This is a genomic window from Streptomyces rimosus (genome assembly GCF_008704655.1).
Lineage (GTDB): Bacteria > Actinomycetota > Actinomycetes > Streptomycetales > Streptomycetaceae > Streptomyces > Streptomyces rimosus.
This window is the reverse complement of record NZ_CP023688.1, coordinates 8,182,133-8,239,803: the sequence shown is the minus strand read 5'-3', so window position 1 is coordinate 8,239,803 and position 57,671 is coordinate 8,182,133. Positions and strand designations below refer to the sequence as shown.

General features: G+C 73.5%; 43 protein-coding genes and 3 pseudogenes (2 of these 46 running past the window's edge). 19 read left to right on the top strand and 27 right to left on the bottom strand.

What is annotated here, in order from left to right; translation table 11 throughout:
• The 3 genes from CP984_RS36120 to CP984_RS36110 form a co-directional block, all read left to right on the top strand.
• A protein-coding gene (locus CP984_RS36120) for a pyridoxal-phosphate dependent enzyme (protein WP_003982362.1) crosses the window boundary here: on the top strand, positions 1-746 show its 3' portion. Its footprint begins 601 nt before the window's first position; only the last 746 of its 1,347 coding nucleotides appear in the window; its start codon lies beyond the left edge, outside the window; its stop codon occupies positions 744-746.
• A 6-nt stretch (positions 747-752) separates the two neighbouring features.
• Positions 753-1,964, top strand: coding sequence for an aminotransferase class V-fold PLP-dependent enzyme (locus CP984_RS36115; protein ID WP_003982361.1), 1,212 nt, complete (start codon positions 753-755; stop codon positions 1,962-1,964).
• 100 nt (positions 1,965-2,064) lie between these two features.
• Entirely contained in the window at positions 2,065-2,823 is a 759-nt protein-coding gene (locus tag CP984_RS36110) for a class I SAM-dependent methyltransferase (RefSeq protein WP_003982360.1), read from the top strand.
• 45 nt (positions 2,824-2,868) lie between these two features.
• Here CP984_RS36110 and CP984_RS36105 read toward each other — a convergent pair whose 3' ends face one another.
• Together CP984_RS36105 and CP984_RS36100 are read right to left on the bottom strand one after the other, a co-directional pair.
• Positions 2,869-3,702, bottom strand: a complete 834-nt coding sequence (locus CP984_RS36105; RefSeq protein WP_226048739.1) for a VOC family protein — start codon at positions 3,700-3,702, stop codon at positions 2,869-2,871.
• 55 nt (positions 3,703-3,757) lie between these two features.
• Entirely contained in the window at positions 3,758-4,507 is a 750-nt protein-coding gene (locus CP984_RS36100) for a SigB/SigF/SigG family RNA polymerase sigma factor (RefSeq protein WP_003982358.1), read from the bottom strand.
• A gap of 443 nt (positions 4,508-4,950) precedes the next feature.
• Between CP984_RS36100 and CP984_RS36095 the strand changes: the two genes are divergently transcribed.
• Positions 4,951-7,050 (top strand): catalase, encoded by a 2,100-nt coding sequence (locus tag CP984_RS36095; protein WP_003982357.1) that lies wholly within the window; start codon positions 4,951-4,953, stop codon positions 7,048-7,050.
• 95 nt (positions 7,051-7,145) lie between these two features.
• A complete protein-coding gene (locus CP984_RS36090; RefSeq protein WP_003982356.1) occupies positions 7,146-7,346 on the top strand; it encodes a hypothetical protein in 201 nt (66 codons plus the stop codon).
• Here the strand turns inward: CP984_RS36090 and CP984_RS36085 are convergent.
• The 3 genes and pseudogenes from CP984_RS36085 to abc-f form a co-directional block, all read right to left on the bottom strand.
• Entirely contained in the window at positions 7,310-8,530 is a 1,221-nt protein-coding gene (locus CP984_RS36085; RefSeq protein ID WP_003982355.1) for an amidohydrolase, read from the bottom strand. The two genes, CP984_RS36090 and CP984_RS36085, sit on opposite strands and share 37 nt — an antisense overlap.
• Positions 8,531-9,072: 542 nt before the next feature.
• Positions 9,073-10,215 (bottom strand): baeRF2 domain-containing protein, encoded by a 1,143-nt coding sequence (locus tag CP984_RS36080; protein ID WP_003982354.1) that lies wholly within the window; start codon positions 10,213-10,215, stop codon positions 9,073-9,075.
• Between the two features lie 331 nt (positions 10,216-10,546).
• Positions 10,547-12,165, bottom strand: a pseudogene (abc-f, locus tag CP984_RS36075) (ribosomal protection-like ABC-F family protein).
• A 495-nt stretch (positions 12,166-12,660) separates the two neighbouring features.
• On the opposite strand from abc-f, the gene CP984_RS36070 reads away from it, so the two are divergent.
• Entirely contained in the window at positions 12,661-14,160 is a 1,500-nt protein-coding gene (locus CP984_RS36070) for an amino acid permease (RefSeq protein ID WP_030177851.1), read from the top strand.
• 63 nt (positions 14,161-14,223) lie between these two features.
• On the opposite strand, the gene CP984_RS36065 is transcribed toward CP984_RS36070, so the two are convergent.
• Together CP984_RS36065 and CP984_RS36060 are read right to left on the bottom strand one after the other, a co-directional pair.
• Complete coding sequence (locus tag CP984_RS36065) at positions 14,224-15,213, bottom strand: alpha/beta fold hydrolase (protein ID WP_030177853.1); 990 nt, start codon at positions 15,211-15,213, stop codon at positions 14,224-14,226.
• A gap of 1,587 nt (positions 15,214-16,800) precedes the next feature.
• Positions 16,801-17,763 carry a hypothetical protein gene (locus tag CP984_RS36060; protein WP_003982351.1) on the bottom strand — a complete coding sequence of 321 codons (963 nt, stop codon included), beginning with the start codon at positions 17,761-17,763 and terminating at the stop codon, positions 16,801-16,803.
• Between the two features lie 724 nt (positions 17,764-18,487).
• Between CP984_RS36060 and CP984_RS36055 the strand changes: the two genes are divergently transcribed.
• The 3 genes from CP984_RS36055 to CP984_RS36045 are packed head-to-tail and all read left to right on the top strand — an operon-like array spanning position 18,488 to position 19,824.
• Complete coding sequence (locus CP984_RS36055; protein WP_003982349.1) at positions 18,488-18,922, top strand: hypothetical protein; 435 nt, start codon at positions 18,488-18,490, stop codon at positions 18,920-18,922.
• On the top strand, positions 18,922-19,569 hold the full coding sequence (locus CP984_RS36050; protein WP_003982348.1) for a DUF6338 family protein: 648 nt from the start codon (positions 18,922-18,924) through the stop codon (positions 19,567-19,569). The genes CP984_RS36055 and CP984_RS36050 overlap by 1 nt, the downstream gene beginning before the upstream one ends.
• 51 nt (positions 19,570-19,620) lie before the next feature.
• Positions 19,621-19,824: a hypothetical protein gene (locus CP984_RS36045; RefSeq protein ID WP_003982347.1), complete on the top strand. Its 204-nt coding sequence runs from the start codon at positions 19,621-19,623 to the stop codon at positions 19,822-19,824.
• Positions 19,825-19,838: 14 nt separating this feature from the next.
• Here CP984_RS36045 and CP984_RS36040 read toward each other — a convergent pair whose 3' ends face one another.
• The 8 genes and pseudogenes from CP984_RS36040 to CP984_RS36005 form a co-directional block, all read right to left on the bottom strand.
• Positions 19,839-22,709, bottom strand: coding sequence for a CHAT domain-containing protein (locus CP984_RS36040; RefSeq protein WP_003982346.1), 2,871 nt, complete (start codon positions 22,707-22,709; stop codon positions 19,839-19,841).
• Between the two features lie 7 nt (positions 22,710-22,716).
• Positions 22,717-23,481 (bottom strand): hypothetical protein, encoded by a 765-nt coding sequence (locus CP984_RS36035; protein WP_129820908.1) that lies wholly within the window; start codon positions 23,479-23,481, stop codon positions 22,717-22,719.
• 58 nt (positions 23,482-23,539) lie between these two features.
• Positions 23,540-24,238 carry a hypothetical protein gene (locus CP984_RS36030; protein ID WP_003982344.1) on the bottom strand — a complete coding sequence of 233 codons (699 nt, stop codon included), beginning with the start codon at positions 24,236-24,238 and terminating at the stop codon, positions 23,540-23,542.
• A 202-nt stretch (positions 24,239-24,440) separates the two neighbouring features.
• Positions 24,441-25,460 (bottom strand): annotated as a pseudogene (locus CP984_RS36025) (RNA polymerase sigma factor); the annotation flags it as partial.
• A 150-nt stretch (positions 25,461-25,610) separates the two neighbouring features.
• Entirely contained in the window at positions 25,611-27,980 is a 2,370-nt protein-coding gene (locus tag CP984_RS36020; protein WP_003982342.1) for a penicillin acylase family protein, read from the bottom strand.
• Positions 27,981-28,018: 38 nt separating this feature from the next.
• Entirely contained in the window at positions 28,019-28,855 is an 837-nt protein-coding gene (locus tag CP984_RS36015; RefSeq protein WP_003982341.1) for an SDR family NAD(P)-dependent oxidoreductase, read from the bottom strand.
• A gap of 165 nt (positions 28,856-29,020) precedes the next feature.
• A complete protein-coding gene (locus tag CP984_RS36010) occupies positions 29,021-30,298 on the bottom strand; it encodes a M20 family metallopeptidase (protein WP_003982340.1) in 1,278 nt (425 codons plus the stop codon).
• A 127-nt stretch (positions 30,299-30,425) separates the two neighbouring features.
• On the bottom strand, positions 30,426-32,630 hold the full coding sequence (locus tag CP984_RS36005) for an ArnT family glycosyltransferase (RefSeq protein WP_003982339.1): 2,205 nt from the start codon (positions 32,628-32,630) through the stop codon (positions 30,426-30,428).
• Positions 32,631-33,446: 816 nt separating this feature from the next.
• Here CP984_RS36005 and CP984_RS36000 point away from each other — a divergent pair.
• Positions 33,447-33,944 (top strand): glutathione peroxidase, encoded by a 498-nt coding sequence (locus tag CP984_RS36000; RefSeq protein ID WP_003982337.1) that lies wholly within the window; start codon positions 33,447-33,449, stop codon positions 33,942-33,944.
• Between the two features lie 57 nt (positions 33,945-34,001).
• Here CP984_RS36000 and CP984_RS35995 read toward each other — a convergent pair whose 3' ends face one another.
• Complete coding sequence (locus tag CP984_RS35995; protein ID WP_003982336.1) at positions 34,002-34,493, bottom strand: STAS domain-containing protein; 492 nt, start codon at positions 34,491-34,493, stop codon at positions 34,002-34,004.
• Between the two features lie 686 nt (positions 34,494-35,179).
• Between CP984_RS35995 and CP984_RS35990 the strand changes: the two genes are divergently transcribed.
• Positions 35,180-36,886 (top strand): sensor histidine kinase, encoded by a 1,707-nt coding sequence (locus CP984_RS35990; protein ID WP_003982335.1) that lies wholly within the window; start codon positions 35,180-35,182, stop codon positions 36,884-36,886.
• Here the strand turns inward: CP984_RS35990 and CP984_RS35985 are convergent.
• Positions 36,883-38,169: an SLC13 family permease gene (locus CP984_RS35985; protein WP_003982334.1), complete on the bottom strand. Its 1,287-nt coding sequence runs from the start codon at positions 38,167-38,169 to the stop codon at positions 36,883-36,885. The two genes, CP984_RS35990 and CP984_RS35985, sit on opposite strands and share 4 nt — an antisense overlap.
• A 119-nt stretch (positions 38,170-38,288) precedes the next feature.
• On the opposite strand from CP984_RS35985, the gene CP984_RS35980 reads away from it, so the two are divergent.
• Together CP984_RS35980 and CP984_RS35975 are read left to right on the top strand one after the other, a co-directional pair.
• Positions 38,289-38,837 carry a GNAT family N-acetyltransferase gene (locus tag CP984_RS35980; RefSeq protein WP_003982333.1) on the top strand — a complete coding sequence of 183 codons (549 nt, stop codon included), beginning with the start codon at positions 38,289-38,291 and terminating at the stop codon, positions 38,835-38,837.
• A 138-nt stretch (positions 38,838-38,975) separates the two neighbouring features.
• Positions 38,976-40,331, top strand: coding sequence for an NAD(P)/FAD-dependent oxidoreductase (locus CP984_RS35975; protein WP_003982332.1), 1,356 nt, complete (start codon positions 38,976-38,978; stop codon positions 40,329-40,331).
• 174 nt (positions 40,332-40,505) lie between these two features.
• Here CP984_RS35975 and CP984_RS35970 read toward each other — a convergent pair whose 3' ends face one another.
• Positions 40,506-40,985, bottom strand: a complete 480-nt coding sequence (locus CP984_RS35970; protein WP_003982331.1) for an ArsR/SmtB family transcription factor — start codon at positions 40,983-40,985, stop codon at positions 40,506-40,508.
• A 98-nt stretch (positions 40,986-41,083) separates the two neighbouring features.
• Between CP984_RS35970 and CP984_RS35965 the strand changes: the two genes are divergently transcribed.
• From CP984_RS35965 to lnt, 4 genes and pseudogenes are all read left to right on the top strand, one after another.
• Complete coding sequence (locus tag CP984_RS35965) at positions 41,084-43,171, top strand: heavy metal translocating P-type ATPase (RefSeq protein ID WP_078575173.1); 2,088 nt, start codon at positions 41,084-41,086, stop codon at positions 43,169-43,171.
• A gap of 304 nt (positions 43,172-43,475) precedes the next feature.
• Positions 43,476-45,392 (top strand): ABC transporter ATP-binding protein, encoded by a 1,917-nt coding sequence (locus CP984_RS35960; RefSeq protein ID WP_003987174.1) that lies wholly within the window; start codon positions 43,476-43,478, stop codon positions 45,390-45,392.
• Between the two features lie 100 nt (positions 45,393-45,492).
• Positions 45,493-45,989: pseudogene (locus CP984_RS35955) on the top strand (nuclear transport factor 2 family protein).
• 83 nt (positions 45,990-46,072) lie between these two features.
• The gene (gene lnt, locus CP984_RS35950; protein ID WP_063726400.1) at positions 46,073-47,668 is read left to right on the top strand and encodes an apolipoprotein N-acyltransferase; all 1,596 of its coding nucleotides are present in this window, start codon (positions 46,073-46,075) and stop codon (positions 47,666-47,668) included.
• A gap of 11 nt (positions 47,669-47,679) precedes the next feature.
• On the opposite strand, the gene CP984_RS35945 is transcribed toward lnt, so the two are convergent.
• Together CP984_RS35945 and CP984_RS35940 are read right to left on the bottom strand one after the other, a co-directional pair.
• On the bottom strand, positions 47,680-48,585 hold the full coding sequence (locus CP984_RS35945; protein ID WP_030177870.1) for a Gfo/Idh/MocA family protein: 906 nt from the start codon (positions 48,583-48,585) through the stop codon (positions 47,680-47,682).
• 41 nt (positions 48,586-48,626) lie between these two features.
• Positions 48,627-49,898: an FAD-dependent monooxygenase gene (locus tag CP984_RS35940; RefSeq protein WP_003987302.1), complete on the bottom strand. Its 1,272-nt coding sequence runs from the start codon at positions 49,896-49,898 to the stop codon at positions 48,627-48,629.
• A 156-nt stretch (positions 49,899-50,054) separates the two neighbouring features.
• Here CP984_RS35940 and CP984_RS35935 point away from each other — a divergent pair, with 156 nt between their 5' ends.
• Together CP984_RS35935 and CP984_RS35930 are read left to right on the top strand one after the other, a co-directional pair.
• Positions 50,055-50,711 carry a TetR/AcrR family transcriptional regulator gene (locus CP984_RS35935; protein ID WP_003987301.1) on the top strand — a complete coding sequence of 219 codons (657 nt, stop codon included), beginning with the start codon at positions 50,055-50,057 and terminating at the stop codon, positions 50,709-50,711.
• A gap of 78 nt (positions 50,712-50,789) precedes the next feature.
• Positions 50,790-51,293 (top strand): hypothetical protein, encoded by a 504-nt coding sequence (locus tag CP984_RS35930; protein ID WP_003987300.1) that lies wholly within the window; start codon positions 50,790-50,792, stop codon positions 51,291-51,293.
• 73 nt (positions 51,294-51,366) lie between these two features.
• Here the strand turns inward: CP984_RS35930 and CP984_RS35925 are convergent, their stop codons facing one another.
• The 7 genes from CP984_RS35925 to CP984_RS35895 form a co-directional block, all read right to left on the bottom strand.
• Positions 51,367-52,044, bottom strand: coding sequence for a uracil-DNA glycosylase (locus CP984_RS35925; RefSeq protein WP_003987298.1), 678 nt, complete (start codon positions 52,042-52,044; stop codon positions 51,367-51,369).
• A 124-nt stretch (positions 52,045-52,168) separates the two neighbouring features.
• Positions 52,169-53,134 carry an aldo/keto reductase gene (locus CP984_RS35920; protein ID WP_003985151.1) on the bottom strand — a complete coding sequence of 322 codons (966 nt, stop codon included), beginning with the start codon at positions 53,132-53,134 and terminating at the stop codon, positions 52,169-52,171.
• A 228-nt stretch (positions 53,135-53,362) separates the two neighbouring features.
• Positions 53,363-54,133 carry an SDR family oxidoreductase gene (locus tag CP984_RS35915; RefSeq protein WP_030177875.1) on the bottom strand — a complete coding sequence of 257 codons (771 nt, stop codon included), beginning with the start codon at positions 54,131-54,133 and terminating at the stop codon, positions 53,363-53,365.
• 17 nt (positions 54,134-54,150) lie between these two features.
• On the bottom strand, positions 54,151-54,912 hold the full coding sequence (fabG, locus tag CP984_RS35910) for a 3-oxoacyl-ACP reductase FabG (protein WP_003985149.1): 762 nt from the start codon (positions 54,910-54,912) through the stop codon (positions 54,151-54,153).
• 187 nt (positions 54,913-55,099) lie between these two features.
• Positions 55,100-55,495 (bottom strand): DUF3037 domain-containing protein, encoded by a 396-nt coding sequence (locus CP984_RS35905; protein ID WP_003985148.1) that lies wholly within the window; start codon positions 55,493-55,495, stop codon positions 55,100-55,102.
• Positions 55,492-56,316, bottom strand: a complete 825-nt coding sequence (locus CP984_RS35900; protein WP_003985147.1) for a HipA family kinase — start codon at positions 56,314-56,316, stop codon at positions 55,492-55,494. The genes CP984_RS35905 and CP984_RS35900 overlap by 4 nt, the downstream gene beginning before the upstream one ends.
• 117 nt (positions 56,317-56,433) lie before the next feature.
• Positions 56,434-57,671: the 3' portion of an amidase gene (locus tag CP984_RS35895; protein WP_003985146.1), read on the bottom strand. 139 nt of this gene lie beyond the right edge of the window; only the last 1,238 of its 1,377 coding nucleotides appear in the window; the start codon falls outside the window, past its right edge; it ends in the stop codon at positions 56,434-56,436.

The window sequence follows — 57,671 nt, the reverse complement described above, 5'->3', positions numbered from 1 at the left end:
ATCCGCGGGTGGGCGTGGTCGGGCTGGTGTCGCACAAGGCGGACTTCGTGCCCGGCATCCGCACCATCGACGAGGTGCAGGAGGTCGGCCTGTTCGACCCGGGCACCTACGACACCATCGCGTCCGTCACCGCCGACGAGGCGCTCGACGGCATGCTGACGCTGGCCCGGCGGTGCGGCATCCTGGCCGGTCCGACCAGCGGGGCCGCGTACTTCGGCGCCGTACGGCATCTGCGCGAGCTGGATGCCGCACCGGTGCCCGATCCGGACCCGGACCGGCCGGCGGAGCGCCGGACCGCCGTGTTCATCGTGTGCGACCGCATCGAAAGCTATCTCGGTTACGTACGCCAGCGCCGTCCCGAGCTGCTGGGCCGGCCGCCGCAGCCGAACTCCCCCGCCACGCTGACCGACGCCGAGGTGCGCGCGGCGCCGGACATCGGCGTCGAGGACGCCGTGCGATGGCTCGACCGGGACCGGCCGCTCGTCGTGGACCTGCGGAGCCCGTTCGCCTACGCCGCGCTGCACATCGCCGGGTCCGTCAACATCGTCGACGAGCTCTTCGGCGAACTGGTCCGCGGCGGGCTGCCGTTCAGCAAGAGCAGCCCGGTCCTGCTGGCCTGTCCGGTCGGCGAGCAGTCCGCCCGGTACGCCGCGCTGCTCACCCGGATGGGCCATCCGGACGTGCGCAGCCTGCGCGGCGGGATCATCGCCTGGCGCGACGCGGGCGCTCCGCTGGTACGGGAGTGACGGCCGATGACCACGATGGACGTCCCCGCCACCGCGGCCCTGGAGGAGCTGCGCGACTGGCACACCGCCGTCCGCGCCCAGTTCCCGATCATCACCGGTGCCCCGCATCTGGCCTACCTGGACAACGCCGCCACGACGCAGAAGCCGCAGGCGGTGCTGGACGCCGTGCTGCACTACCTCACCACCGGCAACGCCAACGCCGGGCGCGGCACGTACACCTGGGCCAACCGGACCACGGCGCTGGTCGAGGAGACCCGGCAGCGGATCAAGGAATTCCTCGGCGACCCGGCGCCGGAGCGCTCCGGGGTGCACTTCGTCAGCGGGGCGACGGCGGGGCTGCGGGCCGTCGCGCGGGACTGGCTGGCCGGTCATCTGGCGGACGGCGACGAGATCGTGGTCCCGCTCGCGGATCACCAGGCGAACATCGTCCCGTGGCTGGAGGTACGGGACCTGCTCGCGCGGCAGGGCCTGCGCATCCGGGTCCGCCCGATGCCGTACCAGGCCGGGTCCGGCGACTACGACCCGGAGGCGCTGGCCGGGCTGGCCGGGCCGCGGACCCGCTTCGTGGCGGTCACCCACGTCCACCATGTCTACGGCGGCGACATGAACGTCCACCGCATCCGCCGTGCGGTCGGTCCCGACGTGCCGATCTGCCTGGACGCGGCCCAGAGCGTCGGCCACATCCCCGTGTCGCTGGCGGACCTGGACGTGGACTTCGCCGTCTTCTCCGGGCACAAGGCCCTGGCGCTGCCCGGCTCCGGCGCCGTGTGGGCCCGTAACGCGCGGGGCCCGGTCTTCGAGCCGGGCGGGTGGGACGGCAGCCCGAACACCACCGGCATCCGCAGTCTGCGGGCCGCCTTCGACTGGCTGGACGCCGTCGGCACCGACCGCGTCGAGCGGTGGACCACCGCCCTGGCCGCCCGGCTGACCGAGGGCTTGCGCCGGCTGCCCGCGTACGAGGTGCTGGGGTGCCGGCGCAGCCTGGCGGCCGACGCGGACGTCCAGCGGCGCCAGGGCATCGTCACCTTCCGGCACCACGCCATCGCCTCGGGCGACCTGGGCTTCGCGCTGTTCGACCACGGCTTCATGGTCCGCTCGGACAGCCTGTGCCAGGGCAGCGGGGGCGAGCGGCAGCACTCGGTCCGGGTGAGCCTGCACGCCTACAACGCGCCGGAGGAGGTCGACCGGCTGCTGGACGTCCTGGCGTCGTGTGCCTGACCCCTTTGGAGTGACAGAACGCGTTTGGAAACCGTTTTCACCTGTAGGTTGAGAACCACTTCGGCCAACAGGTGCGAGACGGTGAAGGTGACGCGACCGGATGGGACTGAGTGTGGCCACGGCCGCGCGGTGGGTGCGGCGGTGGGAACGGCAGCAGCAGCGGTACGCGATCGACCGTGAGGAGCGCTTCACGGTCATCGCGGACGCCGTGGAGAAAGTGACGGCACATCAGGGACGGGCTCTCGTGGCGGACTTGGGGTGCGGGCCCGGGTCACTGGCCGCGCGCCTCGCCCGGCGGCTGCCCGGAGCGGACATCGTGGCCGTGGACAAGGACCCCGTCCTGCTCGCGCTCGGGCAGGCCCACCACGGCGACGCGGTGCGCTTCGTCGAGGCGCCGGTCGGCGCGCCCGGCTGGACCCGTGCGCTGGGCCTGGACCGCCCGCTCGACGCGGCCGTGTCCTCGACGGCGCTGCACTGCCTCGCGCCGGACGCGCTGCGCCGCGCGTACCAGGATCTCGCCGGCCTGCTGCGGCCCGGCGGCGTGCTGGTCAACAGCGACCGGTTCCGGGGTCCGGCGGGCGACCGGGCCGCGGAGGTCGCCGTACAGGTCGGGCTGCGGCGGGCCGAACGGCAGCGGACGGCCTGCCGCGAGGACTGGGCCTCCTGGTGGGCCGCTGCCGCCGCCGACCCGGAGCTGGCCGACCCCTTCACCGCCCGCCGCGCCCGGCACACCCCGCACCACGTGCACAACGGCCTGCCGCTGAGCCACCACATACGGCTGCTGCGCCGGTCCGGCTTCCGGCACGCCGCGCCGGTCTGGCAGTTCGGCGAGGACGCGGTGCTGGTCGCGGTGCGGTAGCGGGCGCGGACGCGGTCCTTACGGGCCGTGGGGCGGCGGGGCCGGTCAGGTCTGGGCGCCGATGATGTGGAAGAGGGTCCCCTCGGGGTCGCGCAGCTCGGCCACCGGCCCCTGCGAGGTGCGTTCCGCCTTGGACTCCACCCGGCCGCCGAGCTTCTTGGCCGTCTCGACGGCCTCCTCGACGTCCGGCACCTGGAAGTGGATGTTCCAGCGCGGCCGTACCTGCGGGTCGGCCGCCGCCTCGATCGCGCCGCCGTAGAGCCCCACCGCGTCCCGGCCCTCGAAGCTGAGCACCACCCGCTCGTTCTCCCAGCGCACGTCGAAGGGGGTGGCGGTGTCCTCCTCGCTGAGCCACTCGAAGAGGTCGCCGTAGAAGCGCGCCGCGTCGAACGCGTCGCGGGTGCGCAGTTCCACCCAGACCGGTGCGCCGGGGCCGGCCGGCTGCAGGTCGGTCTGCGGGGTGTTCTCGCGGCACTCCCACAGGCCGAAGCGCGCGCCGGCGGGGTCGGCGGCCAGCGCCAGCCGGCCGGCGTCGAAGTCCAGCGGGCCGATGGCGACCGTGCCACCGCGTTCGCGGACCCCGTTGGCCGCGTCGTCCGCGTTGCGGGTACCGAAGTACGTGGTCCACGAGTTGGGCAGCTCGGTGTGGCGGGCGGCCGCGCTCAGCCCTGCCACCGCCGTGTCGCCGGCCATCGCCCGTACGTACGGGCCCCACCGGTCCGGTCCGGCCTCGAACCGCCAGCCCAGCAGCGGTCCGTAGAAACGCGTCGCGACGTCGAGGTCCCCCGTCAGGAGGGTGGCCCACGACGGCACCCCGGGAACGAACGTCATCTGGCAGTCGCCCATGTAAAGCCGGCCCTTCTCCACCTTTGTGTCCAAAAACTGCTACTGCGGTCCTACCAGGAAAGGCAGGACCGCATGTCATCTCAGCGGCTCATGCCGCGACCGAACTGGCGGGCGCCTCCGGGCCGGCGCCGTCGGCCTGCTCGCGAATGCGGGCGCAGGTCCGCTTGATGAGGCGGCACACGTGCATCTGGGACAGCCCCAGTTCCTCGCCGATACGGCTCTGTGTCATATCGCAGAAGAAGCGCATGTACAGAATACGGCGCTCTCGCTCCGGCAGGCCGCGCAGGCCGTCGCGCACCGTTTCCCTGGCCAGGACCAGTTCGTACTGCGGCTCGGTGAAGCCGATGCTGTCGCGGAGCGCGAAATCGTCGTCGGCGCCCGGCCGCTCGGCGTCCAGGGAAAGGGTCTTGTAGCTTTCGATGGCCTCCAGGCCGAGGATGACGTCCTCGGTGGAGAGCCGGGTGCGTTCGGCGATCTCGGGGACGGTCGGGAAACGGCTGTCGGAGGCCGCCGCCAGTTCGCGTACGGCGAGCCGTACGGTATTGCGCAGTTCCTGGACGCGGCGCGGTACGTGCACGCCCCAGGTGCAGTCCCGGAAATGCCGCTTGACCTCGCCGACGATGGTGGGGATGGCGTAACTCTCGAATGCGCTGCCACGCTCCGGGCGGTACCCGCTGATGGCCTTCACCAAGCCCAGTGCGGCGACCTGTTTCAGATCGTCCATGCTTTCCCCGCGGTCCCGGAAGCGCAGGGCGAGACGTACGGCCATCGGCAGCCAGGAACGTGTCAGTTCGTCCCGCAGCCGCCTTTTCTCCAGGCCCTCGGGCAGTTCTGCCATACGCGCGAAAACGGCGTTCGTCTCCGCCGCGTCGGGCGTGTCCGGAAAGGCTCGCCGACGTCGCGACGGAGCCGTGACGGCTGTGCTCACGGGATCCACTCTCCCAACGGACGCGGGGGCTGGGCGTCGTCACCGAGACGGTGGAAGCACACCGAGCGGACAGCACACAGCTCCCCGGACGCCCGGCGTGACCAGGCATTCGGCACACGCCCAACGTCTGCATCATGAGCATAGGACGATTCGGGCCGCCCCGCCCCCGGAGAGGTCACGCGTCGCCACAACCCCTTCACCGACCGGCGCGAAACGCATGTTTGGGTAACCGGCCGGGCGGTTACCCAGCCCGGCGGAGCACCGTCGCGGATGCGGGACGCGACGTGCGCGAAATCGCCGTGCGGGCGTCAGCACGTTTCGCACGTACAGGGCAGACAAGGAGCAGGAATCCGATGGCCGACCCGAAGCAAGAACAGCGTGACCGCTTCCGCGCCGAAGACCCGGCCTCCGGGCCGATGACGACCGACCAGGGCGTAACGGTCGACCACACCGACGATTCCCTCCAGGCCGGTGAGCGCGGCCCCACTCTGATGGAGGACTTCCACTTCCGGGAGAAGATCACCCGCTTCGACCACGAGCGCATCCCGGAACGTGTGGTGCATGCCCGCGGCGCGGGTGCGTACGGTTACTTCCAGCCGTACCAGTCGTGTGCGGAATTCACCCGCGCGGCGTTTCTCCAGGACCCGTCGGTGAAGACTCCGGTGTTCGTCCGGTTCTCCACCGTGCAGGGGCCGCGGGGCTCCGCGGACACGGTGCGTGACGTCCGCGGATTCGCCACGAAGTTCTACACATCGGAGGGCAATTACGACCTGGTGGGGAACAATTTCCCGGTCTTCTTCATCCAGGACGGCATCAAGTTCCCCGACTTCGTGCACGCGGTGAAACCGGAGCCGCACAACGACATCCCGACGGGTGCCTCCGCGCACGACACGCTGTGGGATTTCGTCTCGCTCCAGCCGGAGACACTGCACACGATCATGTGGCTGATGTCCGACCGGGCCATCCCGCGCAGCTACCGGATGATGCAGGGCTTCGGCGTGCACACCTTCCGGTTCGTCAACGCGCGGGGTCAGGGCACCTTCGTGAAATTCCACTGGAAGCCGAAGCTGGGCGTGCACTCCCTGGTGTGGGACGAGGCCCAGGAGGCCCAGGGCCGGGACCCGGACTTCAACCGCCGCGACCTGTGGGACACCATCGAGGCCGGCGCGTACCCCGAGTGGGAGCTGGGTGTGCAGCTCGTACCGGAGTCCGAGGAGCACGACTTCGACTTCGACCTGCTGGACGCCACCAAGATCATTCCGGAGGAGCAGGTCCCGGTACAGCCGATCGGGCGGATGGTGCTCAACCGCAACCCCGACAACTTCTTCGCCGAGACCGAGCAGGTCGCGTTCCACACGGCGAACGTCGTGCCGGGCATCGACTTCACCAACGACCCGCTGCTCCAGGCCCGCAACTTCTCCTACCTGGACACCCAGCTGCTGCGCCTGGGCGGCCCGAACTTCGCGCAGATCCCGGTGAACCGCCCGGTCGCCCCGGTCCGCAACAACCAGCGCGACGGCTTCCACCAGGACGAGATCCACCGGGGCACCAACTACTTCCCGAACTCCCTCGGCGGCGGCTGCCCCGCCCTGGCCGACCCCGACGACCCGGCCTTCCGGCACTACACCGAGCGCGTGGACGGCCGCAAGATCCGCCGCCGCAGCCCCAGCTTCGCGGACCACTACACCCAGACGGCGATGTTCTGGCACAGCATGGCCGACTGGGAGCAGAAGCACATCGTCGACGCCTTCCGCTTCGAGCTGGGCAAGGTGGGCGCCAAGGAGGTCCGGGCCCGTACCGTCGAGCAGCTGTCGTACGTCGACCACGCGCTGGCCGTCGCGGTCGCCGAGGGCATCGGCGTACCCGCGCCGCAGGAGCGCCCGAACACGCCGCAGCCCACCCCCTCCCCCGCGCTGAGCCTTGAGAACAACCGCGGGGACGGTTCGATCAGCACCCGCCAGATCGCGGTCCTGGTCTCCGACGGCGTGGACGCAGCGCAGACCATCGCGGTCCGCGACGCGCTGACCGAAGGCGGCGCGATCGTGGAGCTGATCGCCCCCCAGGACGGCACCGTCCAGGACAAGGACGGCAGCACCCTGGCCGTGGACCGGGCGCTGCCCACGGTCGCCTCGGTGCTCTACGACGCGGTGCTGCTGCCCCCGGGTGGCCTGGACTCCGGCAACGCGGCGGCCGACGACGCGGCCCTGCGGTTCGTCCGCAGCGCCTACCGACACGGCAAGCCGATCGGCGCCCTGGGCGCGAGCGTGGACAAGCTGGCCGACATGCTGCCGGACGAGCTGCGCACAGCTGCCGAGGGCGACTCGACCGTCACCGAGTCCGGCATCGTCACCGACCGCCTGTCGGCCGGCGCGACGGCCCAGGACTTCACCGGCGCCTTCACCGAGGCGGTGGCCGCCCACCGGCACTGGAGCCGTCCGGCGCTGCCCAGCTGAGTCCGGGAACCGCACAACAGACCACGGGTCGGGCCCGCAGGATTCCTGCGGGCCCGGCCCCGCCCCGTTCCGGACCCGAGAGAAAGGACCACCCGATGGGAAACAACCCCAAGCACACCGACTCCGCCGCCGACGAACTGGTCAAGGAGTTCGAGGACGCCGAGCTGGACGTCACGGAGGAGCCGGACGAGGACGAGCGGGTCGGGAAGGAGGGGGACACCTTTTCCACGAATCTGGAGGAGCAGCAGAATGCGGCGGGTCACCCCAAGGGCGAGCCCGCCGATGAGGGCCGGTAGGACCGTGCCCGGTGGGCGTCGGTGATCCGGGTGCGCTGGGCCGGGTCGGTGGCCAGGTCGGCGGCGGTGCGGGCCAGGGCCAGGGCTGCGTCCAGTACGGCGCGGTCGGCCTGCTCGCCGACGGCCGCGGCGGCGAACTCGGCCGTGTGCGGGCGGGCCGCGCAGCCCAGACCGATGGTGGGGTGGATGGCGGGCAGGGCGTGGCTGACGTTGCCCATGTCGGTGGACGCGCCGATGGAGGCGGCGGGCTCGGGCGTACGGCCGAGGGCCCGTACGTGCCGGGCGTAGGTGTCGCCGAGCCAGGCGTCCTGCCGCAGGTCGGCGTAGGCGGCGGCCGGTTCGGTCAGCGACAGCTCGCAGCCGGTGGCCACCGCGCCCGCCTCGAAGCAGGCCCGTACGCGCGGCCACAGCGCCTCCAGTTCGTCCAGGGTGTCGGCGCGCAGCTGCCAGCTGACGCGGGCCAGCGCGGGAATGACGTTGGTGCGGTCCCCGCCGTGCGTGACGATGCCGTGCATCCGTACGCCGTCGGGGAGTTGCTGACGCAGCAGGGCCAGCGCGGTCTGCGCGATCACGCACGCGTCGGCCGCGTTCACGCCGTCGTACGGGGCGATGGCCGCGTGCGCGGCGCGGCCCCGGTACTCCGCCTGCACCCCGCGCGAGGCCCGGGACGTACCGCCGAAGTCGTCCGCCGGGCCGGGGTGGACCATCATCGCGAACGACACGTCGTCAAAGGCCCCGGCCCTCAGCAGATGCACCTTGCCGCCGCCGCTCTCCTCCGCGGGCGTGCCCAGCGCCTTCACCCGTAGCCCGAGGTCGTCGGCGACCGCCGCCAGCGCGATGGCGGCGCCCGCGCCCGCGGCGGCGATCAGGTGGTGACCGCAGGCGTGGCCGAGGTCCGGCAGCGCGTCGTACTCCAGGCACAGCCCCACGGTCAGGTCCGCGCCGGAGGGGCCCGCGGTGGCGGTGAAGGCGGTCGGCAGCCCGGCCGTCCCGCGTTCCACCGTGAGGCCCGCGTCCGCCAGCAGCGTGGTGAGGGCATCCGCCGCGTGGTGTTCGTTGAACGCGGTCTCCGGGTGGGCGTGCAGGTCACGGGCGAGGTGCAGCAGTCGCCCGGCGACGGCGTCGAGCCGGGCGCGGAGCGCGTCGTCGGGCGCGTGGGCGGATACGGGGGCGGTACGGGCCACGGTGAACCTCCCTGTCGGTGACGTTCGGCCCCCAGCTTCGCAGGCACCCGGTGCCTCCGGACTCCCCGCTGCTCTCCGGAGAACCACCGCCCTCACCCGTACGGCACCGGGACCGCCTCCCCCTGATGCGCCGCGCGCCTTCTGGGGCGGACGCGCCGCGGCGCCCGGTGTGCGCCCGGTTTCCGCGACCGGGCGCGGAACGTGCGCCCTGTCCGGCCGGTGCGCCCGCTCCTAGCCTGCGAGCGTGGGCCACAGGAGGATGAACGAAAGGAAGGTCGAGTTGACGCGACGGTCTGCACCCAGGCCGAGTCCCAGCCGGTCGAGGTGATCCCAGCCCTATGGCTCCACCCGACCCGCTCGGCCCTGTCTGCCGGGGCGGCCCTGGACCCGACGGCCGGCCCCGGCGGAAGGAGCGGCCCGCCACCCGTCGCACGCTCCCGCAGTCGCCGCCTCCGGCGCCCTCCCGCGCATGACGAAAACCGGTGCCCCGGGCAGCGAGGGGAAAACTGCCCGGCGCACCGGTCTCCGGCCTGAGGGCCCGCCTACTGGTGCTGGGTGGGCGTGCTCCAGCGGAGGATGGCGCCGAGGCCGCCCGCGGGGGCTTCGGCGGGGTCGCGTACGACGACGGCCTCGGCTCCGGTGGCGGCGGCCGAGCGGAGCAGCGCGTCGTCCGCGCGCGCCGCGGACGGGTTCGTCTCACCCAGGTACTGGAGTTCGGTGCCCCGGACCGCGAGCTGGTCGGGGTCGGCGCCCACCCAGACCTCGCGGCCGGCGTCGGCGCTGCCCGGTGTGAGGATCAGGGTGTCGATGCGGTGTTCGCGCGCCGCCTCGATGAGGGCCGGTACGCCGGACGCGGCGTACGCGGGGTCGGTGCCGCCGACGTCGGCGCCCGCCCGGAAGCGGTTCAGCACGTCCGTGACGTGGTCGTGCTCGAAGGCCGCGCGGACGTGGGTGATGTCGCGGTCGAGCCTGGTGCTGTCGGCGCCGGCCGCCCGGCCGCCGTGGTCGCTCTCGTAGGTCACCGTACGCAGCGGCTCCGGAAGCTTGTCGTGGACCGAGCGGCGTTCGCGCGGGTCGCCGGCCAGGAGCATGACCTGGGCGCCGCAGCTCTCGAAGACCCGCTGGGCGGCCTCGGCGATCTCGCCGGCGTTCTGCTCCCAGGTGTTCTCGACCGCGGTCTGGAAGTGCCGTTCGGACCAGTCGGCCGTCGCGGTGCGGTGGATCGGCCAGTCCAGGCCCTCGACATTACCGGCGTCCAGGGCGCCCTGGTCGCTGTGCAGCGCGAAGTCGGCTCCCTCCCGGTCCACGTACACGACCAGGCACCGTACGTCGTCCGCCGCGGCCTCGGCCCACGGGGTGATCCGGGGCAGCGGGGACCAGCTCGCGAACGACCGGGCGGGCCGGCCGGAGAGCGGCGCGTCGAGGACGACCTCGCCGCCGGTGGCGAAGACCGCCCGTCCGGACAGGTCGGCCGGTTCGCCGTCGGCCCGTGCGTTCGCCAGGGTCGCGCGCACCGCGTCGCACGTGGCCCGGTCGGCGCCCTGCTCCGCGAGCTGTCTGGCCGCCGCGTCCGCCGAGAGTTCCCGCTGCTTGGCCGCGTCCTCGGTGCTGTGCGGGATTTCGGCGTACACGGAAGCCCAGGGGCCCGGCCGGTCGATGATCGGTTGAAGGAGCGAGAGGTGCATGGCGCTTCCTCCTCGGAATTCGCGGGTCGCCGACTGACGGTCGTGACAGCCTTGACGTGATGTCTTGATGGTGTGCCGGGTGCCCGGTTCTCAGCAGTTTCAACGTGTACGGACGGTTTTCCTGTGGTCCGTGTGGTCCCGGGGCCACCGCCCGGCCCGTCCGCACGCGTGCCCGCTCACCGCGCCGTCATGCCACGCCGCCACGGGACCGATCGCCCCTTCACCCTTTCCTCGCGGGTTCCGGACGGCTTTCCCCTCCACTGTCGGCCCTCGGGCCGAAGGGCGCACCCCGGAGCGCGCCCGTCCCCCGCCACGAACCTAGGCGCGGCCCTCAGCGGCTGGCGGCGGCGCCCTCCCGTACCGCCCGGCCACCGTCCAGCTCCAGCGTGCGCCCGCGGAACCCGCGGCGGAAGCGGCGGTCGTGGGAGACCACGACCACCGCACCGCGATAGGCCGCGACCGCCTGCTCCAGCTCCTCGACGAGGCCGAGGGAGATGTGGTTGGTCGGATCGTCCAAAACGAGCAGGTCGGCGGGGCGGGTGACCAGGCGCGCCAGCTCCAGCCTGCGCCGCTGGCCCACGGACAGGGCCGTCACCGGCACCGCCAGGTCGTCCTCCCGGAACAGCCCGAGCGACAGCAGCACGGGCGCGTGCTCTTCGGGCGGGCCGGGCAGCCCGGCCGCGAAGGCGGCCAGCAGGGACCGCCGGGGCGGCGCGGCGGACAGCTCCTGCGCCAGGTAGCCCGTACGGGCCGGGCGGCGCGCGGTGCCCGTGTCGGGGCGCAGGTCACCGGCCAGCACGCGCAGCAGCGTCGTCTTGCCGGCGCCGTTCGGGCCGGTCACGAGCAGGCGCTCGCCCGGCGCGACGGTCAGCCCGTCGAGGCGCAGGCGGTCGCCGACGGTGATGCCGGCCAGTTCGGCGAGAGGGCGTCCGTGTGCGCGGGCCCGTCCGAGTACGTGGTCAGCTCCGCGCTGAACCGGAGCGGTACGGGAGGCGGCGGTACCGGGTCGCGCCGGAGCCGGGCCAGCCGCTGCCCGGCCGCCCTGACCTGACCGGACAGCTTCGCCTCATGGGAGCGGCGGTGCTTGCCGAAGCCTTCGCGGGGGTCCTTGCCGGTACCGGCCAGGCGCCGGTCGGCCGATTCCGCCAGCTCGGCGGTCCTGGCGACCTCCGCGCGCCACTCCTCGTGGTCCTGCGCCCAGCGGCGGCGGGCCGCGGCCTTCGCCGTGCGGTAGCCCTGCCAGCCGTCGCCGTACCGCGTGACGGTGCGCAGGTCGCGGTCGACTTCGAGGATGTCGGAGGTGACCGCTTCGAGCAGCTCCCGGTCGTGGGTGACGAGGACCACCGTGCCGCGGTGGGCCTTCAGGTGGGCCTCCAGCCAGGCGGTGGCCCGCTGGTCGAGGTGGTTGGTCGGCTCGTCCAGCAGAAGCAGTTCGGGGGCCGCGGCCAGGACGCAGGCCAGCGACAGCCGCGACCGCTCGCCGCCGGAGAGCGAGCCGAGCAGCCGGTCGCGGGTGAGGTGTGCCAGGCCGAGGCCGTGCAGCGCGGCGTCCACGCGGGCGTCCGCCCGGTAGCCGTCGCGCTCCTCGTACGCGGTCAACAGCTCGCCGTACGCGTCGAGTTCGTCCGGTGTGGCGGTGGCCAGGGCGGCTTCGGCGGCCCGTATCCGGGCTTCGAGGCCGCGCAGTTCGGCGAGGGCGGTGTCGACGGCGTCCTGGACGGTGCCGCGCGGGTCGAGGTCCGCCGTCTGGCCGAGGTGGCCGACACCGCCGGGAAAGGACACGGTGATCTCGCCCGCGTCGGGCTCCACGTCCCCGGCCAGCAGCCGGAGCAGGGTGGACTTGCCGGAGCCGTTGTCCCCGATGACGCCGGCCTTGTCGCCGGGGCGCACGGTCAGCGACACCCGCTCCAGCACGGTGCGGTCACCGAAGGCGACGGAAACGTCCTTCATGGTCAATTGGGCGCGATGGCGCACGGGAAATCCCTGGGTACGTCATGGCCGCGCCGTGCGCTGTCGGGCACGGGGGCCGGATTCCGATAAGAGGCCGGGAACGCAGCACGGCGGAGGGCTCGGCTGCGGGGAGAAAGTGACCGCGGAAGCGGCGCGGCGGCGCGGATGTCGTCGCGCGGGCAGGCGCCGTTCGTACGGTGGGACGGCCGGGGCCGGCCGTCCGCGGTCACGCCCGGTCTCAGAGGAAGTAGTACCAGGAAGCCATGTGGCCACTGTAGCCGACGGGCACGGCGGGCGAACGGGAATTACCGCGCCGCGGAGCGGTCACCGGATGTTGTCCGCCGATCCCGCGGCGTCCCGGGATTCCGGGCGGCGGTCCCAGTATTTGAGACGCCGGAGCGTTACGTTGCGAGGACGCGGACGCCTGACGGACACTCCGACCGGGAACGCGTACGACCGTTCCCGTACCCCTTGAGAGAGTTCGGAATACCCACCGTGAGTCTGCTGCGCAAAAAGCCTTTGGAGCGAGCCGTCAAGGAGGCTCGCGGAGAAGGCGAACAACGCCTTCGCCGGGACCTTTCCGCTCTGGATCTGACCATCCTCGGGGTCGGTGTCATTCTCGGCACCGGAATCTTCGTGCTCACCGGTACGGTGGCCCGGAACATGGCCGGGCCCGCCGTGGCGCTCTCCTTCGTCGTCGCCGCCGCTGTCTGCGCCTGCGCGGCGCTGTGCTACGCGGAATTCGCCTCCTCGGTGCCGGTCGCGGGTTCCGCGTACTCCTACTCGTACACGGCGCTCGGCGAACTGCCCGCCTGGATCATCGGCTGGGCGCTGAGCCTGGAACTGACCCTGGCGACGGCGGTGGTGGCGGTCGGCTGGTCCGGCTATCTGCAATCGATGCTCAACAGCGTCGGACTGCACCTGCCGGCCGCGCTGAGCGGCGGGGACGACGCCGTGCTGAATCTGCCCGCGGCGCTTCTCGTGCTCGTGCTGGGCGCGGTGCTCATCGTCGGCGGAAAGCTGTCGAAGGGCGTCACCAATGTGCTGGTCGGCATCAAGTTCGCGATTGTACTGCTGGTCATCATCGCCGGGCTGTTCTTCATCGACACCGACAATTACCACCCCTTCGTGCCGGAGGCGCAGCACACCGCGAAGGTCTCCGGCTTGCAGGCCCCGGTATTGCAGCTGCTGACCGGTATCACGCCGACGGCATTCGGTGTCGCGGGAATTCTCAGCGCAGCCGCGATGGTGTTCTTCGCCTACATCGGTTTCGACATGGTGGCGACCTCGGCGGAGGAGACCCGCCGCCCGCAGCGCGATCTGCCCATCGGCATCATCGCCTCGCTGGTCGTCGTCACCGTGCTGTATGTCGCGGTGTGCCTGGTGGTCACCGGAATGCAGCACTATTCGCAGCTGTCGGTGAAGGCGCCGCTGGCCGACGCCTTCACGGCGAAGGGCCATCCGTTCTTCGCCACGATCATCAGTCTGGGCGCGGTGGTCGGCCTGGCCGCGGTGAGCCTGATCTGCTTCCGTTCGCAGAGCCGGGTGATCTTCGCGATGGCCCGGGACGGGCTGCTGCCGAAGGCGCTGTACAAGGTCGATCCGAAGCACGGCACCCCGAAGATCAACCTGGTGGTGCTCGCGGTGATCATGGCGGCGCTGGCGGCGTTCATGAAGTTCGACGTGCTCGCCGAGATGGTCAACATCGGCACCCTGTTCGCCTTCGCCGCGGTCTCGGCCAGCGTGCTGATCCTCCGGCGCACCGCCCCCGACCTGCCCCGCGCCTTCCGCACGCCGTGGGTGCCGTTCATCCCCCTGGTCTCGCTGCTGTGCTGCCTCTACCTGATGCTCAACCTCCAGCTGATCACCTGGGTCGGCTTCCTGGTCTGGCTCGCGGTGGGCCTCGCGCTGTACTTCGGGTACGGGCGGCGCCACAGCAGGCTCGCCGAAGGGGTACCGGACGCGGCCGAGCAGGCCGACGCCACGGTGTCGTAACCGCTCGTCATCGACGCGGAAGGGCCCGCCACGGACCGGTCCGTGGCGGGCCCTTCCGCGTCCTCACTCGACCGCGGGCAGCTCCGCCAGGAACTCCAGCAGCGCGGCGTTGACCTCGTCCGGCCGCTCCTGCTGCGTCCAGTGGCCGCAGCCGGGCAGGGCCGGGGCCTGGCGTACGTTCGGCATCATCCGCTCCAGGGCGGACAGCAGCTCGGTCATCGCGGGGAAGGACCGCACCAGGTCGCGGTCGCCCGCCAGGTACAGCCCGGGTACCTCGATGCCGCGGCCCTGGAACGGCGCCGTCAGCTCCCAGTTGCGGTCGAGGTTGCGGTACCAGTTCAGGCCGCCGGTGAAGGCGCGGTCGCCGTGCCGGGCGTACTCGCCCACGAAGGTGTCGATGTCCTCCTGGCTCAGCCAGGCGGGCAGCTCCTCCGGCTGCGGCATGGTGTCCAGCAGCTTGCCGCCCTCCGGGATCACCCACGGCTGGGGCGGGTCGGTGAACGGGCTGTCACCGGAGCCGTTGACCAGCATGGCGCGGAAGGTGGCGGGCAGGTCCTGAGCCAGCTCGGCGTCGGCGACGCCCGGTTCCTGGAAGTAGATCTGGTAGAAGCCGTCCCCGAGGGCCTCGCGCAGGCGGGGCAGCGGCGCCGCGGGCGAGCGCGGGGCCGGCGGCACGCTCAGCCCGACGACGCCGCGTACGACGTCCGGGCGCAGCTGGGCCGTCGTCCAGGCCACCGGCGCGCCCCAGTCGTGGCCGACGACGACCGCCCGCTCCTCCCCCAGCGCGTGGATCAGGCCGATCACATCGCCGGTCAGGTGCAGCATCGTGTACGCGGCGATGTCGGCCGGCTGCTCGCTGCGCGCGTAGCCGCGCTGGTCGGGGGCCACCACGCGGTAGCCGGCCGCGGCCAGCGGCGCGAACTGGTGCCGCCAGGAGTACCAGCACTCCGGGAAACCGTGCAGCAGTACCACCAGGGGCCCCTCCCCCTGTTCGGCGATGTGCAGCCGGACGCCGTTCACCTCGACGGAGCTGTGCTCGACTTCGCTGGTCACATGTCCTCCTGCGGTCGCTCGCGGGTGCACCGGACGGTGCGGGCACTGTACGTTCCGCACCGAACGGTACGGCCAACGGGCCCGCGGGGAAACGCCCTTGCCCGGCGAGCCGCCGGCCCCTCCCGGCTCAGCCGGTGTATTCGACCGTGACCGGTGCCGTGTTGTCTGCTGGTTCGGGTCGGTCTTCGGTCCGGAAAGGGCGTGCACCGATCCCCGGGCACCCTCGACCCGCCGGTCGATGCGGACACGCACCCAGGTGCCGCCGACCTCATAGCCGTGGCACTCGGCCGGGCCGCTCCCGGACGCGCCCGGCTCGCAGTAGACCATGTCGCTCGTGTGCTCGCCGCGCGGCACGGTGACCAGGCTGACGCCCTCGGGCAGGGTCACCGCCATCTCGGGATCGACGAAGTTCCTCGGATACGGCACCTGGGCGTCGACGGTTTCGCCCACCTTGCCCTTGATGGTGAAGCCGACCGCCTGGAGGTCGTTGATCCCCGTCGTGTCGAAGTCCAGGACACTCGTGGCCGCGTCGGCGTGCGAGTACATCGACGGGGCGAAGTCGCTGCCGCCGCCGTCGACGGGGCGCAGGCCGAGCGGCGCTCCGGTGCCGCGCGGGGCCGAGGCGGGCAGCAGCCGGTGCTCGCCGGACGTCTCGTGGGCGCGGAGCACGGTGTAGGAGACACGGCCGTGCATCGCCGTCGCGTCGGCCTGTGCCGTGAACGGGGCGTCCGTCTCGTACGCCGCACCGGGCGGAAGCGGTCCGGGGAAGTCGCACTGCGCCCTGGTGGGGGCCACGGCCTTGTCGTACCGGCAGTTGCTGTGGACGCGCCGCAGCGTCGCCTCGGTAGCCTCGACGAGCACGGTCACCCCGCCGTCGATGCCGGTGTCCCCCCTGTTCCCGAAGGCGGGTGTCAGCTCCATCCCGGAACCCGGCCGGACGGCGGTCCTCTTGGGGACCTGACGGGCCGTGATGACGGGGGCGCCGATGACGACCTGGGTGGCGTGCCGGACGGTGGGGATGCCGGGGCCGGTCACGGTGACGGTGATGGCTCCGGCCGGCCCCGGGGCGGCCCCCGGCTGCGGCACCAGGGTGAACGGGGTGAAGATCGCACCCTGTTCGACGTCCACCGTGCAGGTCATGATCTGGCCCGTCATGCCGCACTTGTTGCCCTGGTCCGGCCAGGTGGGGCGCGCCTTGCCCTTGAGGACGGACAGGTCGATGCGGACCTTGACGTTCTTGACGACCGGGTACGGCGCCCGGGCCTTCAAGGTGATCTGGTACTTCCCCGGCGTGTCGTCCCGGACCGGTGAGTCGGCCCGGGGGATGTAGTACGTGTTCCGCATGCCGCTGAGCGTCAGTGCCGGGCCCGTGGCGGGCGCTCCGCCATCGACGGCGACCACCGGCGCCTTGCCGGCAACCGTCACCGCCACGGCCAGCGTCACCAGCACCACGGCCGCCGTGGCGCCCACCACGCGCTGCGACCGGGTCCCCGTTGTCGATCCGTTCATACGAGGCCAGACCGGCACGGGCCCTGGATGGTTGCACGCGAAACGAAAAAACGGGCCTTCCGGCAGCACGCCGCCCCCTCACGGCCCGTCGTCCCCCTCCCGGGGCTGGGTGCCCGGCATGATCTCGATCAGGATCGAGTCGTCGTCCTCGATGACGAAGGTGGGGTCGGTACGGGGCCGCCAGCCGACGGGCAGGACGTAGTAGCGGCGGTCGCGCTCCAGGATCAGGCGCAGTCCGGTGTAGCGGTACCGGTAGTGCATGCCCGGCAGCGTCTCGGCCGTCAGCCCGGGGCCGGTGAGGCTGAGGCGTTCGGTGCTCAGGACCACGACGGCGGGGCGGCGCACCAGGTGGGCGGCGGCCTCGCGGGCGTCCTGTCTGCCGAGCTGGCCCGCGACGAGGGCAATGGCCCACACCAGGAACAGCCCGGCCGCGACGACCGGCAGCCCCCTGCGCCACAGCCCGCGTGCGGGGCGGGCCGGGTTCGCCGCGCCGCTCTGGCTCAGGACGAGGCCGGTGGCCACGAGCAGGGGCGCTGCCCAGCCGTACGGCTGAATGTGCTGCCACAGCAGCATCAGGCCGGCGCCGGCCGCCACGAACAGCGCGTACTGCCGGGCGACGGCCCGCCCGGCGCGGCGTACCCGGAGCGTGACACGGCCGGGGACGCGAAGCGCCACGAGAAGGTCCGGCAGGCGCGGTCCCAGGGCCAGGAGGGCCAGGCAGACGAGGACGGGCAGGGTCACCAGCCGCAGACTCCAGATGATCATCTGCGGGAAGCCGAAGCCGAGGACGGACGCGCGGATACGGAAGTAGCCGAAATAGGCGCTGCTGTGCATGACGCCCGCGTAGAACATCAGGCCGCCGACGAGCGATCCGGCGCCAAGGACGGTGTTGACGAACTCGAACCGCTGGTCGGGCTGGGGTGGCGTGCCGGGCCCCGGGCCGACGGCGTCCTGCGGTGCGGCGGCGCGGCGGATCCGCCGACGGCGCAGGGCGCGGGCGCGGACGGCTGCCGGATCGCCCGGTGCGGGCGGGGCGCCCATCGCCGGTCAGGGGGTGCTGGAGGCGGGCCGGGTGGGGCCGGGCCGGGCGGTGTCCGGCTGTGGGGACCGGCCCGTCTGCCCTTTCTGCCTTTCGGCCCCGTCCGCCGTGGGGCCGGTCGAGCTGTCGTCCGTCGGTGACGGGCTGTCCGTGTCGGGACACCCGGCCTCGTCACCGGGGGTCTCGTGGCACGAGGAGCCCGTGGTGGGGAAACCGGGGCTGGGCGTGACCCCGACGCCGGTGGCCTCGGGGTCCCCCGTGTCCGTGGCCGGCTGTGGCACCGGCTTGACCGGATCTCCGCCCTGGCTGTACGAGGCCGGGTTGCCGCCGCCTCCACCGCCGTTCCCGCCCCCGTCGCCGTGATCGCCGCCGCCCGGCCCGTCCGACGCCGGAGCCCCGCCCGCTTGTGACCCGGAGGGCGACGCCGTGCCGGTCGGCGCGCCACCGGGCCCCGTGGTACCACCACCGGGCTGCCCGCACGCCGTGACACCGGCGAGCACCATCAGGGCCACTGCCGCGGTGAAACGACCGGCTTTCGCTGCTGCGGACCTCATCTCGGACCCCCGCCCCCCGTGGACCGCTGCTGTGAGGCTAGCAGCGGCCCGGCGGCCGGTCACCGGGCCGGGACCACCACCGGCACACCGGCCCGAACAACGGCCCGCCGAGGGCCGGTTGACCTAACCTGAGCATCGGCGGGGCCGCTTGCCATCGAAGGGACGGGGCAGCGTGGACGGGTATCTCGTGACGGGGGATCTGCTGATGGGCGCCGCCCTCTTCGGTACGGCGCGGCGCGGCCGGACGCTCGCGGGGCGCCGCCGTGGCGTGCGGACGGCCGCCCTGGTCGCCTTCGGCGGCGTGCTGCTGGGCGTGGGGCGGGACCCGGCCGTGATGGTGTGCGCGGTTTCGGCGCTGGGCGCGGCGGCCGTGCTGCTCGCGGACATGACGACGGTGCGCCGATCGGTCCTGTCCGTCGCCTGGTCCGTCGCCGCCGGGGCGCTGACGGCCCTGAACCTCGGGCAGGAGCGGGGCGGTTCGTGGGTGGCGGAGCGCAAGCCGTGGGTGACGGTCTCCGCGCTCGCGGTCCTGGGAGCGCTCGCCGCCGCGGCGGTCGCCACCGCCCGCCTGGCGCGGGACCCCGATGTCGGGCCCGGTGGTGTGTGATGTCCACCGCGCCCTCGACGGTGCTCCAGGTGGGGCTGCTGGTGCTCTTCGTGCTGCCCGGGGTCACCTACCAGTTCCTGCGCGAGTACTGGCGCGGCCCGGTCCCGGGCGAGCGGAAGCTCGGCGAGCGCGTCCTGCGGGCGGTCGCCGCCTCCGTGGTACTCGACGCCCTGTACCTGGTCGCCCTCGGCCCCCAACTGGTCGCCCTGGCGCGGGGCATCGGGCAGGACGGCTGGTCCCGCCTGGCCGCCGGGCCCAGGACCGCCGGGCTGGCGGGGCTGGCGCTGTTCGTGCTGATTCCGGCGGCGGCCGCCGCGGCCGTGACGTACTGGCAGCGGCGGCGGTTGAGTACCGTGCGCTATCGGGGCACACCCACGGCGTGGGACCAGATGTTCCGGCAGCGCGGCTCCTGCTTCGTCCGGCTCCGGCTGCGCGACGGGGTGTGGATCGGCGGCTGGTACGGCACCCGCTCGTACGCCACCTCCTATCCGCACCCGCCGGAGCTGTATCTGGAGTCGGCCTGGCTGATGCGCCCGGACGGCAGCTTCCACCGCCGGGTCGAGGACAGCGGCGGCCTGTTCGTACGGGCCGAGGACACCGACGTACTGGAGATCCTGCTGCCGCCCCGGCAGGAGCCACAGGGGTGAGGGAACCGCACCATGACGAGCGCCACGAGTCCCGGACCGGAAGGAACGCCGATGGACCCCGACGACAGGGAACTGACCCCGTGGGAGCGGGAGTTGCAGCAGGAGGGCGCCTCACAGGGGCGCGGGCACACGCCGGACGACGGGGTGGCGGAGCCCTGCGTCGCACCCGCCGACCCCGCGAGCGCCTCGCCCCGTCCCGCGCGCGAGCCGCTGCCCGTATCGGCGGAAGCCCAGGAGACGCCGGACGAGGAGTGACGCGGGGCAGGCCGTCAGGGGCCGACGTGCACCAGGGCCGCCCACACTCCGGGCAGGCGCGGGAACATCTCGCGGCGGGCCCGGCGGGTGACCGCATGGACGGCGGCGGCCACGCCCTCGCCCGCCGCCAGGTGCTCTTCGAGGGCCTGGTACATCTCCTGGGCGAGTACGTACGCCGCGCGGTCGGGCAGTTGCCACAGTGTGGAGATCACGTGTGGGAATCCGGCGAGCTGGAAGGCGGAGGCCAGGTGGATCGCCTCGTCCCGGTAGCGGGGCCCGGCCACCGCGGTGTCGCAGGCCGACAGGTACGCCAGCCGGGAGCCGCGCAGGTCGAGGGCGGAGACGTCGGCCACGGTCAGCGGCGTACCGGCGTGGTCGTGCAGCAGCAGCCGGCTGCGTGAGGGCGCCTTCGGGTCGGGGACGGCGTGGCAGGCGAAATGCGCCCAGGCGTGCCGCGGCAGTTCTTCCAGCACGCGTTCCCGGACCGCCGCCGTATCCGCCAGCAAGGTGGTGGCACCGGGCGCGCGACCGCGGACGAACTCCGCCTCGCGCGCGGCGCTGGACAGGGGGCGCGCGCCCGGCGGTGCGGGTACGGCGACCACCAGCCGGCTGTCCTGGTCGGTCCGGGGGCCGGGGCGGGCACGGGCGGCCATCAGGGCGTGTGCGGTGGGTGTGTACGACGAGATGGCCCGGTCGACCAGGGCGGGGCCGCCCTCGCGGTGGTGTCCGGCGGCGTGCAGCGGCAGCGCGGCCAGTGGCCCGGTCGGTACCCACCACACCTGCGGGAGCGGCCCCTCCGCCGCCTGCCGCGGCAGGGCCGCGTCGAGTGCGGGGGCGACCAGCGTGTCCCACATCCAGCCCAGTACGCGGTAGGCCGGGCCCTGCGCCCCGACATCGGCGACGACCCCGGGGGCGAAGCAGCCGTGCAGCACCCGGGTCTGTTCCTCGACCTCCTCGGGGGTGGTGTGGAGGGGCACCGAGCGGATGCCGTCGGGGGTGACGGCGATGGCGTCGGAGCGCCGGTCGGTGACGTTGAGGTAGATCAGCGGGCCCCGCGTGCTCTGGGCGCGCAGCCGGGCGGCGGTGGGCGGGCGCGCGAAGTCCTCGAAACCGGGCTGCTCGTGGATGCGTTGCAGCAGCTGCTCCCAGCGCTCCTCCTGTTCGCGGCGGGCCTGCCGGAGCAGTTCAGGGGCGCGGGCGGGGCTTTCCAGAGTGTGGCTCGTGGGGTGGCCGCTGCCGGTGCCCGGGGCCGGGGGCGGTGCCGTGAGCTGCCTGCGTACGTCCTCCAGTTCGTCGGCGAGCCGGGGGTGCACGGCGCGCAGCGCGCCGAGGTCGGTGCGCTGCGCGAGAGTCCTGGCGAGGAGCACGCCGCGGCCGTGTTCGAGCAGAACGGCGGCGCGGGCGGGCTCGCCCGCCTCCAGGGCGCTGGTGGCGGCCGCCCGTGCGATGCCCGGCCACCGCACGATCTGCTGTTCCTGGTCGGCGCGTTCCAGCTCGTGCGAGGCCAGGCGCGGCAGCAGCCCGATCACGTCCTCGAACGCCTCGACCGCTTCGGCGTGCAGCCCCTGCCCGGCGGCGATGTCGCTGAGCACGAGCCCGGCCCGTACCCGCGTCGGCACCTCGGCCGTGGGGTGCCGGGCCGCCGCACGCGCGGCCCGCAGCGCCCGCTCCAGCCGGTCGGCGGAGGGCTCGGCGCGGTGCAACCCGTGGAGGACGAGGGCGTGGTTGAGGTGGTAGCGGGCGCCCTCGGGCACGTCGTCGGCGACCCGCAGCAGGGCCTGCCGTGCGAAGGTCTCCGCCTCCTCCAAGGGCGGGTCAACCCTCCTGATGCGGTACGTGCGGTGCGCGGCTTCCGGCCGGGCGCGGGGCTCGTCCGTACCGGCCGTGGGCAGATCGTGGGCGGCCCGGAGCGCTACGGACAGGTGGTGGAGGCACGAGGGGTACAGGGGGTCGGCCGGGGCCAGATGCTCCAGGGTGCGGCGCCCCTGGGCCACGGCCTCGGCGAGGTCGTGCGGGTTTCCGGCGGTGCGGCCGCGCACGGTGAGCAGGTAGCAGAGGCGGATCTCGTCGGCCGTACGGGTGTAGCCGCGCTCGGCCGCCGAGCCGATGCCGCGCCGCGTCCGGGTCAGGGCGGCGTCGAGGTCGCGCGGGTCGCCGCTGTGTTCGTACGAGCTGAGCAGGACCGCGCTGAGGCGGGAGCTGCACAGCGGAAAGTACAGGTGCCGGTCGTGGAGGAGGGCCAGCGCGTACCTTCCGCAGGCACGGGCCTGTACGAGGTCTGTGGAGGCGCCGGTGTGCTCGTGGCGTAGACGCAGTGCCGTGCCGAGCTCGGTCAGCAGCAGCGCGCGGTGCGCCTTCGGGCCACGCAGTGAGCGCGCGCCACCGCCCACCCGGACGGCGTCGTCGAGGTCGGCGCGGTTGCGGAGACGTTCGTAGCGGATACGCAGTGCCTTCACCAGGTCGGCATGGTGGCGCAGGTGGGGCCCGCTGCCCGCGGTGTCGCGGACGGCCAGGCGAAAGGCGTCGACGGCGGCGTCCAGGGTGGCGGTGCTGTCCCGCTTGAAGTACAGGCGCAGGTTCGCGGCGCCTTCGGCGGCGTGCTGCGGGCCGTCGTCACCGCACTCACGGCCGCGGCGGCTCCACTGGTGGCCCCGGTACAGGCCCGCCGCACCGGCCAGGAGCATCGCCCCGGCCCCCAGCGGCTCATACCAGGGCGGCCGGTCGCCCTCCGGCACGCCGAACTCGGCGGCCACCCAGGTCAGCAAGCCGCAGCCGAGCCCGAGGATGCGGTAACGCTCCAGGAAGGGGAAGCGCCAGTTGGCGCCGCCGAACACCCCCATGAGCAGCGCGCCCAGGGCGCCGAGGGCCTGTGCCCACTGGGACACCGCCGCCTCACCCCACCGACGGCGCGGCCACCCCGAGCAGCCGGGCGAGGTCCGCCAACTGCCGCTGGGCGCGGGCGAGTTCCGTACGGTGTCCGGGCAGCCCTGCCGCCAGGGCGGCGTGCAGGCGCACCGCATCCCCGCCCAGGCGCAGCGCCTCGGCCTGCGGGTCCAGGCCCGCGCAGCCGGGCAGCACGGCGCGGCGGAAGCGCCGCCGGTCCCGGTACGCGGCCCGGAAACCGCCGTCCGCGTCCTCGGTGATGCGCCACGGTGTGCCGGTGGCGCCGCGGGCGGGTGGCCGCTCGGCGATCACCGAGGCGAGCATCAGGCGGACATCGGCCGCGCCCGCGATCCGTTCGGCGGGCAGCACGTCCCCGGCGCCGTCGGGGTCGAACCGCTCCAGCGCCGGGCCGTCCAGCGCAGCGCCGACCCGGCCGGGATCGCCCCGCACGGGGTCGGCCAGGTGGGCGGCGGCCAGGGCGGTCCGGGCGTGCACCGCCACGTAGTGGGCGGCGCCCGAGGCGGCGACCTTCGGCACCGACTCGCGGCACAGGACGGACAGGGCGTGGCAGGTGGCGCTCAGCTCGTCCCGTACCTCCTCGCGGGGCCGGGGGCCGGCCCGGAGCATGCAGGCGTACATCTGCAGGTGGTTGACGGCCCGGTGGTAGGCGACGCCGGTGCGCCGGGGCGGCGCGCCGCTGCTCGCCGTGGTCCGCGCCTGCTGCCAGGTGGCGAGCGCCGTCTGCAAGGGGCCGCGCATATGGTGTTTGCTCACTCCGGCCTCCGCTTCCGCCGGCCCGGTCCCGCGCTTCGCTCGCGCACCCGGCCCCCTGTCAGCCGATGCCCCGTTCGGGACGCGGCCCCGGATCGTAGTGCGGGGCGACCCGGCGCAGCTCCGCGAAGTAGGCGTCGGCCTCCTCCCGCAGGCAACGGCGTTCGCGGAATTCCCCCAGGCCGGCGCAGCTGGGCAGCACGGCCTGCATGTAGCGCTTCTTGTCCTGCCAGTAGCCGAAGCGGCCCCGGCCCGTCCCGTCACCGCTGCCGATCGGCCAGACGCCCATGGCGCTGGGGCGGGTGGCGGCCTCGTCGCCGAGCAGGGAGGCCAGCAGATCACGCGCGTCCGCGGCACCGGCGATGCGCATCTCGGCGGTGAGCACCTGGTCATGGTGGCCCAGGGTCAGCGCGTACAGCGTCCGGTCACGGCCGTCGTGCACCTCCCGCTCGACCGAGGCGACCTGCCCGCACGTCGGGTCGGCGTAGTGGGAGGCGGCCAGGGCCATGCGGGCGTTCTGCAGGGCGCTGTGCCGGTTCCGTGGGGCGCACAGCCGGGCCGTCTCCCGGCCGAGCGCCCCGAACGCGTAGTAGGCGGGCGCCAGTTGGCCGGCCCGGGACAGTTTCACGTACGACAGGAAGCCGCCCAGGCCGCGTGTGTAGCTCCGGGCGGCCAGGAGCGGCCGGCCCTCGTCCTCGTAACGCCGCCCCTGCTCCCAGAACCGCAACGCGGACTGGACGAACCGCTCGACTCCGGGCATGGCCGCCTCCCCCGATTCCCGCCCTCCCGCCCGCCGGGCACCCGGCCGGGTGGACGCCCGTCAGCGCTGACGGGCCGGGCGTACGCATCGAGTCTAGGGACCGCGGGACGCGGGAAGGCCGGAACGGCAACCTCGGCCGCCCGCCCGCGCGCCGGTGCTCCGGGGGCGCACGCCCCCGTCGCCGGGCCGGGAGAGCCCTCGTCTAGTCCAAGTAATCCCGCAGCAACTGCGACCGCGACGGATGCCGCAGTTTCGACATCGTCTTGTTCTCGATCTGGCGGATGCGCTCCCGGGTGACGCCGTAGACCTTGCCGATCTCGTCGAGCGTCTTGGGCTGGCCGTCCTTGAGGCCGTAGCGCATGGAGACGACGCCCGCCTCGCGGTCGGCCAGGGTGTCCAGGATGGCGCGCAGCTGCTGCTGGAGGAACGAGAAGCCGACGGCCTCGGCGGGCACGACCGCTTCTGTGTCCTCGATGAGGTCGCCGAACTCGCTGTCGCCCTCGTCACCCAGCGGGGTGTGCAGGGATATCGGCTCACGGCCGTATTTCTGGACCTCCATGACCTTTTCCGGGGTCATGTCGAGTTCCTTGGCCAGTTCTTCCGGGGTGGGTTCGCGGCCGGTGTCCTGGAGCATCTGGCGCTGAATCCGGGCCACCTTGTTGATGATCTCCACCATGTGGACCGGAATGCGGATCGTACGGGCCTGGTCGGCCATCGCGCGGGTGATGGCCTGGCGAATCCACCAGGTGGCGTACGTGGAGAATTTGAAGCCCTTCACGTAGTCGAACTTCTCGACGGCGCGGATGAGCCCGAGATTGCCCTCCTGGATGAGGTCCAGGAAGAGCATGCCGCGTCCCGTGTAGCGCTTGGCGAGCGAGACGACGAGCCGCAGGTTGGCCTCGACGAGGTGCTCCTTGGCGCGGGCGCCGTCCGCGACCAGGATCTCCAGCTCGCGCCGGAGCCGGCCGGTGGGCTCACCGGTGTCCAGCTTCTCCTGGGCGAACAGGCCGGCCTCGACGCGCTTGGCCAGCTCCACCTCCTGCTCGGCGTTGAGCAGCGGGACCTTGCCGATCAGCTTGAGGTAGTCCTTGACCGGGTCGGCGGAGGCCCCGGCGCCGGCGACCTGCTGCGCCGGCGCGTCCCCCTCGTCACCGTGGGACAGGGTGAATCCGCCGGCCGCCTCGATCGCCGTACCGTCGGCGGGTACGTCTTCCGGGGCCGGGGATCCGGTTATTTCCTGCGGTCGCGTGATGGCCGAGGTGAGTGACACGAGGAACCTCTCGATACACATAGGCAAGGTGCGCGGCGGGCACCTCTTTATTCATCGCGCACTTACCCGTGGTTTGTTACACGATAATTCCCGTGATCTGAATCACGGTTTTCCGGGCGGCGGTCCCCCGGCGGGCCGCAGGGTGATCACGCGGGTGGTGTGCCGGGCGACCGCCGTGCGGCCGTACAGCAGCGGAAAGGCGCGGTCCGCGGCCCAGTCGGCGAACAGGTCGCGGTAGTGCGGGCTGTCCGGCACGCCGGACTGGCCGGGCGCGTTCATGGCCACCGAGGCGTCCCAGTCGCCGACGTCGATCACCAGCCGGAAGGTCGCCCCGCCCGCCTGCCGGAAGTCCGTACCGTACGAGGTCGCGTTGACCGTGTCGCCGCTGCCGCCGCGCGGCACGGGCCCGGCCCGGGTCCAGTCCGGGGCCCGCTCCCCCAGCCAACCGGCGAGCGGATGCCGCGGTTCCGCCTGGTGCAGCGCTCCCCAGGTCCAGCGGGCGCGGTCCGGTCCCAGCAGCCGCCCGAGTTCGGCGAGCGCGCCGGGGAGAGTGGTGAGGACGGCCGTACGCAGGGCGCGGTCCGGGTCGGGGCCGAGCCGGTCGCCGGGCGTGAGCAGCAGGCCGAGATCGATCCGCGGGTCGGTGGTGGCGGCTTCGGCGGCGGGCAGGACGCGTGCCAGGGCCGCGGCGCGCCGGTCCGGGGGCAGCAGGCGGGCCAGCGCCCGTTCCAGTACGGCCGGGCGCAGGTGCCGCCGGTACCAGACCTCGAAAAGCGCGGCGGGTACGGAGTCGGGCGCCAGCCGCGCGTCCCAGGCGCGCAGCCGGTTCAGCGCCCAGTTCACGTCCGGGTCGTCGCTGGTCAGGCCGGTCAGCAGCGGCAGGATGCGGCGGGCGGACAGGCTGGTGCAGTCGGTCTGGAGGCGGACGCAGTCCGCGACGGTCCAGCCGGTGCGGGCGTCCAGTTCCGCGGCGACGCGGTCGTGGCGGATGGGCGCGTACCAGTCGTACGTGATCGTCCGGCGGGCGTTCGGATAGCCGGGCGGGAGGTTCATCTCGTTGGCCGTGGCGAACCAGCCCCGGCCGGGGTCGCGTACGGACGGCAGCGTGCCCACGGGATGGAATCCGGCCCACTCGTAACGGCCGTCGCCGGGCACGGGCAGGGTGCCGTCCCAGTTCGGCCGGGCGGGGACGCGGCCGGCGGGCTGCCAGCCGATGGTCCCGTCGGGGGCGGCGTAGACCTGGTTCTCGCCGGGCGCGCCCCAGCGGCGCAGCGCGGCCACGAAGGCGTCGGGTCCTTCCGCCGTCATGTACTCCGTACTGCCCAGGTACGGGGCCATGCCCGGGCCGAGCCAGGCGGCCCGTACGGCGAACGCCGTGCCGCGCTCCGGGTCCTCGTGGATCACCGGCCCGTGCCGGGTGAACCACAGCTCGACGGTGACCGGCCGCCCGTCGCGCACGGGCACCGTCTCGGTGACCCGGGTCATGGGCTCCCAGCGGCCGTCGTAGCGGTACTCGCGGGGCGCGTCCGGGTTGGTGCGGTAGACGTACAGGTCCTCCTGGTCGATGGGGAAGATGGTCAGCCCGAAGGCGATCCGGCCGTTGTGGCCGATGGAGATGCCGGGCAGTGCGGGCTCCCCCGCGCCGATGGCGTCGATGCCGGGGGCCGACAGGTGGGCGAGGTAGCGCAGCGCGGGCAGGGTGACGGCGCGGTGCGGATCGTTGGCCAGCAGGGGCCGGCCGGTGGCGGTACGGGACGGGGCGATCACCCAGTTGTTGCTGCCGTCCGGGCCCTGGCGCGGGCCGCCGTCCTCCCACGGCGGGTTGGTGGCCAGCCGGTAGACCCGCAGCACGTCGTCGGGGATGACGGACAGGTCCAGGCCGTCCGGCACGCGCAGGGTGTGCGCGGGTTCCCGTGCCCGGCGCAGGTCCTCGACCGCGGGGCCGTGGTCGCGCAGCGTCAGCGCGCGGGCGACCTCCTGCTCCAGGTTGTAGTAGAGGCCGTGGCTGCGGATGCGGGCCACGTCGGCGGGCTCCCAATAGGCGGGCCGGTGGCCGAGCAGCGCGAACTCGGGCGGCAGATGGGCCGGGTCGGCGCGGCAGAGCGCTACGTAGGCGTTGACGCCGCGCACGAAGGCGCTGGTGATGCGCTCCGTACGCGGCCCGTAGGCGGCCCATTCGGCGGCCATGTCACCGCGGTACAGGAAGAGCCGGGCCGCCCGGTCGTGTTCGAGGCAGCTCTCGCCGAACACCTCGGAGAGCAGGCCGAGGCCTCGGCGCCGCCACAGGTCGATCTGGAAGAGGCGGTCCCGGGCGGCGTTGAAGCCCTGGGCGAGGAACAGGTCGTCCTGGGAGGCGGCGTACAGGTGCGGTACGCCCCAGCGGTCGACGCGGATCTCGACGGGGGCGGCCAGGCCGGGAACGTCGTAGGTGGTGTGGTCGGGGGTGGTGCCGTTGTCGCTGTGCGGCGGCATGTGTCTCCAGGGGATCGCGTGCGCCGGTCCGGCCGTCCTCAGAGCGTCGGCTCGAACCGGCCGTCCACCGCCGTCCAGCCGCCGTCGACCGTCAGCACGCTCCCGGTGACGAAGGTCGACGCGTCGGATACGAGGTAGACCGCGGCGCCCGCGATCTCGTCGGCGCGGGCCCAGCGGCGCAGCGCGGACGCCTGGGCATACGCGTCGTACCACTGCGGATCGGCGGCGATCTGGTCGGTGAGCGGGGTGCGGACCACGCCGGGCGCGATCGCGTTGAACCGGACGCCGCGCGGCCCCCACTCCGCCGCGGCCGTCCGCAGGAACTGCACCAGCCCGGCCTTCGAGGCGGCGTACGCGCTCTGTCCCGGCTCGACCTGGAAGGCGCGCATGGAGGCGAGGCCGACCACGCTGCCCCGGCCGCGCTCGGCCATGGCCGGGGCGACGGCCCGTACGAGCGTGAAGGCGGCCCGGAGGTTGAGGGCCAGGACCCGGTCGAACTCCGCGGCGGTGTAATCAGTGATCCGCTTGCGCACATTGACACCGGCGGTGACGACCAGCCCGTCCAGCGCTCCCCACCGGTCCGCCGCGGCCCGTACCGCGTCCTCGTCCAGCACGTCGAGGGGGCAGGCGGTCGCGGTGCCCGTGCGGCTGCCGGGGGCGGACGGCTCGGCGGCAGCGGCCTCAGCGGCAGCCGCGGCACCCGCCGCATCCAGATCGGCCACGATCACCTCGGCACCATGCGCAGCCAGAGCACACACCACCTCCCGGCCGATCCCCCCAGCGCCACCCACCACCGCGACACGCCGCCCATCCAGGCGAAACAGCTTCGCGTACTCCACCGCCCGGCCGACTGCATGCTCCGACGCGTGCTCCATCGCCTGCTCCTTCGCCCGATGTGTCCGGCTTCTCGTGTCCCGCAGTCCGCTTCCCGCGCCACGTCACCGCGGCAGCCCGGGATCTCATCGATCACCACACCGCCGACGCCGGGCGCGCCCGGCGCCCGGAACGCGGCGTGCGGACCGCGCGTGAAGGCGGAAGGGTCATGCGGCGGCGCCTTCGGGGCGGGTGCCGCTCCCGGCGAGGAAGTGCCGGGCCGCCGCGGCGTACACCCGGGCGTACTCGCCGATCTCGCGCACCTCAACGTACTCGTCCTTCTGGTGGGCGATCCATTTGCCGCCCGGCCCGTAGACGACGGTCGCCAGGCCCGCGTCGCGGGTCAGTATCGTCCCGTCGGTCGTGCCGGGGACCGCGCCGAAGGGCGGGGCGCTGCCGTGGACCAGGCGGTGACCGGCCACCAGCGCCGTGACGACCGGGTGGCCGGCGTCGGTCTCGATGGCGGGCCGGTCGTCCACGACGGTCAGCCCGACGGTGACGCCCACGCCCGCCGCGGCGTCCTCGGCCGCCTGCCGCAGGTGTCCGATCAGCTCGGCGTGGTCGGTGCCGGGGACCGTCCGCACGTCGACGCCGACCACCGCGTGGGCGGGGATGACGTTGAGCTGGTCAGGGTCGCCGCCGTGCAGCACCGTCGGGGTGACGGTCACCGTCCCGGCGTGCGGATGGGTGCCGTACCGGCGTACGGCCCATTCCTCGGCCCCGGCGAGCGCGGCGACGACGCGCGCGCCGGCGACGAGCGGGTTGCGGCCCTCCTGGGGCATCGCACCGTGCGCCATCACCCCGTGCAGCGCGAACCGGAGGCGGATGCCGCCGCGGGCCGAGGTGCACACTTCGTAGCCCTCCGGCTCGCAGACGATGACGCCGTCCACCCCGGCGGCCGTCGGGGAGGCGGCGAACGCCTTGGCGCCGAGCATCAGGCCCTCCTCGTCGCACAGCACGCCGACGACGATCCGGCCGGGGAAGGGACCGGCCTGCTGGAGCGCCCGTACCGCGTAGATCATGGCCGCCACGCCGGATTTCATGTCGGCGGCGCCCCGGCCCCACAGCCTGCCGTCGTGGATCTGCCCGCCGTACGGGTCGACGGACCAGGCCGCCGGGTCGCCCTCGGTGACCACGTCCGTGTGCCCCTCGAACATCAGGGTGGGGCCCGGCCCGCCGCCGCCCTCGACGACCGCGACGACGTTGGGGCGGCCGGGCGCCACCTCGGTCACCTCGTGCGGCCAGCCGAACGCGGTGAAGAGCCGGGAGACGAGGTCGGCGGCGGGCTGTTCGACGGCGGTGGCGCCGGTGGCGTTGACCGTCCGCAGCCGGACCAGGTCCTGCGCGAAGGCGACCGCGGCCGGTTCGTCCACGTCCGGTACGCCGTCGGTCCGGGCGGCCCCGGCGCCCGGGTCCGACGGCACGATGCTCGGGCTGCTGTGCACGGCACCCTCCCACGTCCTCGCGTCCGAGACCGCGGGATCGGTCCGGCCGGACGGTCTTCCGTACTGTGCGGGCAGGCTCGCACACGGGTCAAGAGGGGCACGGCGGGGCAAGCGGGGCGAATACCGGTCAGTCCCGCACGTCCTCGGGAGCGCAGCGGTAGAGACTCTGGCCCGCGCCGCCTCCGGCCTGCGGCTGCCGGGTCCCGGTGTGCGGCTGTCCCGCCCCGGCCTGCGGCTGCCCGGTCCCGGCCTGTACTCCGGACCCGTTCGCCTGCCCCGCACCGGCCCCCGTCCGCCCGCCGTACGCCGCCGGATCGACCTTCTCGCACGCCGACCGCACCCACCGGCTGATGCGCGCCGTCTCCGAGGTGCCCGCGGAGCTGCGGTTGCCGACGAGCGCGAAGCGCAGCTTCCCGGACGCGACCAGCCGCTGGTACTCCTCCAGGGTGACCGGTTCGGTCCCGGCCGCGAATCCGCCGAGCGGCAGGACGGCGGCGCCGCCGAGGCGGATGTACGGCTCGGCGGAGAGCAGCGCGGCGGAGAAGGTGTACTCGGCGGTGCCCTTGCGCCGCTCCACGTAGTCGAGGATTTTGCGCTGGGCGTCCGTCAGGTGCGCGGGGGTGCCGATGGTCACGTCCTGCGGGCCCGCGGAGGCCGAGTGGGCCGAGCCGGTGTACCGGGGGTCCAGTACGGACAGCGACCAGGTGGCGGGGGCGGCCGCCATCGTGAGGCAGCCCGCGATCAGTCCGGCGGTTCCGGTACGGCGAAGGCGGAGGCGCCGCTTGGCAGCTGACGGGGCGTCATCGGAGCTCGGTCCGTCCTCGCGGCGGGAGCGGACGGCGACGTACGCCAGCAGGCCGAGCGCGGCGAGCGCCGCAACGACGATCAGGGGGATCAGCCACGGCACCCAGTCGGCCTGGTCGGAGACGAGGTGGACCGCCCAGGCTGCCTGTACGGCCACGGTCACGGGCAGCGCCCATGTCCGGAGCCCTCCGGCCCCGCTCACCGTGCCCTTCCGGTAGGCGCGCCACAGCGTGACGACCCCGGCGGCGGACAGCGCGGCGAGGCCGGGCGCCAGGGCGGACATGTACGTGGCGTGCGGGACGTTGATGGCGCTCATGACCGTGGCCGCCGTCAGCAGCCAGCCGCCCCACAGGAGATAGCCGCCGCGCACCGGGTCCGTACGGGGCTGTTTGCGGCGGGTGGCGAAGCCCAGGACGAGTGCGCACAGCGCGAGCGGGAAGAGCCAGCCGATCTGCTGCGCGAGCGGCGCGCGGAAGAGCTTGAGCCAGCCGCTGATGGGGGCGCCCACCGCCAGCTGCGATCCGTCGCCGCCGGTCGGCGACTGACCGGACGGCGAGGCGCCGCCCTGGGCACCGGCCTGGGCACCGGCCGCGGCTCCCCCGCCCCGCGCCGCCGCGCCCTGCCCCTTGACCGCGCCCGCCTGCACGCTGTTGGCGGCGTCCATGCTCCAGCCCCCGCCGAGCCGGTCGAAGCCGTTGTAGCCGAACACCATCGACAGGGCGCTGTTGTTCCGTGAGCCGTCCACGTACGGCCGTGAGTTCTGCGGTACGACGGTCATCAGCAGCACCCAGGAGAGCGAGACGGCGCACAGCACGGCGCCCGCGGTCAGCAGGTGGCCCAGCCGTTTGCGCAGCGTCGCCGGGGAGACCGCGAAGTACGCGACGGCCAGGGCCGGCACGATGATCCACGCCTGCATCATCGCCGCCTGGAAGGCCAGCCCCACCCAGACCGCCGCCAGCAGCAACGGCCGCAGCCGGCCGCTGAGCATCGCCCGCGCGCACTGGTCCGCCGCCAGCACCAGGCACATGGTCAGCGGCGCCTCCAGCAGCGCGTGCCCGAACATCGAGGCCGCCACCGGGGTGAGCGTCAGGACACCGGCCGCGAGCAGCCCGGCCGCCGGGCCGCGCCAGCGCCGTACGGTGCGGTGGATGACCAGGACGGAGACGACGCCCTCGATGCACTGCGGGAGCGTGAGCGCCCAGTTGCTGTAGCCGAAGATCCGCGCGGACAGCGCCTGCGGCCACAGGAATCCGCCGACCTTGTCCAGGGTGACCGTGGAACCGGGGTCGAAGGACGTGAACAGGAACGCCTTCCAGCTCTCCGACATGCTGCGGACGGCGGCGGCGTAGTAGCCGGCGTAGTCGCTGCCGGTGATGTTCCAGGCGTACAGCAGGGCCGCGAGGGCGGCGATGCCCAGGAGCGCGGGCCGGTCCCAGCGCGGCCGCCCCGCGGGTGTGTGCCAGAACTGCCAGCGGGCGTGCGCCTGTTGGAGCGCGCGGGGCCGGTCCACGAAGGTGGTGGCGGACATGGGGTCTCTCCCGTGAACGGTGGGTGGTCGGGGCACCGCAGGGCGACGGTGGGTGCCCGGCGCGGGCGCGACCTGGCCGGGTGCCGCCGCGGACGGCACCCTCGGGGTCGGCGGCCACGCCGGAGCCGGTATTCGGGGGATCGGCGCTTCACCGGCGGCGACGGCGAGGGAACAGCGGGACTTCCCGCCGGGAAAAGGTGCGTACGTACATGGTTCCGATGCCGTCGCGAGCACGCGGTCCCACCGTGTCACGCGAAGATGAGAGAAACATGAAGTCAGGAAGCGGAATCGCGAATCCTGCTTCGTCCAGGGCTTTTCCGGTCAATCCCGCGGGGAGGAATCCGGCAGACGGCCCGACCAGGAATTCTCCCTGCGCAGGAACGCTTCCTCCGAAGCCCCGCCGCTCCGGGTCACCGCCCGCCACCTGCCCCTTCGTTCGCGCGCCACCTTCCGGCCAGTACGGCCGGTTCCCCCACGCCCGCCCGTCACCTGCCGTTGTCCGCCGACCGCACCCCGGCCCCACCGGCGAAAGGCGGTACAAAGCATGGCCGATACCGGCCCCTCACAGCAGGAGAATAGCGCGCGCACAGGAATTACACAGCGGAGATATTCCCCGCGTGCCGGAATAACCAGTTGGACAGGTCCCGGAGGGTGGATCGGCGGGGTGGATCGACGGTCCGGTGAAGTGGACCGGCGCGCCGGCACCTCGGACCGGCGAGTGCGGATGACCGGGAAGAACCCGCGCGCTGATGATGTTGTCCCGGTGAAGTCCGTCCGCACGTCCGCACCCGCGGTCCCGTAACGAGGAGCCCGAACGTGAGCCTGTACGACATCCCCCTGCGCACCCTGAACGGCGAGCCCACCTCACTGGCCGACCACCGGGGCAAGGCCCTCCTGGTGGTCAACGTGGCGTCCAAGTGCGGCCTGACACCGCAGTATTCGGGCCTGGAGCGGCTCCAACAGCGCTACGCCGACCGCGGCTTCAGCGTCCTGGGATTCCCCAGCAACCAGTTCGCGGGCCAGGAGCCGGGCAGCGCCGAGGAGATCAGCACGTTCTGCTCGACCACGTACGGGGTCAGCTTCCCGCTGTTCGAGAAGACGGACGTCAACGGCCCGGACCGGCACCCCCTGTACGCGGAGCTCACCCGCACCGCCGACAGTGCGGGTGAGGCCGGTGACGTGCAGTGGAACTTCGAGAAGTTCCTCATCGGCGCCGACGGCACGGTGGCGGGGCGGTTCCGGCCCCGGACCGAGCCGGAGGCGGCGGAGCTGACGGAGGCGATCGAGGCGGTGCTGCCGAGCCGGGAGGCGTGACCGGGGCGGCGGTGCCGGGCCGGGAACACTCAGGGCCCGGCACCGCCTGACGTGACGTCAGGCGACGGCGCTGTCCGTGGGGGCGTCCGGAGTGGCCGGGCGCCCCGGGCCCTCGGTGTGCGGGCGGGTGCAGGGGCAGGCGTCGTCCGTCCGGGGGCCGGCGCCGGTCTCACCGGCGAGGCCGAACACCGGGTCGGAGCCCGGGTCGGAGCCCGCGTCGAAACAGAGGTCGAAGGCCGACAGCAGGCCCGTCAGCCGCAGCAGCCGCAGCACGCTCGGGCTCTCGGCGACTCCGGCCAGGCGCAGCCGGCCCGCCTTGGCCTCCGTACGCCGCCGGGTGCGGCACAGCATCGAGACGCCGCAGCAGTCGATGAACGTCACATCCCGCACGTCGAGCACGAGATCGGGGTGGCGGGTGCCGGTGATCTCGTCGAGCCGCAGGCCCAACGCGGTCGCCGCGAGAATGTCCACTTCCCCACCCAGTTCCACCACCGTGGTCGCGCCCACCACGCGCTCCCGGCTCGTGAAGCTCCATCCCTGGTCCACCATTGCCTGTCCCCACCTTCGTGCCCGGGCGCGTGCTGCCGTCGCACGCTGGCGGTGGAGACGTACGGAAGTTGGGGGACTCGCCCGGTGCGGCCCGGGCGGCGACGACCACCGTCGGCGTTCGGCATCCCGCGCGGTGCCAGCCTCCGGCGGGGTCCGGGTCGTCGGCTGTGCCCTTACGTGTCTACGGCTTACCCGCTGGCACCGGCATCAGTCCGGACGGCACATACGTAAAGAAGTTGTCTCAAACTCACGTCATGGGGGCGGATGGTGGACGTGTCAACCCCGAAGCGCGCGCATGTGACGGCGGTCACGGCGCTCGGCATGGGACCGGTGCAGCGGTCACCGGGCGGGACAGCGGCGGGCCCGGCGGCAGGTGGGCCGGAACGAGGCGTTCCCGGCCCCCGCCAGGCCCTGCGCCTCGGTCGAAAGACCGAGTAGTTTCCGGCCAGCGTTTATCTTTTTCCTACGCTCCCCTTGGATAGCGTCTGCGTGTCCAGCCCGGACAATCGGTCGCTTGTTCCTCCATTTGGACGAACTAGACTCAATTCCGTCAATCAGCCATCAGGGGCGCGTTGCGGGCACCAGTCCGTTCCCCGTCCCGTACGGCGCCCGCCGCACACGGCCCGGGAATGGCGCGCGGTGCCGGGCGGAGCAGAGACGCGAGAGACAGGGCGAGAGCCGGACCGATGCCGCACCATCCGCACTGCCATGGCCCCGCCACGCCCGATGCCTCCGGCTCCCCGGACCCCGCCGAGGGGACCGCGCAGCGCCTGCGCGACCTTCCCGACAGCCTCCTCCCCCGGCTCCCGCAACTCCTCGAAGCCATGGTCACGGTCGGTGCCGACCTCGACCTGACGGGCGCGATGCGCCGCGTCGCGGACACCGCCGCGGCCCTGACCTCCGCCCGGTACGCCGCCGTCGGCCTGCTCGACGAGGACGGCGTCGCGCTGTGCGACCTGATCGCGCACGGCGTCTCCCCCGAGGACGAGCGCCGGATCGGCCGCCTTCCGGAGCGCAGCCGGATCATCGGCGCGCTGCTGCACGGCACCGACGCGGTCCGCATCGCCGATGTCACCCGGGACCCGCGCGCCTGCGGGGCGCTGCCGCCCGGCCATCCGCCGATACGTTCCTTCCTCGGCGTGCCCATCAGGGCACACGGCGAGCGGTTCGGGACCCTCTACCTCGCGGACAAGCGGGACGGCGCGGAGTTCGACGCCGAGGACCTGCACCTGGTGCGGGTGCTGGCCACCGAGGCGGGCATCGCCATGAGCAACGCCCGGTTGTACGCGGCGGCCCGGCAGCGCCGCCGCTGGATCGACGGCGCCGCCTCCGTCACGACCGCGCTACTGGCCGGACCCACGCCCCGTACGGCACCCGAGGACGCGCTCGCGGTCGTCGCCGAGCGGGGCCGGGAGCTGGCCGAGGCGGTGACGGGGGCGGTGCTGCTGCCGCACTCGGAGGGGGGTATGGAGGTCGCGGCGCTCGCCACGCTCCTGCCGGACCCGGCCCGCGACGAGGCGTACCGGGGCGTGATCCCGCCGGAGAGCCCGGTCGTCCACCAGCTGCGCGCCGGACTGGCCGTCCACGCGGACGACTTCGCCGCCGACCCGCGTTCGGTCTCCCCGCTCGCCCGCCACTACGGCCCGGCCATGCTGCTGCCGCTGCGCAGCGAGACGGGGGCCCACCCGGCCGGAGGCTGGGGGAAGGTGCTGGGCGCGCTCGCGCTGTGCCGGGCCCCCGGCGAGCGGCGCTTCACCTCGTCCGAACGGACCCTGGCGGCGCAGTTCGCCGGGCAGGCCGCGCTCGCGCTCGTCCTGGCGGGCGCGCAGCGCGACCGCGAACGGCTGGCCGTCTACGAGGACCGCGACCGCATCGCCCGCGACCTGCACGACCTCGTCATACAGCGCCTGTTCGCGACCGGGATGCTCCTGGAGGGCACCCAGCGCAGGACGGTGGTGCCGGAGGTGCGGGAGGGCCTGGGCCAGGCCGTGGACGAACTGGACGCGACGATCCAGGAGATACGCACCGCGATCATCGCTCTCCAGCAGGGCCCCGCCGGCACACCGGCGGGGCTGCGCACCCGCATCCTCCAGGAAACCGGTGCCGCGGCCCCTCGCCTGGGCGTCCGGCCGTCGGTCCGGTTCGTGGGCCCGGTGGACGCGCGGGTCGGCAAGGCGAGCGGCGACGCGCTGATCGAGGAGTTGCGGACGGCGCTCACGGACGCGGGCGAGCGGAGCAGGACGTCGGCACCGCACCGTATCGACGTGGTGGTCGACGCGACGGCCGTCCTGGGTGACGGGCGGGCGGGGGTACGGCTGACCGTGGCGGAGGACGGTGTCGAGGCGGTGGACTGGGAGGGACCGCTGCAGGGCGGCGGCCGTACCGGGTCCTAGGCGCCGATGACCTGCAAAGCCCCCCACAGCGCCAGCGTCGACAGGACCAGCCCCGCCGGTACGGTCAGCAGGCCGAGCCGGGTGAAGGTGCCCACGTCCGGGGCGTTGCCGCGGTCCTGGAGGGTGCGCCGCCACAGGAGCGTGGCCAGCGAGCCGACGTATGTCAGGTTCGGGCCGAGGTTCACGCCGATCAGCACCGCGAGCACGGGGCCGGCGCCGCCGTGCGCCGCGACCGGCAGCAGGGCCAGTACCGCGGGCAGGTTGTTGATGACGTTGGCGAGCAGCGCGGCGAACGCGGCCACACCGAGGAGCGCGGGCAGCGAGGAGCCCGCGGGCAGCAGCCGGTCGACGGCGTCGCCCAGGCCGTTGTCCACGACCGCCTGCACCACGATGCCCAGGGCCAGCACGAAGAGGCAGAAGAACGGTTTGGCCGCGCCCACGACGCCGGTCACGGTGGTCTCCCGGCGCGCGAGCGCGCGTATCCCGAGGACCAGTACGCCGGCCAGCGCCGCCCAGGCCGGGTTCAGCCCGGCGAACGAGGTGACCACGAATCCGGCGAGCGTGAGCGAGAGGACCACGAGCGCGAAGACGGGCAGCGGCGGAGGGTCCGGGGTGTCCCCGTCGCCGGCCGTACCCGTCCGCGGCGCTCCGTCCCCGGCGTCCTCCCGCAGCTCCGCCCCGAAGAACCGCCGGAACACCACGTACTCGAAGACCACCGCCACCACCCACGGCAGCGCCATCAGGGCGGCGAAGCGCGTGAAGGACAGTCCGGCGGCGCCGAGCGCCAGCAGGTTGGTGAGGTTGGAGACGGGCAGCAGCAGCGAGGCGGAGTTCGCCAGATGGGCGCAGGCGTACAGGTGGGGCCGGGCGCGGGCGCGGGCGTGCGCGGCGGTGGCCACGATCACCGGCGTGAGCAGCACCACCGTCGCGTCCAGGCTGAGCACCGCGGTGACCGCGGCGGCGAGCACGAAGACACCGGCCAGCAGCAGCCGCGGGCGCCCCGCGCAGCGCCGCGCCAGGGCCGCCCCGGCCGCCTCGAAGAGCCCTTCGCGCGCGCACAGATGCGCCAGCACCAGTACGGCGGCCAGGAAGCCGACGACCGGCAGCAGCGTGTGCACCTGCTGCCAGGCGGCGGACGGCGACACGGCACCGGCCACCACGAGCAGGCCCGCAGCCGGTACGGCCACGACGGCCTCGGGGGCGCCGCCCGGCCTCCGTACGGCGAAGACCAGGACGCAGACCAGCAGCAGGAGGGACAGGATCTCGGCGACGGTGGTGCTCACCCCCGCAAACTACAGGGGCCGGTCCGCGACCCGATATCGCCCCACTTAGGGTGGATTCGTAACACAGTGAGGCGCGCCTCGGAACCCGCCCCGCGCCCCCTCCGGAAGGAGCCCCGGCCATGACCACCCCGCCTCCGCACGGCCCCGAGATCACTCTGCGCCCGCTGCTGCCCGAACACCTTCCGGCCGTGCTGGAGCTGGGTTCCCGCGTCTACGACACCGACGCCATGCCGTACACCGGCTGGTCGCTGACCGCCATCGCCACCCACCTCGACGCGTCCGTGCCCGCCTGCCGGGTCGCCCTGGCCGGTGAGCGGCTCGCCGGGTTCGTCCTCGGCTCGATGACCTTCGAGCAGCGCGAGGACTGGGGGTATCTGGAGTGGATCGCGGTGGACCCGGACTTCCAGGGTCGCGGCGTGGCCGGCCGGCTGGTCGAGGACTGCTGCGCCGCGCTGACCGCGGCGGGTGCCTCGTCGGTGGTCACCGACGTCGAGGTGAACAACACCGCGTCGGCCGCGCTGATGCGCCGCCACGGCTTCACCGAGGGCGTCACCGTCACCCTGTTCGTACGGCCGGGCACCGGCGCGGGCCCGCACCGCGGCGGCATCTCCCTGCCGCACTTCGCCCGCACCGGTCGTCCACGGCCCACGCACCGGGACCATCGCTGACCCGGTGGAGCACCCTCCGGCACCCCGGTTTCTCACCCGGTCGCAGGAAGCACCCGGCGGGCGCGGTGGCGGGCCCCGCCGCCGCGTGTGAGCGTGGCCGGGAGCCGACACAGCTGCCGACAGAGGCGAGGACGCGTCATGGAACGACCCAGAGTCCTGATCGTGGGCGGCGGCTTCGCCGGAGTGGAGTGCGCGCGGGGCCTGGAGCACAGCCTGTCCGCGGAGACGGCCGAGATCGTGCTCGTCACGCCCAACAACTACGAGCTGTACCTGCCGCTGCTGCCGCATGTCGCCGCCGGCGTGGTCACCCCGCAGTCGATCGCCCCCTCCCTGCGGCGGATCCTGCGCCGGACGCGCCTGGTGCCCGGCGGGGTGATCGGCATCGACACCGCGGCGAAGGTCTGCGTCGTACGGCTGATCACCGGCGAGACCACGGACGTCCGCTACGACCGTCTGGTGCTGACGCCGGGCAGCATCACCCGCACCTTCGACATCCCCGGGCTGACGGACCACGCGCGCGGCATGAAGACGCTGGCCGAGGCCGCGTACATCCGCGACCACGTCATCGCCCAGCTCGACATCGCCGCGGCCTCGACGGACCCGGAGGAGCGGGCGGCGCGGCTCCAGTTCGTCGTCGTGGGCGGCGGGTACGCGGGCACCGAGACGGTCGCCTACCTCCAGCGGCTGACCAGCGCCGCCGCGAAGCGCTATCCGCGCCTGGACCCGACCCAGATCAAGTGGCACCTCATCGACATCGCGCCGAAGCTGATGCCCGAGCTGGGCGAACGGCTCGGGCAGAAGGCGCTGGAGCTGATGCGGCGGCGCGGCACGGAGGTGTCGCTCGGCGTGTCGGTCGCCGAGGTCACCGAGGACACCGTGGAGTTCACGGACGGGCGGGTACTGCCGTGCCGGACGCTGATCTGGACCGCGGGCGTGGCGGCGTCCCCGCTCATCGGCACGCTCGGCGCGGAGACCGTACGGGGCCGGCTCGTCGTGGACGCGGACCTGACCGTACCGGGCATGCCGGACGTGCTGGCCTGCGGTGACGCGGCGGCCGTACCGGACCTGGAGAAGGGCGGGGGCGCGGTCTGCCCGCCCACCGCGCAGCACGCCTCGCGGCAGGGCAAGCACGCGGCGCGCAACATCATCGCCGGGCTGCGCGGGGCGCCGCGCACGCCGTACCGGCACAAGGACCTCGGCCTGGTCGTAGACCTCGGCGGCATCGACGCGGTGTCCAAGCCGATGGGGTACGAGCTGACCGGGCTGCCCGCCCAGGTGGCGGCGCGCGGCTACCACCTGCTGGCGCTGCGCACCGGCGTCGCCAGGTTCCGTACCGTCGCGAACTGGCTGATCAACGCCACCGCCGGGGACGACTTCGTACGGACCGGCTTCCAGGCGGAGAAGCCCGCGACGCTGCGGGACTTCGAGCGGACCGATGTGTATCTGTCGCAGGAGGACGTACGGGAGCGGCTGGCGGCGCACGGGACGGGGTGAGCGCGGGCGCGTATGCGGGGCGCGGGGCGGGGTGCGTACGCGGGGCGGAGGCGTGGGCGCGTACGCCGGGCAGGGTTTCGTGCGGGGCAGCGGACGAGCCGGTCCGTGAGCCGGTCCGTGCGGGCAGTTGCCGAGCCGGTCCGCGCAGGCAGCGGCTGAACGGCTCCGTACGGGTCAGCGGCTGAGGGGCTTCACCTCGGCTCCGGCGCGGGTCCGGGCGGCCGCGCCCGCCGCACCGCCCCTTGCCGCCCCGGCGGCCTCTTCCCTCTCCCCCGCCTCTTCCTCCCCGTCCGTCTCCGCCGCTTCGGGCAGGTCGCGGGCGCCGAGCCGCAGGTGCTCGATGTGGTAGATGGCCTCGTCGAGGAGCTGGGCGACGTGGGTGTCGTAGAGGCTGTAGACGATCCGGCGGCCCCGGCGGGAGCCGGTGACCAGGCCCAGCGCCCGCAGCAGCCGCAGCTGGTGGGAGACCGCCGACTGCTCCATGCCGACCGCGTCGGCCAGCTCGCCCACCGGGCAGGGCCCCTGCCGCAGCCGGGTGAGGATCATCAGCCGCGACGGGGTGGCCAGCGCCTGAAGGGTGGCGGCGATGGTCGCGGCGGCGTCCGCGTCCAGATGCGCTGCCGGTGTGGTCCTGCCGTCGACTCCGTGTCCCATACGCCTCATCGTATCTTCGGCAACACTTGAAGACATCTTCATGTGTTCGGTTATGGTGTGCGGGTCCCCCGCTCCCTCCCCGCCCCAGAGGTCACCGCATGACGTCCACGTCCCGTCACGGCCGTACGCACCCGTCACCGACGGCTCCCACCGGCGCACCCACCACGGCCGACACCCCCGCACCGGCCACCGCACCGATCTCCGTGCCCACCCCTGCCACGGCCCCTGCCACGGCGCCACCGCCCCCTCCCCCGCGCCGCGGCCGGCTCTTCGCCCTGCCGGAGGTGCGCTGGGCCGCCCTCGCCGCGCTCACCTTCCTGCTGGCCTTTCCCCTCGACCTGACGGGCGCCCCGGCCTGGACATGGGGTCCGCTGTACGCGGTGTGTTACGCGGCCGGCGGCTGGGAGCCCGGCCTCGCGGGTCTGCGGGCGCTGCGCGAACGGACCCTGGACGTCGATCTGCTGATGGTCGTGGCGGCGGTCGGCGCTGCGGCGATCGGGCAGTTCCTGGACGGCGGCCTGCTGATCGTGATCTTCGCGGTCTCGGGTGCGCTGGAGGCCCTGGCCACCCGGCGAACCGAGGACTCCGTGCGCGGCTTGCTCGACCTCGCGCCCTCGACCGCCGTACGGCTGACGGCCGACGGCCGGGAGGAGACCGTCGAGGCCGCCGCGCTGCGGGTGGGCGAGACCGTCCTCGTACGCCCCGGGGAACGACTGCCCGCCGACGGCACGGTGCTGGACGGCGCGAGCGAGGTGGACCAGGCCACCATCACCGGTGAGCCGCTGCCGGTGGACAAGACCGCGGGCGACGAGGTGTTCGCCGGGACGCTGAACGGCACCGGCGCGCTGCGGATACGGGTCGGCAAGGACGCCTCGGAGTCGGCGATCGCCCGGATCGTGGCGATGGTCGAGGAGGCGGGCCGGACCAAGGCGCCCACCCAGGTCTTCATCGAGAAGGTCGAACAGCGCTACTCCGCCGTAGTGGTGCTGGTGACCCTGGCGCTGTTCGCGCTGCCGCTCCTCTTCGGCGCGGACTTCACCGCGACCCTGCTGCGGGCCATGACCTTCATGATCGTGGCGTCGCCGTGCGCGGTGGTGCTGGCCACCATGCCGCCGCTGCTGTCCGCGATCGCCACCGCCGGGCGGCACGGCGTCCTGGTCAAGTCGGCCGTGGCGATGGAGGGGCTGGGCGCGGTGACGCGGGTGGCGATGGACAAGACCGGCACGCTCACCGAAGGCGCGCCGCGGGTCGCGGAGGTGCGGGCGCTGGGCGGCGCGGACGAGCGGCGGGCGCTCGCGCTCGCCGCCGCGGCGGAGCTGCCCAGCGAACACCCGCTGGCCCGCGCCGTGGTCGCCGCCGCACAGGAACGCGGTCTGCGGGTGCCCGACGCGCGGGAGTTCTCGTCCATGCCGGGGCGCGGCGTGCGCGCCGTGGTGGAGGGGCGTGTCGTACAGGTCGGCAGTCCGGCGGCGCTGCTGAGCGCGGGAGCGCACGAGAGCGCGGACGGGCTTGCCGAGGAGCTGGCGCGCGGGGTGCGCGCCGGCGTGGAGGAGGTGGAGGCCGCCGGTCACACCGCGGTGGCCGTACTGGTGGACGCCCGGCCTGCCGCCGTACTGGCCGTCACCGACCGACTGCGCCCCGGCGCTCCCGAAGCGGTGGCCCGGCTGCACCGCCTGACCGGCACCGACGTGACGCTGCTGACCGGCGACCACGCCCGCGCCGCCGCCCGTACGGCCGAGGAGTGCGGCGTCACGGACGTACGGGCCGGTTTGCTGCCGCAGGACAAGGTGACCGCGGTCCGCGCCTGGCAGGACGGCGGGGCGAAGGTGCTGATGGTCGGCGACGGCGTGAACGACGCGCCCGCACTGGCAGCCGCGCACAGCGGCGTCGCCATGGGCCGGGTCGGCTCCGACCTGGCCCTGGAGACGGCCGACGCGGTGGTGGTACGCGACGAGGCCGGGGCGGTACCCACCGTCGTAGCCCTCTCCCGCCGGGCACGCCGCCTGGTGGAGCAGAACCTGGTCATCGCATCCGTATGCATCGGCGCACTGGTCACCTGGGACCTGACCGGCCACCTGCCACTCCCACTGGGAGTACTCGGCCACGAAGGCTCGACGGTCCTCGTCGGCCTCAACGGGCTACGCCTCCTGCGCACCTCGGCCTGGCGACGGGCCGCGGCGGCTTGAGGGGGTGCGGGCACCCGGGTGACGGCTTGAGGAGGACGGGCACCTGGTGACGCGGGCTCAGGTGAGGGGCGCGCATCCGGGTGTACGCGCCACTCCGTACGCCGAGCGCTCACACGACCGCACACCGCACCCTGGACACCGCGCCCCTGGGCTCCCCCCAACCGAGCACCACCCCGCTCCCGACCCGCCGACAACGGAATCCCTTGACCTCAACATTGGTTGAGGTCATAGCTTCTGGCATGTCGCCGGGCAGTACGGCCCGCGCGGCCCGCTCTTGCCGACCACGCCGCCCCGGAGGACCGCGATGGACATGGAAGTCACCGCCTGGCACTCGCTGCACAGCACCATGAACGCACAGCGCGACCGGCGCCCGTTCTCCCGGGCGACGCTGCGGCGCATCGCCGCCTTCGCGCGGCCGCACCGCCGCGCGCTGGGCTGGTTCCTGGTGCTGAGCACGGTGACCGCGATGCTCGCGGTGGTCACGCCGGTGCTCGCGGGACGGGTGGTCGACGGCATCGTGGGCGGCGCGGCGCCCGGTACCGTCCTCGGGCTCTCCGGGCTGATCGCCGTCATCGCGGTGGCGGAGGCGGGCCTGGGCCTGCTGACGCGCCGGCTGTCGGCGGGCCTCGGCGAGGGCCTGATCCTCGATCTGCGGACCACGGTCTACGACCACGTGCAGCGGATGCCGGTCGCCTTCTTCACCCGTACCCGTACGGGAGCCCTGGTCAGCCGCCTGAACAACGATGTGATCGGCGCGCAGCGGGCGTTCAGCGACACGCTGTCCAGCGTGGTCGGCAACGTCGTGACGCTGCTGCTGACGCTCGTGGTGATGCTGAGCCTGTCGTGGCAGATCACGCTGATCGCGCTGGTGCTGCTGCCGGTGTTCGTCCTGCCCGCGCGCCGGGTGGGACGGCGGCTGGCCGGGCTGCGGCGGGAGGCGGCCGACCACAACGCCGCGATGGGCACCCAGATGACCGAGCGGTTCTCCGCGCCGGGCGCCACCCTCATCAAGCTGTTCGGCCGCCCGGCGCACGAGTCGGCGGAGTTCGCCGCACGGGCCCGGCGGGTGCGCGACATCGGGGTGCGCACCGCCATGGTCCAGACGTACTTCGTCACCGCGCTCACCCTCGTCTCCGCCCTCGCGCTGGCCGTCGTCTACGGCCTCGGCGGCTTCCTGGCGCTGCGCGGCCACCTCGAAGCGGGCTCCATCGTGTCGCTGGCCCTGCTGCTGACCCGCCTGTACGCGCCGCTGACGGCGCTGTCCGGCGCGCACACCGAGGTGATGAGCGCTCTGGTCAGCTTCGAGCGGGTCTTCGAGGTGCTGGACCTGAAGCCGCTGATCGAGGAGAAGCCGGACGCCCGCGCGGTGCCGGAGGGCCCGGTCTCGGTAGAGTTCGACTCCGTGCGCTTCGGCTACCCGTCGGCCGACAAGGTCTCCCTGGCCTCCCTCGAAGAGGTGGCGACCCTGGACACCAGGGGCGGCGCCGAGGTGCTGCACGACGTCTCCTTCCGTGTGGAGCCGGGCCGGATGGTCGCCCTGGTCGGCTCCTCGGGCGCCGGCAAGTCGACCATCGCGCAACTGCTGCCGCGGCTGTACGACGCGGACGCCGGCGCGGTGCGGCTCGGCGGCGTGGACGTACGCGACCTGAGCGCCGACTCGATCCGCGACACCCTCGGCATGGTGACCCAGGACGGCCACCTCTTCCACGAGACGATCCGCGCGAACCTGCTGCTGGCCCGGCCGGAGGCGGGCGAGGACGACCTGTGGGACGCGCTGCGCCGCGCCCGTCTGGACGGCCTGATCGCCTCGCTGCCGGAGGGCCTGGACACGGTGGTCGGCGAGCGCGGCTACCGGCTCTCCGGCGGTGAGCGGCAGCGGCTGACCATCGCCCGCCTGCTGCTGGCCCGGCCGCGCGTGGTGATCCTGGACGAGGCCACCGCCCACCTGGACAACACCTCGGAGGCGGCGGTCCAGGAGGCGCTGACCGAGGCCCTGGAGGGCCGTACGTCGGTGGTGATCGCCCACCGGCTGTCGACCGTACGGGCCGCCGACCTGATCCTGGTGGTCGAGGACGGCCGGATCGTCGAACGCGGCACGCACGACGCGCTGCTCGCGGCGGGCGGGCGGTACGAGGAGCTGTACCGCACCCAGTTCGCGGAGGCGGAGACCTCCCGGGAACGCGCCGTGCGCGAGGCGGCGGAGCCGACCGCTGCGCGCTGACCGGCCGTACCACCAGCGGGCCCCCGTCTTCCGGCGGGGGCCCGCGGCCGTGCCCTCCCGTCCCCTTGGCGCCGCCCCGCGCATGCCGAACACTGAGGCGATGACCCAGCGCGTGGAACACACCACTGTCATGGACCGCCTCGCCATCGACGACCTGGTCACCGGTTACGCGATCGCCGTGGACGACGGCGACTGGGCCGCCTACCGGGCCCTGTTCGTCCCCGGCGGGCACGTCGACTACCGCTCGGCGGGCGGCATCGCGGGCAGCGCCGACGCCGTCGCGGACTGGCTCGACGCGATGATGCGGCGCTTCCCCGTACGCCAGCACCTGATCGTCAACCGGCGGATCGGCATCGCGCTGCGCGACGGCGGCGCGCCCGGCGACACGGCCACGGTGCAGGCCGACTACCTGAACCCGATGCACCTCGCGGGCCCGCACGACGCCCCGCCCGGCGCGTCCGCCGGCGCGTCGGCCGCCCCAACTACACCTGCGCGGGCCGCTATGTCTTCGCCGCCCGCCGCGCCGCCGAAGGCTGGCGGCTGACCGAGGTCGTCGTCCACGAGAAGTGGCGCCAACTGCTTCCGGCGCACGCCTGACGGGCCCCCTGCTGTCCATGATCGGCCGGCTCGCGCACACTGGGTGCTGCGATCCGGCGGAGGGTTCCGAAGGAGGAGACGGCATGCAGGTGTCGGCCGACGGCCGGTGGGAAGCGGGTCCGGGGCGGGTTCGCGAAGGGCGGGGCCGCGGGCTCCCGTCGGCCGCCCGGAGGGCGGCGCTCACGTCGCCCTGGGGACGCGGCGCCGCGGCGGTCGCGGCCGGAGCGCTGCCCGCGCTCGCGTTCCCGGCGCCCGCCCTGTGGTGGCTGGCCTACGTCGCCCTCGTACCGTGGATATTGCTGGCGCGCTCGGCCCGGACCCACCGCCGCGCGGCACTGGACGGCTGGCTCGGCGGCGCGGGCTTCATGCTGGCCGTCCACCACTGGCTGCTGCCGAGCCTGCACGTGTTCATCCTCGTGCTGGCCGCGCTGCTCGGCCTGTTGTGGGCGCCCTGGGGCCTGCTCGTACGGGCGCTGCTGCACGGCTCGCCGAGCGCGGCCCGGTGCGCGGCGTCACTCGTCCTCGTACCGTCCGGCTGGCTGATGGTGGAACTGGTCAGGTCCTGGGAGTACTTGGGCGGGCCGTGGGGGCTGCTGGGCGCCAGCCAGTGGCAGGTGCCACCCGCCCTGCGGCTCGCCTCGCTCGGCGGGGTGTGGCTGCTGAGCCTGCTCCTCGTGTCGGTGAACACCGCGCTCGCCCTGCTCGTCGCGGTGCCGCGGGCCCGCGTCCCGGCCGTCGCGGGCCTCCTCGTGTGCGCGGTCGGCGGCACCGCGGCGTGGCTGTGGGCGCCGGTGCCGCGGCCGGCCGGTACGGTCCGGGTCGGCCTCGTACAGCCGGGCGAGATCGTGGGCGCGGACCCGCGGATAGCCCGCGGCGAGGAGCTGACCCGCTCGCTGGCCGGGCGCGGCGTCCAGCTGGTGGTCTGGGGAGAGAGCAGCGTCAACCGCGACCTGACCCGGAATCCGGCCATGTCGGCCCGGCTCGCCGCGCTCTCCCGGGACGTGGGCGCCGACCTCCTGGTCAACGTCGACGGCCGGCACGCCGGGCAGCCCGGCATCTACAAGAGTTCGGTCCTGGTCGGCCCGCGCGGCGCGACCGGCCACCGCTACGACAAGATGCGCCTGGTCCCGTTCGGCGAGTACATCCCGCTGCGTTCCGTCCTGGGCTGGGCGACGCACGTCGGCAAGGCCGCCGACCAGAACCGGATGCGCGGCACCCGGCAGGTGCTGATGCCGGTCGGCTCGGCGGGCGGGCTGCGCGTGGGGCCGCTGGTCTGCTTCGAGTCGGCGTTCCCCGACATGAGCCGCCAACTGGCGCGGGACGGCGCCCAGTTGCTGGTCGCGCAGTCCTCCACCTCGACCTTCCAGGACAGCTGGGCGCCCGCCCAGCACGCCTCGCTGGCCGCGCTGCGGGCCGCCGAGACGTGGCGGCCGATGGCGCACGCCACGCTGACCGGGGTCAGCGCGGTGTACGGGCCGCGGGGCGAACCGGTGGGCGGCCGGCTCGGCACCGAGCGGGGCGCGGCGGCCGTGTACGACATCCCGCTGGCCGAGGGCACCAGCCCGTACGCGCGCTTCGGCGACTGGGCCCTGTACGGCGCGATGCTGGCGCTCGGCGCGTACGCGGGCGTGGCGGGGGCGCGGGCGCTGCGGGCCCGGAGGTCGGCGCGGGTCCGGTAGGCGCCGCCGCCTCACCCCGCCTGCGCCAGCGCCTCCTCGATCACCCGCTCGCACAGCTCGTGCGTCCGCAGCGCGTCCTCGGCCGGGACGAACCGGCCCGCCCGCACCTCGTCCAGGAAGGCCAGCACGATCTGCTCGATGCCACGCTGCCGGGCCACCGGCACCCAGTCGCCGCGCCGCCGCACACTCGGCTGCCCCTTGTGGTCGATGACCTCGGCGAGGTTGACGACCTGGCGCTTGGTGTCCTGCCCCGACACGTCGAGGATCTCCTCCGTGGATCCGCTGAGCCGGTTCATGCTGCCGATGGCGCTGAAGCCGTCGCCGGAGAGGTGCAGCACCACGTGGTGCATCAGGCCGTCGCGGATCTTCGCCCGTACGTCCACGTGCTCGACGGTGCCGGGCGCCAAAAACCGCAGGGTGTCGACGACGTGGATGAAGTCGTCCAGGACCAGCGTCCGGGGGGCCTCGGGGAGGCCGACCCGGTTCTTCTGCATGAGGATCAGATCGCGCGGGTGCTCCAGGCACTGCGCGTACCCCGGCGCATAACGGCGGTTGAAGCCGACCGCCAGGCTGACGCGGCGCTCCTCGGCGAGCCGCACGATGCGCTCGGTGTCGGCCAGGTCGTAGGCGATCGGCTTGTCCACGTACGTCGGCACCCCGGCCTCCACGAGGCGGGTGACGATCTCCGGGTGCGCGGTGGTGGGCGCGTGCACGAACGCCGCGTCCAGGCCGGTGGCGAGCAGCCCGTCCAGGTCGGTGTGGCACCGGTCGGCGGGCAGGCGGTAGGTGGCGGCGATCCGCTCCAGGGTGGCCGGCGTACGGGTCTGGAGGTGCAGCTCGACACCGGGCTGCGCGCCGAGCACCGGCAGATATGCCTTCTGTGCGATGTCGCCGAGTCCGATGCAGCCGACCTTCACGAATGACTCCCTGAGTTGTGCCACCGCCGATTGCGCGCCGGTCAGCGCGCTGGATGCGCCGGGCGTGCGCCGGGCGCCCCGGAAGCATACGTGCCACCCGGTGGCCGCCAGTCGGCGATGCCGTCGAGCGGGCGCAGCGCCAGGTCCGGCGCGAACCGCGCGGTGCAGGCGATGGCGGCCCCGCGCAGCAGTACGGCAGGCGCGGACCGCCAGGTGGTGAGGTGGCCGATGCGCTCCGCCCGGCGCACGACCTCCGTCGTACGCGGCAGCCGCTCCCGCGAGTACGCGTCGAGGGCCGCCGCCAGGGACCGGTCCGACGCGACACGGTGCGCCAGCACGATCGCGTCCTCGACGGCCTGGCAGCCGCCCTGTCCGAGGTTGGGCGTCATCGGGTGCACGGCGTCACCGAGCAGGGCGACCCGGCCGCGGTGGCAGGCGGGCAGCGGCCGGGCCGCCGTACGCACGTCGTTGCGCAGGATGGCGGCCGGGTCGGCGGCTGCCAGGATCTCGGGGATCGGCTGATGCCAGCTGCCGAACCGGCGCAGCAGCTCGGACCGTTCGCCGTCCGGCGCGCGGCCCCCGGGCGGCACGGCCGCGGTGGCATAGGCGTAGACCCGCCCGTCGTGCAGCGCCACGCTCCCCCACACCCCGCCGGGCCCCCACGTCTCGTGCGCGGCGTACGGGCGGCGGAGCGCCGGGACGACGAGGCGCCAACTGGTGAAACCGGCGTAGCGCGGTTCGGGGTGGCCGGGGAAGAGGGCGCGGCGGGTGGCGGAGCGGATGCCGTCGGCGGCCATGACGAGGCCGGCGGTCAGGTGCGGAGTGTTGGCCGCGTTGCCGGTATCGGCGGTATCGGCGCTTTCGGCCGGGGGCAGGAGGCGGACGCGGGCCGGGCGGTCCGGGCGCGTGGGGTCGCCCGGGTCGGCGACTTCGGCGGGCGCGCCGGTCCGTACGGCCCCTTCGGGCAGCCGCCCGGCGAGCAGGGCGATCAGCTCCGCGCGGTGGGCGACCACGACGGGGCCGCCGAAGCGCCGTACGGCCGCGGCGTTGTCCGTACGGGCCAGCCGGCGGCCGCGCGGGGTCCGGATCTCGCCCTTGAACTGCGGGACGGCCATGTCGCGTACGGCATCGCCCGCGCCGATGGTGTCCAGCGCGCGCTGGGCGTTGGCGGCCAGGGCGATACCGGCCCCGACGGGTTCGAGCGAGGCGGCCCGTTCCAGGACGGTGACTTCCCACCCCTGCCGGTGCAGGGCGACGGCGGCGGTGAGACCGCCGATCCCGCCGCCGATGACGATCGCCGTGCGCTGACGCATGAGCCCTCCCGTGGCACCGAGCAGCCGGAGGCCCGGCGGAGCTGCCACCGGACGCCCTGACTACACCTGTAGTCGCAACTTACTACACGTGTAGTCGCAGCGGTAGGCTCACCTGCCATGACCCGAAGTGCCACCCCCAGCACGTCCACGACCGGCATGACCTCGACCAACAAGGCCGCTGCCGACAAGGCCGCTGCCGACAAGACCCCGACAGGCAAGAGCGAGGCCGCCAAAGCCACCCCCCGCCACGACCGCATCGCCGACGCCGCCCTCTCTCTCCTCGCCGAGCGCGGGCTGCGCGGGCTCACCCACCGGGCCGTCGACGAGGCCGCCGGGCTGCCGCAGGGGTCCACGTCGAACCTGGCGCGCACCCGCGCGGCCCTGCTGGAAACGGCGGTCCGGCGGCTGGCCGATCGGGAGGCGGCCGTCCTCACGCCTCCGGAGATGCCGGACGCGGCGGGCAGCGGCCCGGCGGCGCTCGCCGACGCCCTCTCCCTCGGCCTGCATCGTTCGCTGACCCGCCACCGGGACCTGACCGTCGCCCGGTACGAACTGGCCCTGGAAGCCACCCGGCGCCCCGAACTGCGCGCCATCTACGACCGGACCGGGCAGCGGTTCCGCGAAATGCTGGTGGCGATGCTGACGGCGGCCGGGTCCACCGCACCCGAACGGCACGCCCTGAACGTACTCGCCTGGTGCGACGGCATGCTCTTCACCTGCGTCGCCGGACAGTTCCACGCGACACCGCCGACCCGGCGGGAACTTCGCACCGGTATCGAGGAACTGCTCGTCGGCCTGCTCGGCCGCGGCTGATCCGGCGTCAACGGCCGCCCGGAACGATCACTCCCGCGGGTCCTTCCCAAAAGGGGCCGCGATCGGCAGAGTTGGCCGGTGTTCCGTATTCCCGCAGCGGCGGTCCTCGCGGTGATGACGGCCGCGGTCGCCACCGGATGTGTCACCGTCGCCCACCGCCCGGCCCCCGAGAGCCTTCAGCCGCGCCCTGTGGCGCCCGCCCCATCCGTGGAGCCCATCGGCCCCGAGGTGACCCAGTCCCCGCGCCGCGAGCGTCCGGGCGCGCCGGCGTCCGGCCCGGCCGCGCGGCGCTCCGTACCCGCCGGTCCCCCGGTCTCCGGCGCGCAGCCGGCGAAGCAGCCGCAGCCGGAGTCCGTGCGGAAGGGGGGCGGGAAGGGCAAGGGCGCGGGCCGGGGCGTACGGGACGAAGCGAAGCCCGGGTCCGGTCACGGAGGCCGCCGCTTCGGCCCACCGTGGCGGCGCTCCGAGGACCGTCACCCGGCCGCCCCGGCCCCCGGCCTGTGCGCACTGGCCCGGGAGTACGGCCGCTGGCAGGGCGACGACCGCCCCGACGAGATCTGCCGCCGCGTGTACGGGGGCTGAGCGTCGGGCCGGCCGGGGGCGGGCGCCCGCGCTGCCGGGCCGCCCCCGTGGGCGCCGAACGCCGCGCCCCGGTTCAGCCCAGGTCGGGGATACGCCAGTCGATCGGGGTGTGCCCCTGCGCCGCGACCGCCTCGTTGATCCGGGTGAAGGGCCGGGATCCGAAGAATTTCTTGGCGGACAGCGGGGACGGGTGGGCGCCCTCCACGACCGCGTGCCGCTCGGTGTCGATCAGCGGCAGCTTCTTCTTCGCGTAGTTGCCCCAGAGCACGAACACCGCCGGGTCCGGCCGGGAGGCCACCGCCTTTATCACCGCGTCGGTGAACTTCTCCCAGCCCTTGCCCTTGTGCGAGTTGGCCTCGCCGGCGCGCACCGTCAGCACCGCGTTCAGCAGCAGCACGCCCTGGCGGGCCCAGGGCATCAGATAGCCGTTGTCCGGGACCGGGTGGCCCAGCTCCTCCTTCATCTCCTTGTAGATGTTGCGCAGCGACGGCGGCGTCTTCACACCGGGCCGCACGGAGAAGCACAGCCCGTGGCCCTGCCCCTCGCCGTGGTACGGGTCCTGTCCGAGGATCAGCACCTTCACCTGGTCGTACGGGGTGGCGTCGAGGGCCGCGAAGACCTCCTCGCGGGGCGGGTAGACCGGCCCCTTCGCCCGCTCCTGCTCGACGAACTCGGTGAGCTCCTTGAAGTAGGGCTTCTCCAACTCCTCGCCGAGGACGCCGCGCCAGGACTCGGGCAGCATGTCGGTCATCACTGAGCAACCTCCGGTGTGCGTTCCGTTCTCGGTTACGAACTTACCGGCGACCACTGACAACGCCGCACGCCCGCCCACCGGCCGGCCCGCCCGCACGGGCCGCCGCCCGCCCCGCGCCCGCTCACGCCGTGTCGAGCCGCGCCCGCTGCGCCGCGTCCAGCCGCAGGTCCAGCGCCGCCAGGCTCTCGTCCAGCTGCGCCACCGAACTCACACCGAGGACGGGGACGACCGGCACCCGGCCGTCCATCAGCCAGGCCAGCACCACCTGGTTCACGGTGGCCCCGGCCTCCGCCGCCACCTCGCGAAGGACCCGCAGGCGCACCACCGAACCGGGGTGGTCGTACCGGTCCAGCAGCGGCTGCTCCGGCCGCGCGTATCCGCCGTGCATCAGCGTCGAGTACCCCAGCAGCGTCAGATCCTCGTGCGCCTCGGCGTAGTCGACAAGTTCCCCGTCCGTCTCCCGCTGGAGCCCGGAATCCGCGTCGGGCCGCGGTCGCAGGTAGGTGTGCCGCTGCTGTACGGCGCGGTAGCCGGGCAGGCCCTGCGCCTCGGCGATACGGCGGGCCTCGGCGAGCCGCCACGTGGCGTGGTTGCTGGCCCCGAGCAGGCCCACCGAGCCGTCCCGCACCAGGCCCGCCAGCGCCCCGACGGTCTCCTCCAGGGGCACGTCACGGTCCTCGATGTGCGCGTAATACAGGTCCACCCGGTCCGTACCGAGCCGCCGCAGGCTGCCCTCGATCCCGTCCCGTACGGCCTTATCGCCCAGCCCCTCAAGGTTGGCGGGCCACTCCGGACCGCGGGACGGGTCGGGGCGGGCGCCGACCTTGGTGGCCAGTACCGTGCGGTCCCTGGCGCCCCGGCTGCGCAGCCAGCGCCCGAGCAGCAGCTCGCTCTCGTCGCCGGTCGCGCCCGGCACCCAGCAGGCGTAGTTGTTGGCGGTGTCCAGGAAGGTGCCGCCCGCCTCGGCGAAGCGGTCGAGGATGGCGTACGCCGTCTCCTCGTCGACGGTGGTGCCGAACGGCAGGGTGCCCAGGCACAGGGCGCTGACCTCGGGTCCCCGGCCGCCGCCGAGAGTGCGGAACCGCATGGCGGTCTCCTTCGCGGAGTCGCGTCACGGGCTCCCTACCGGCCCATGACAGATGTGGTGCCGGCCCTTCCGGACCGGCACCACAGACCCTGCCTCTTGGAGTGCACGCGAACGCAAGCCGCTGTACGCGCTCCCGTACGCGGGGCGCCCGCACCTACGCGGGGCGCGCAACCCGGCACGCGCGTCCGGCTTGCGCCCGCCCTCAGACGCCCGCTTCCACCGGCGCCCTCAGACCCCCGCGTTCAGGAACAGCCCGCCGTCCACCTGGAGCGTCTGCCCCGTGATCCAGCCGGCGGCGTCGGACAGCAGGAACGCCGCCGCGCCGCCGATGTCCTCCGGGATGCCCAGGCGCCCCATCGGGTAGCCCGCGGCGGCCTCCTCCTCGCGGTTCTCGTACAGCGCGGCCGCGAACTTGGTCTTGACGACCGCCGGGGCGATCGAGTTGACCCGTACCACCGGCGCGAACTCGTGCGCGAGCTGGAACGTCAGGTTGATCATCGCGGCCTTGCTCATACCGTACGCGCCGATGAAGGGCGAGGCGGAGACGCCCGCGATGGAGGCGATGTTGACGATCGCGCCGCCGTTGTCCTTCTGCCACGCGTGCCAGGTGCGCTGCGCGAAGCCGAGCGCGGAGACGACGTTGGTCTCGAACACCTTGCGGGCTACGTTCAGGTCGAGATCCGCGATCGGGCCGAACACCGGGTTCGTACCGGCGTTGTTGACCAGGTAGTCGACGCGGCCGAACGCCTCCATGGCCCGCTCCACGGCGACGCCCTGGTGGGCCTCGTCGTGCGCCTTGCCCGCGACACCGATGACGCGGTCGGCGCCCAGCGTCTCCACGGCCTCCTTGAGGGCATCCTCGTTGCGGCCGGTGATGCAGACCTTGTCCCCGCGGGCCACCAGCGCCTTGGCGATGCCGTACCCGATGCCCCGGCTGGCGCCGGTGACCAGCGCCGCCTTGCCGGAGAACGCGGGCAGCGGCTTGTCCTGTGCGGTCATGTCCATAACCTCCGGCGTCAGTTGAGCGGGCCGCCGGCCACGTACAGGACCTGGCCGGAGACGAAGCCGGCCGCCTCGCCCGTGAAGAAGGCGATGGCGTTGGCGATGTCGTCCGGCGTGCCGACGCGCTGCACCGGGATCTGGGTGGCGGCCGCGGCCTGGAAGTCCTCGAAGCCCATGCCGACGCGCTCGGCGGTGGCGGCGGTCATGTCGGTGGCGATGAACCCGGGCGCGACGGCGTTGGCGGTGACGCCGAACTTGCCGAGTTCGATGGCGAGGGTCTTGGTGAAGCCCTGGAGACCGGCCTTGGCGGCCGAGTAGTTGGCCTGCCCGCGGTTGCCGAGCGCCGAGCTGGAGGAGAGGTTCACGATCCGGCCGAACTTCGCGTCGACCATGTGCTTCTGGCAGGCCCGCGACATCAGGAACGCGCCCCGCAGGTGCACGTTCATGACCGTGTCCCAGTCGGTGTCGCTCATCTTGAACAGCAGGTTGTCCCGGAGCACACCCGCGTTGTTGACGAGGACGGTCGGCGCGCCCAGCTCCGCCGCCACCCGGGCGACGGCCGCCTCCACCTGCTCCGCGTCCGAGACGTCACAGCCCACGGCCAGCGCCCTGCCGCCCGCCACGGTGATCTTCTCGACGGTGTCCTTGCAGGCCGCCTCGTCGAGGTCGAGTACGGCGACGGCACGGCCCTCGGCGGCCAGGCGGACCGCGGTGGCCGCGCCGATGCCACGGGCCGCGCCCGTCACGATGGCTACGCGCTGCTCGGTGGTGGACATGCGGGGTTCTCCTCACCCTCGAAACCTCGACGAGCGGTCCGCCGCACCGCAACCACAGGTGAGCAACCGCTTAGTAGCTTCAGCAGGCCCGACGCTAGAAGCCCCGCCACCCCCTGTCAACGCCTCCTCGGCACTCCATCGCACTTCAGGAGGGCCACCGGCTTTCCCGCGCACCGGCGGCCGCCCCTCACTTCACCAGCAGGCCGAGCAGCCGCTCCGCCTCGATCGACGGGTCCGCGGTCAGCCCGGTGTGCACCGGGCCCGGCTGCACGACGGTGCTGCGCGGCGCGATCAGCCACCGGAAGCGCCGCCCCGCGTCGTCGCCCGCAGCCTGCCCGGCGCGCTCGCCGCCCACACAGATCCCCTCGACCGCCCGCAGGGCCGCCTTGACGCCCTCCACGTCGGCGTTCGCGTCGAGCGCCCGCAACCGCCCCTCGTCCAGATACGTACGCGCCTCCACGAAGCGCCGGGCGCGGCAGTACACGACCACCCCCGCATTGATCATTTCTCCGCGTTCGACCCGCGGTACGACCTTGAGCAGGGCGTACTCGAACACGTCACGTCCGTTGTGCAGGCCGCTCACTTCACTGCCCTCCGCGGCAACTCGGTCGCCAGCCAGCCGGGCACCCGGGAGGGCCCGTCCTTCGTACGCTCCCCGATGCCGATCTGGTCCCCGATCACCGCGGCACGCCCCAGCAGCGCCCGTACGTAGGCACCGCGCAGCGCGTCCGGCGAGTCGAAGCCGGGCTCGTCCACCAGCCACTCGTCCGGCACGGCGGCCGCGACCTCGGTCAGCAGCTCCTCGGTGACCAGCGGCGCGAACTCGGCCGCCGCGGCCTCGATGTCCGGTCCGAAGCTCGCCAGCACATGGTCGGACGCGTCGTACGGCTTGGCAGCGGACTTCTCGGCGGTCGGCCAGTTGTGCTGCCAGATCATCGTGGCCCCGTGGTCGATCAGCCACAGCTCACCGTGCCAGACCAGCAGGTTCGGGTTGCGCCACGAGCGGTCCACGTTGTTGATGAGCGCGTCGAACCACACGACCCGCCCCGCCTCCCGCGCCGACACCTCGAACGCGAGCGGATCGAACCCGAGCGACCCCGGCAGATAGTCCATCCCCAGGTTCAGGCCCCCACTGGCCTTCAGCAGCTCCTGCACCTCCTGATCGGGCTCACTCAGCCCGATCACCGGATCGAGCTGCATCCGCACCAACTCCGGCACCCGCAGCCCGAGCCGCCGCCCCAGCTCCCCACAGATCACCTCGGCGACCAGAGTCTTGCGCCCCTGCCCCGCCCCGGTGAATTTCATGACATACGTACCGAGATCATCGGCTTCGACGATCCCCGGAAGCGACCCGCCCTCACGCAAGGGCGTGACATAGCGGGTCGCGGTGACTTCGGACAACATGCGGATCAGGCTACTTCCTGGGGTTTGTCGCAGGTCAGCGACGTGCGGTCGATTCAGCCGACTGATACTGATGCAAGTATATCGGTACGGGCGCATCGAATCCGCCCCGGCTGCCCCTCAGAAGGCAGGTCGGCGGCCGCGGACGGGGCTGACCTCCTCCAGGCGCTCCGCGAGGTCGAGGAGGAGGGCATCGGTCCACCATCGGCTGACCAGCTGGACGCCGAGCGGCAGGCCGTCGTCCGTGGCGCCGAAGGGGAGCGCGACGGCGGGCAGGCCGGTCAGGTTGAACGGTACGGTCGCGCGCATCACCGCGCGTGCCGGGAGGGAGACACCGTCCACGTCGAGGCGGCTTCGGCCATGAGGCGGCGCGGGAAAGGGCGTTACGGGGCACAGCAGGACGTCGTGGTCGGCGAACCATGCGGCACATCGCGTGCGCAGGTGCTCCACCTCGTGTTCAGCGGCGACGTAGTCGGCCAGCGGAGCCTCGGCGGCCTCCAGCGTGGCCGCGATGACCGGGTGCACTTCCGTCTCGCGGCCGGAGGTGACGGCGCGCAGGGCCGGCCGTACCTCCGGGGGGAACAGCTTCGCCGACAGCAGGGTGCAGTCCCGCTCGTCGAGCCATGGAAGCTCGCTCTCCCGGACGTCGTGCCCGAACTCGGCCAGCGCCGCGGCCGCCGCGGCGACCGTAGCGGCGACCTGTCGATCGACCGCGCCGAACGCCGCCGCGGTCCAGCCGATGCGCAGCCGGTCCCTGCCGCGGGTGCGGTCCGGGGCGGGCAGCGCCACGGCGTAGGGATCACTGCCGTCGGGCCCTTCCATGAGGGAGAGCGCCAGGCGCAGGTCGCGCACGCTGCGGGCCATGGGGCCTGCGTGCCACCAGCGGCGCGGCACGGCGGGAAAGTGGCCGGTCATCGGCACCCTGCCATGGGTGGGTTTGATCGAGGCGATCCCCGTGTCGGCGGCGGGCCCGCGCACGGAGATGGCGACGTCGCTCCCGATGCCGAGCGGCGAGAGCCCGCTCGCGATGGCCGCCGACTCACCGCCACTGGAGCCCCCGGGAGTGCGCCGCGGGTCGTAGGGGTTCAGGGATCTGCCGGTCAGACGGTTGTCCGTCTCGGTCCAGTAGGACATCTCCGGCAGGTTCGTCTTGGCCAGCAGGATGCCGCCGGCCTGCCGAAGGCGGGCCACCGACGTGGCATCGGTATCGGGCACCCGGTCGGCGAAGAGTGTCGACCCCCAGGTGGTGGGGGTCCCTGCGGTGTCGAAGGAATCCTTGACCGTGAAGGGAACTCCGCTGAGCGGGCCGACGGCCGGTCGTGCCGCGGCGTGCAGAGCCTGCTCGCCGAGCACGGTCA

Bases quoted from the DNA above. Each gene is read 5' to 3' on its own strand.
- CP984_RS36115 (WP_003982361.1), top strand. From the start codon at position 753: ATGACCACGATGGACGTCCCCGCCACCGCGGCCCTGGAGGAGCTGCGC.
- CP984_RS36110 (WP_003982360.1), top strand. From the start codon at position 2,065: ATGGGACTGAGTGTGGCCACGGCCGCGCGGTGGGTGCGGCGGTGGGAA.
- CP984_RS36100 (WP_003982358.1), bottom strand. From the start codon at position 4,507: ATGGCAGAACTGCCCGAGGGCCTGGAGAAAAGGCGGCTGCGGGACGAA.
- CP984_RS36095 (WP_003982357.1), top strand. From the start codon at position 4,951: ATGGCCGACCCGAAGCAAGAACAGCGTGACCGCTTCCGCGCCGAAGAC.
- CP984_RS36090 (WP_003982356.1), top strand. From the start codon at position 7,146: ATGGGAAACAACCCCAAGCACACCGACTCCGCCGCCGACGAACTGGTC.
- CP984_RS36080 (WP_003982354.1), bottom strand. From the start codon at position 10,215: ATGCACCTCTCGCTCCTTCAACCGATCATCGACCGGCCGGGCCCCTGG.
- CP984_RS36060 (WP_003982351.1), bottom strand. From the start codon at position 17,763: ATGGGCGCCCCGCCCGCACCGGGCGATCCGGCAGCCGTCCGCGCCCGC.
- CP984_RS36050 (WP_003982348.1), top strand. From the start codon at position 18,922: ATGTCCACCGCGCCCTCGACGGTGCTCCAGGTGGGGCTGCTGGTGCTC.
- CP984_RS36045 (WP_003982347.1), top strand. From the start codon at position 19,621: ATGGACCCCGACGACAGGGAACTGACCCCGTGGGAGCGGGAGTTGCAG.
- CP984_RS36030 (WP_003982344.1), bottom strand. From the start codon at position 24,238: ATGCCCGGAGTCGAGCGGTTCGTCCAGTCCGCGTTGCGGTTCTGGGAG.
- CP984_RS36020 (WP_003982342.1), bottom strand. From the start codon at position 27,980: ATGCCGCCGCACAGCGACAACGGCACCACCCCCGACCACACCACCTAC.
- CP984_RS36015 (WP_003982341.1), bottom strand. From the start codon at position 28,855: ATGGAGCACGCGTCGGAGCATGCAGTCGGCCGGGCGGTGGAGTACGCG.
- CP984_RS36005 (WP_003982339.1), bottom strand. From the start codon at position 32,630: ATGTCCGCCACCACCTTCGTGGACCGGCCCCGCGCGCTCCAACAGGCG.
- CP984_RS35995 (WP_003982336.1), bottom strand. From the start codon at position 34,493: ATGGTGGACCAGGGATGGAGCTTCACGAGCCGGGAGCGCGTGGTGGGC.
- CP984_RS35990 (WP_003982335.1), top strand. From the start codon at position 35,180: ATGCCGCACCATCCGCACTGCCATGGCCCCGCCACGCCCGATGCCTCC.
- CP984_RS35980 (WP_003982333.1), top strand. From the start codon at position 38,289: ATGACCACCCCGCCTCCGCACGGCCCCGAGATCACTCTGCGCCCGCTG.
- CP984_RS35975 (WP_003982332.1), top strand. From the start codon at position 38,976: ATGGAACGACCCAGAGTCCTGATCGTGGGCGGCGGCTTCGCCGGAGTG.
- CP984_RS35970 (WP_003982331.1), bottom strand. From the start codon at position 40,985: ATGGGACACGGAGTCGACGGCAGGACCACACCGGCAGCGCATCTGGAC.
- CP984_RS35965 (WP_078575173.1), top strand. From the start codon at position 41,084: ATGACGTCCACGTCCCGTCACGGCCGTACGCACCCGTCACCGACGGCT.
- CP984_RS35960 (WP_003987174.1), top strand. From the start codon at position 43,476: ATGGACATGGAAGTCACCGCCTGGCACTCGCTGCACAGCACCATGAAC.
- lnt (WP_063726400.1), top strand. From the start codon at position 46,073: ATGCAGGTGTCGGCCGACGGCCGGTGGGAAGCGGGTCCGGGGCGGGTT.
- CP984_RS35940 (WP_003987302.1), bottom strand. From the start codon at position 49,898: ATGCGTCAGCGCACGGCGATCGTCATCGGCGGCGGGATCGGCGGTCTC.
- CP984_RS35935 (WP_003987301.1), top strand. From the start codon at position 50,055: ATGACCTCGACCAACAAGGCCGCTGCCGACAAGGCCGCTGCCGACAAG.
- CP984_RS35925 (WP_003987298.1), bottom strand. From the start codon at position 52,044: ATGACCGACATGCTGCCCGAGTCCTGGCGCGGCGTCCTCGGCGAGGAG.
- CP984_RS35920 (WP_003985151.1), bottom strand. From the start codon at position 53,134: ATGCGGTTCCGCACTCTCGGCGGCGGCCGGGGACCCGAGGTCAGCGCC.
- CP984_RS35915 (WP_030177875.1), bottom strand. From the start codon at position 54,133: ATGACCGCACAGGACAAGCCGCTGCCCGCGTTCTCCGGCAAGGCGGCG.
- fabG (WP_003985149.1), bottom strand. From the start codon at position 54,912: ATGTCCACCACCGAGCAGCGCGTAGCCATCGTGACGGGCGCGGCCCGT.
- CP984_RS35900 (WP_003985147.1), bottom strand. From the start codon at position 56,316: ATGTTGTCCGAAGTCACCGCGACCCGCTATGTCACGCCCTTGCGTGAG.